The organism is Caballeronia pedi, from assembly GCF_001544915.2.
GTDB classification, from domain to species: domain Bacteria; phylum Pseudomonadota; class Gammaproteobacteria; order Burkholderiales; family Burkholderiaceae; genus Caballeronia; species Caballeronia pedi.
In genome coordinates this window covers 115,344-172,141 of record NZ_FCOE02000011.1, presented here as the reverse complement: position 1 = coordinate 172,141, position 56,798 = coordinate 115,344, and the positions used below count along the sequence as shown (strand labels likewise).

53 protein-coding genes and 1 tRNA gene (2 of these 54 cut by a window edge) are annotated in these 56,798 nt (G+C 63.4%); 26 read left to right on the top strand and 28 right to left on the bottom strand.

The features are described 5' to 3' along the window. Both AWB80_RS18945 and AWB80_RS18940 read left to right on the top strand, forming a co-directional pair. Positions 1-906 carry the 3' portion of a CysB family HTH-type transcriptional regulator gene (locus AWB80_RS18945; protein WP_061176189.1) on the top strand. 21 nt of this gene lie to the left of the window's left edge, so 906 of the gene's 927 nt are visible here — the last part of the coding sequence; its start codon lies off the left edge, out of view; its stop codon occupies positions 904-906. Between the two features lie 42 nt (positions 907-948). After that, complete coding sequence (locus AWB80_RS18940; RefSeq protein WP_087131403.1) at positions 949-1,944, top strand: asparaginase; 996 nt, start codon at positions 949-951, stop codon at positions 1,942-1,944. A gap of 50 nt (positions 1,945-1,994) precedes the next feature. Here the strand turns inward: AWB80_RS18940 and lysM are convergent, their stop codons facing one another. The 4 genes from lysM to gcl all read right to left on the bottom strand — a co-directional run bounded on the left by lysM (position 1,995) and on the right by gcl (position 6,374). Continuing rightward, positions 1,995-2,483, bottom strand: a complete 489-nt coding sequence (gene lysM / locus AWB80_RS18935) for a peptidoglycan-binding protein LysM (protein ID WP_061176187.1) — start codon at positions 2,481-2,483, stop codon at positions 1,995-1,997. Positions 2,484-2,791: 308 nt separating this feature from the next. Further along, positions 2,792-3,700 (bottom strand): 2-hydroxy-3-oxopropionate reductase, encoded by a 909-nt coding sequence (locus AWB80_RS18930; protein ID WP_061176186.1) that lies wholly within the window; start codon positions 3,698-3,700, stop codon positions 2,792-2,794. A 27-nt stretch (positions 3,701-3,727) separates the two neighbouring features. Beyond that, entirely contained in the window at positions 3,728-4,528 is an 801-nt protein-coding gene (hyi, locus tag AWB80_RS18925) for a hydroxypyruvate isomerase (protein WP_061176185.1), read from the bottom strand. 70 nt (positions 4,529-4,598) lie between these two features. Beyond that, positions 4,599-6,374 (bottom strand): glyoxylate carboligase, encoded by a 1,776-nt coding sequence (gene gcl, locus AWB80_RS18920; RefSeq protein WP_061176184.1) that lies wholly within the window; start codon positions 6,372-6,374, stop codon positions 4,599-4,601. A gap of 171 nt (positions 6,375-6,545) precedes the next feature. On the opposite strand from gcl, the gene AWB80_RS18915 reads away from it, so the two are divergent. The 8 genes from AWB80_RS18915 (at position 6,546) to AWB80_RS18880 (ending at position 12,524) form a co-directional block, all read left to right on the top strand. After that, positions 6,546-7,499 (top strand): LysR family transcriptional regulator, encoded by a 954-nt coding sequence (locus tag AWB80_RS18915; RefSeq protein WP_061176183.1) that lies wholly within the window; start codon positions 6,546-6,548, stop codon positions 7,497-7,499. A 131-nt stretch (positions 7,500-7,630) separates the two neighbouring features. Next, the gene (rpsF, locus tag AWB80_RS18910) at positions 7,631-8,002 is read left to right on the top strand and encodes a 30S ribosomal protein S6 (protein WP_061176182.1); all 372 of its coding nucleotides are present in this window, start codon (positions 7,631-7,633) and stop codon (positions 8,000-8,002) included. Positions 8,003-8,045: 43 nt separating this feature from the next. Next, the gene (priB, locus tag AWB80_RS18905) at positions 8,046-8,345 is read left to right on the top strand and encodes a primosomal replication protein N (RefSeq protein ID WP_007000151.1); all 300 of its coding nucleotides are present in this window, start codon (positions 8,046-8,048) and stop codon (positions 8,343-8,345) included. 2 nt (positions 8,346-8,347) lie between these two features. Further along, complete coding sequence (rpsR, locus tag AWB80_RS18900; RefSeq protein ID WP_007000150.1) at positions 8,348-8,623, top strand: 30S ribosomal protein S18; 276 nt, start codon at positions 8,348-8,350, stop codon at positions 8,621-8,623. Between the two features lie 28 nt (positions 8,624-8,651). Further along, the gene (gene rplI, locus AWB80_RS18895; RefSeq protein ID WP_061176181.1) at positions 8,652-9,107 is read left to right on the top strand and encodes a 50S ribosomal protein L9; all 456 of its coding nucleotides are present in this window, start codon (positions 8,652-8,654) and stop codon (positions 9,105-9,107) included. 134 nt (positions 9,108-9,241) lie between these two features. Further along, positions 9,242-10,630 carry a replicative DNA helicase gene (locus tag AWB80_RS18890; RefSeq protein WP_061176180.1) on the top strand — a complete coding sequence of 463 codons (1,389 nt, stop codon included), beginning with the start codon at positions 9,242-9,244 and terminating at the stop codon, positions 10,628-10,630. A gap of 143 nt (positions 10,631-10,773) precedes the next feature. After that, a complete protein-coding gene (locus AWB80_RS18885) occupies positions 10,774-11,400 on the top strand; it encodes a DUF47 domain-containing protein (RefSeq protein ID WP_061176179.1) in 627 nt (208 codons plus the stop codon). A gap of 113 nt (positions 11,401-11,513) precedes the next feature. Next, positions 11,514-12,524: an inorganic phosphate transporter gene (locus AWB80_RS18880; protein WP_061176178.1), complete on the top strand. Its 1,011-nt coding sequence runs from the start codon at positions 11,514-11,516 to the stop codon at positions 12,522-12,524. A 48-nt stretch (positions 12,525-12,572) separates the two neighbouring features. Here AWB80_RS18880 and AWB80_RS18875 read toward each other — a convergent pair whose 3' ends face one another. From AWB80_RS18875 to AWB80_RS18815, 12 genes are all read right to left on the bottom strand, one after another. After that, positions 12,573-13,379 (bottom strand): SDR family oxidoreductase, encoded by an 807-nt coding sequence (locus AWB80_RS18875; protein WP_061176177.1) that lies wholly within the window; start codon positions 13,377-13,379, stop codon positions 12,573-12,575. A 58-nt stretch (positions 13,380-13,437) separates the two neighbouring features. After that, the gene (locus tag AWB80_RS18870; protein ID WP_061176176.1) at positions 13,438-14,367 is read right to left on the bottom strand and encodes a C40 family peptidase; all 930 of its coding nucleotides are present in this window, start codon (positions 14,365-14,367) and stop codon (positions 13,438-13,440) included. 199 nt (positions 14,368-14,566) lie between these two features. Continuing rightward, positions 14,567-16,423 (bottom strand): PhoH family protein, encoded by a 1,857-nt coding sequence (locus tag AWB80_RS18865; RefSeq protein WP_061176175.1) that lies wholly within the window; start codon positions 16,421-16,423, stop codon positions 14,567-14,569. Positions 16,424-16,818: 395 nt separating this feature from the next. Then, on the bottom strand, positions 16,819-17,280 hold the full coding sequence (locus AWB80_RS18855) for a peroxiredoxin (protein ID WP_061176174.1): 462 nt from the start codon (positions 17,278-17,280) through the stop codon (positions 16,819-16,821). A 73-nt stretch (positions 17,281-17,353) separates the two neighbouring features. Further along, the gene (locus AWB80_RS18850) at positions 17,354-18,250 is read right to left on the bottom strand and encodes a polysaccharide deacetylase family protein (RefSeq protein ID WP_061176173.1); all 897 of its coding nucleotides are present in this window, start codon (positions 18,248-18,250) and stop codon (positions 17,354-17,356) included. Between the two features lie 15 nt (positions 18,251-18,265). Beyond that, on the bottom strand, positions 18,266-19,312 hold the full coding sequence (locus AWB80_RS18845; protein ID WP_061176172.1) for a bifunctional UDP-4-keto-pentose/UDP-xylose synthase: 1,047 nt from the start codon (positions 19,310-19,312) through the stop codon (positions 18,266-18,268). Then, positions 19,309-20,295 (bottom strand): formyltransferase, encoded by a 987-nt coding sequence (locus tag AWB80_RS18840; RefSeq protein ID WP_061176171.1) that lies wholly within the window; start codon positions 20,293-20,295, stop codon positions 19,309-19,311. Before AWB80_RS18840 ends, AWB80_RS18845 begins: the two co-directional genes overlap by 4 nt. Further along, on the bottom strand, positions 20,292-21,329 hold the full coding sequence (locus tag AWB80_RS18835; RefSeq protein ID WP_061176170.1) for a glycosyltransferase: 1,038 nt from the start codon (positions 21,327-21,329) through the stop codon (positions 20,292-20,294). Before AWB80_RS18835 ends, AWB80_RS18840 begins: the two co-directional genes overlap by 4 nt. Before the next feature lie 21 nt (positions 21,330-21,350). Continuing rightward, positions 21,351-22,520, bottom strand: a complete 1,170-nt coding sequence (locus AWB80_RS18830; protein WP_061176169.1) for a DegT/DnrJ/EryC1/StrS family aminotransferase — start codon at positions 22,518-22,520, stop codon at positions 21,351-21,353. A 66-nt stretch (positions 22,521-22,586) separates the two neighbouring features. Then, the gene (locus AWB80_RS18825; protein WP_061176168.1) at positions 22,587-22,958 is read right to left on the bottom strand and encodes an SMR family transporter; all 372 of its coding nucleotides are present in this window, start codon (positions 22,956-22,958) and stop codon (positions 22,587-22,589) included. 97 nt (positions 22,959-23,055) lie between these two features. Then, positions 23,056-24,729 carry a glycosyltransferase family 39 protein gene (locus AWB80_RS18820; RefSeq protein WP_061176241.1) on the bottom strand — a complete coding sequence of 558 codons (1,674 nt, stop codon included), beginning with the start codon at positions 24,727-24,729 and terminating at the stop codon, positions 23,056-23,058. Between the two features lie 337 nt (positions 24,730-25,066). Then, positions 25,067-25,441: an Mth938-like domain-containing protein gene (locus AWB80_RS18815; protein WP_061176167.1), complete on the bottom strand. Its 375-nt coding sequence runs from the start codon at positions 25,439-25,441 to the stop codon at positions 25,067-25,069. Between the two features lie 455 nt (positions 25,442-25,896). On the opposite strand from AWB80_RS18815, the gene AWB80_RS18810 reads away from it, so the two are divergent. The 4 genes from AWB80_RS18810 (at position 25,897) to AWB80_RS18795 (ending at position 31,696) form a co-directional block, all read left to right on the top strand. Beyond that, on the top strand, positions 25,897-27,135 hold the full coding sequence (locus AWB80_RS18810; RefSeq protein WP_061176166.1) for a pyridoxal phosphate-dependent aminotransferase: 1,239 nt from the start codon (positions 25,897-25,899) through the stop codon (positions 27,133-27,135). A gap of 25 nt (positions 27,136-27,160) precedes the next feature. Next, entirely contained in the window at positions 27,161-28,483 is a 1,323-nt protein-coding gene (locus tag AWB80_RS18805) for a homoserine dehydrogenase (RefSeq protein WP_061176165.1), read from the top strand. Between the two features lie 15 nt (positions 28,484-28,498). Then, positions 28,499-29,944 (top strand): threonine synthase, encoded by a 1,446-nt coding sequence (thrC, locus tag AWB80_RS18800; protein WP_061176164.1) that lies wholly within the window; start codon positions 28,499-28,501, stop codon positions 29,942-29,944. A gap of 159 nt (positions 29,945-30,103) precedes the next feature. Then, on the top strand, positions 30,104-31,696 hold the full coding sequence (locus AWB80_RS18795; RefSeq protein WP_061176163.1) for an ABC-F family ATPase: 1,593 nt from the start codon (positions 30,104-30,106) through the stop codon (positions 31,694-31,696). Between the two features lie 66 nt (positions 31,697-31,762). Here AWB80_RS18795 and AWB80_RS18790 read toward each other — a convergent pair whose 3' ends face one another. The 3 genes from AWB80_RS18790 to AWB80_RS18780 form a co-directional block, all read right to left on the bottom strand. Beyond that, positions 31,763-31,966, bottom strand: coding sequence for a DUF1289 domain-containing protein (locus AWB80_RS18790; RefSeq protein WP_061176162.1), 204 nt, complete (start codon positions 31,964-31,966; stop codon positions 31,763-31,765). Between the two features lie 23 nt (positions 31,967-31,989). Beyond that, positions 31,990-33,252 (bottom strand): phospholipase A, encoded by a 1,263-nt coding sequence (locus tag AWB80_RS18785; RefSeq protein WP_061176161.1) that lies wholly within the window; start codon positions 33,250-33,252, stop codon positions 31,990-31,992. 109 nt (positions 33,253-33,361) lie between these two features. Then, positions 33,362-34,699 (bottom strand): Nramp family divalent metal transporter, encoded by a 1,338-nt coding sequence (locus AWB80_RS18780; protein WP_096031984.1) that lies wholly within the window; start codon positions 34,697-34,699, stop codon positions 33,362-33,364. A 560-nt stretch (positions 34,700-35,259) separates the two neighbouring features. Here AWB80_RS18780 and AWB80_RS18775 point away from each other — a divergent pair. The 4 genes from AWB80_RS18775 to AWB80_RS18760 all read left to right on the top strand — a co-directional run bounded on the left by AWB80_RS18775 (position 35,260) and on the right by AWB80_RS18760 (position 39,373). Continuing rightward, complete coding sequence (locus AWB80_RS18775) at positions 35,260-36,351, top strand: polyamine ABC transporter substrate-binding protein (protein ID WP_425266868.1); 1,092 nt, start codon at positions 35,260-35,262, stop codon at positions 36,349-36,351. A gap of 129 nt (positions 36,352-36,480) precedes the next feature. Continuing rightward, entirely contained in the window at positions 36,481-37,653 is a 1,173-nt protein-coding gene (locus tag AWB80_RS18770; RefSeq protein ID WP_061176159.1) for an ABC transporter ATP-binding protein, read from the top strand. Continuing rightward, on the top strand, positions 37,650-38,558 hold the full coding sequence (locus AWB80_RS18765; protein ID WP_061176158.1) for an ABC transporter permease subunit: 909 nt from the start codon (positions 37,650-37,652) through the stop codon (positions 38,556-38,558). Before AWB80_RS18770 ends, AWB80_RS18765 begins: the two co-directional genes overlap by 4 nt. Then, on the top strand, positions 38,558-39,373 hold the full coding sequence (locus tag AWB80_RS18760) for an ABC transporter permease subunit (RefSeq protein WP_061176239.1): 816 nt from the start codon (positions 38,558-38,560) through the stop codon (positions 39,371-39,373). Before AWB80_RS18765 ends, AWB80_RS18760 begins: the two co-directional genes overlap by 1 nt. Before the next feature lie 59 nt (positions 39,374-39,432). On the opposite strand, the gene AWB80_RS18755 is transcribed toward AWB80_RS18760, so the two are convergent. The 3 genes from AWB80_RS18755 to mfd all read right to left on the bottom strand — a co-directional run bounded on the left by AWB80_RS18755 (position 39,433) and on the right by mfd (position 45,252). Further along, positions 39,433-40,437, bottom strand: coding sequence for a threonine/serine dehydratase family protein (locus AWB80_RS18755; RefSeq protein WP_061176157.1), 1,005 nt, complete (start codon positions 40,435-40,437; stop codon positions 39,433-39,435). Positions 40,438-40,459: 22 nt separating this feature from the next. Beyond that, on the bottom strand, positions 40,460-41,683 hold the full coding sequence (gene argE / locus AWB80_RS18750) for an acetylornithine deacetylase (protein WP_061176156.1): 1,224 nt from the start codon (positions 41,681-41,683) through the stop codon (positions 40,460-40,462). Positions 41,684-41,775: 92 nt separating this feature from the next. Beyond that, on the bottom strand, positions 41,776-45,252 hold the full coding sequence (mfd, locus tag AWB80_RS18745) for a transcription-repair coupling factor (protein ID WP_061176155.1): 3,477 nt from the start codon (positions 45,250-45,252) through the stop codon (positions 41,776-41,778). A 127-nt stretch (positions 45,253-45,379) separates the two neighbouring features. Between mfd and ispD the strand changes: the two genes are divergently transcribed. Beyond that, on the top strand, positions 45,380-46,114 hold the full coding sequence (gene ispD / locus AWB80_RS18740; RefSeq protein ID WP_061176238.1) for a 2-C-methyl-D-erythritol 4-phosphate cytidylyltransferase: 735 nt from the start codon (positions 45,380-45,382) through the stop codon (positions 46,112-46,114). Positions 46,115-46,139: 25 nt separating this feature from the next. Further along, complete coding sequence (ispF, locus tag AWB80_RS18735; RefSeq protein WP_061176154.1) at positions 46,140-46,631, top strand: 2-C-methyl-D-erythritol 2,4-cyclodiphosphate synthase; 492 nt, start codon at positions 46,140-46,142, stop codon at positions 46,629-46,631. 10 nt (positions 46,632-46,641) lie between these two features. Here ispF and AWB80_RS18730 read toward each other — a convergent pair whose 3' ends face one another. From AWB80_RS18730 to ompR, 4 genes are all read right to left on the bottom strand, one after another. Further along, a complete protein-coding gene (locus AWB80_RS18730; protein ID WP_061176153.1) occupies positions 46,642-47,163 on the bottom strand; it encodes a carboxymuconolactone decarboxylase family protein in 522 nt (173 codons plus the stop codon). 97 nt (positions 47,164-47,260) lie between these two features. Beyond that, positions 47,261-47,809: a peroxiredoxin gene (locus tag AWB80_RS18725; RefSeq protein ID WP_061176152.1), complete on the bottom strand. Its 549-nt coding sequence runs from the start codon at positions 47,807-47,809 to the stop codon at positions 47,261-47,263. Positions 47,810-47,987: 178 nt separating this feature from the next. Beyond that, positions 47,988-49,352, bottom strand: a complete 1,365-nt coding sequence (locus AWB80_RS18720) for an ATP-binding protein (RefSeq protein WP_061176151.1) — start codon at positions 49,350-49,352, stop codon at positions 47,988-47,990. Between the two features lie 62 nt (positions 49,353-49,414). After that, positions 49,415-50,140, bottom strand: a complete 726-nt coding sequence (ompR, locus tag AWB80_RS18715) for an osmolarity response regulator transcription factor OmpR (protein WP_008349770.1) — start codon at positions 50,138-50,140, stop codon at positions 49,415-49,417. A gap of 243 nt (positions 50,141-50,383) precedes the next feature. Between ompR and AWB80_RS18710 the strand changes: the two genes are divergently transcribed. Together AWB80_RS18710 and AWB80_RS18705 are read left to right on the top strand one after the other, a co-directional pair. Then, positions 50,384-50,749 (top strand): hypothetical protein, encoded by a 366-nt coding sequence (locus AWB80_RS18710; protein WP_061176237.1) that lies wholly within the window; start codon positions 50,384-50,386, stop codon positions 50,747-50,749. A gap of 15 nt (positions 50,750-50,764) precedes the next feature. Beyond that, a complete protein-coding gene (locus AWB80_RS18705) occupies positions 50,765-51,625 on the top strand; it encodes a DUF1501 domain-containing protein (protein WP_061176150.1) in 861 nt (286 codons plus the stop codon). Here the strand turns inward: AWB80_RS18705 and AWB80_RS18700 are convergent. Continuing rightward, the gene (locus tag AWB80_RS18700) at positions 51,622-52,464 is read right to left on the bottom strand and encodes a squalene/phytoene synthase family protein (RefSeq protein ID WP_061176149.1); all 843 of its coding nucleotides are present in this window, start codon (positions 52,462-52,464) and stop codon (positions 51,622-51,624) included. The genes AWB80_RS18705 and AWB80_RS18700 overlap by 4 nt on opposite strands. A 188-nt stretch (positions 52,465-52,652) precedes the next feature. On the opposite strand from AWB80_RS18700, the gene AWB80_RS18695 reads away from it, so the two are divergent. Next, complete coding sequence (locus tag AWB80_RS18695; protein WP_061176148.1) at positions 52,653-53,039, top strand: hypothetical protein; 387 nt, start codon at positions 52,653-52,655, stop codon at positions 53,037-53,039. Between the two features lie 56 nt (positions 53,040-53,095). On the opposite strand, the gene AWB80_RS18690 is transcribed toward AWB80_RS18695, so the two are convergent. Next, positions 53,096-53,182 (bottom strand) — tRNA-Leu (locus tag AWB80_RS18690). 252 nt (positions 53,183-53,434) lie between these two features. On the opposite strand from AWB80_RS18690, the gene AWB80_RS18685 reads away from it, so the two are divergent. The 3 genes from AWB80_RS18685 to AWB80_RS18675 all read left to right on the top strand — a co-directional run. Further along, on the top strand, positions 53,435-53,845 hold the full coding sequence (locus AWB80_RS18685) for a DUF2946 domain-containing protein (protein ID WP_061176147.1): 411 nt from the start codon (positions 53,435-53,437) through the stop codon (positions 53,843-53,845). A 101-nt stretch (positions 53,846-53,946) separates the two neighbouring features. Continuing rightward, on the top strand, positions 53,947-56,331 hold the full coding sequence (locus AWB80_RS18680) for a TonB-dependent receptor (RefSeq protein WP_061176236.1): 2,385 nt from the start codon (positions 53,947-53,949) through the stop codon (positions 56,329-56,331). Between the two features lie 41 nt (positions 56,332-56,372). After that, a protein-coding gene (locus tag AWB80_RS18675) for a PepSY-associated TM helix domain-containing protein (protein ID WP_061176146.1) crosses the window boundary here: on the top strand, positions 56,373-56,798 show its 5' portion. The gene runs 1,014 nt beyond the window's last position; 426 of the gene's 1,440 nt are visible here — the first part of the coding sequence; the start codon lies at positions 56,373-56,375; the stop codon falls past the right edge of the window.

Sequence of the window (56,798 nt, the reverse complement as noted above, 5' to 3'; positions counted from 1 at the left end):
TTCGTGCGCGAGGCCGTGCGTCAGAACATGAATCTGACGGAGGTCGCCAACGTGCTCTATACGTCGCAGTCGGGCGTATCGAAGCAGATCAAGGATCTCGAGGACGAACTCGGCGTCGATATCTTCATTCGCCGCGGCAAGCGTCTGACCGGCCTTACCGAGCCGGGCAAGGAGGTGCATCAACTGATCGAGCGCATGCTGCTCGACGCCGAAAACCTGCGGCGCGTCGCGCGCCAGTTCGCGGATCAGGACAACGGCCATCTCGTCGTCGCGACCACGCACACGCAGGCGCGTTACGCGCTGCCGAAGGTGATTCGCCAGTTCACCGAGGTGTTCCCGAAGGTCCATCTCGCGCTGCGCCAAGGCAGCCCGCAGCAGATCGCGCAGATGATCATCAACGGCGAGGCGGATATCGGCATCTCGACCGAGGCGCTCGACCGCTATCCGGACATCGTCACGTTCCCGTGCTATTCGTGGCATCACACGGTCGTGGTGCCGAAGGGTCATCCGCTGGTCGGACGCGAGAACATCACGCTCGAGCAGATCGCAGAGTATCCGATCGTCACGTACGACCAGGACTTCACCGGCCGCTCGCACGTCGACCAGGCGTTCGCGAGCGCGGGCGCGCTGCCCGATATCGTGCTCACCGCGATCGACGCCGACGTCATCAAGACGTATGTGGAACTGGGCATGGGCATCGGCATCGTCGCGGCGATGGCGTATGACGCGAAGCGCGACACCGAACTCGTCGCGCTCGACACGCAGCATCTGTTCGAGGCGAGCACGACGCGCGTCGGTCTGCGCAAGGGCGCGTTCCTGCGCGCTTACGCGTATCGACTGATCGAAATGTTCGCGCCGCAACTCGATGAGGCGCAGATCGCGGCCCAGCTTCGCGAAGCGGCGTGATCCCGGCGTAAAACCCATGCCGGCTGATTTACAATCGCCGGCATGAATACTTCCTCTCTCCCTCGCATCGCCGTGCTGGCAACGGGCGGCACCATCGCCGGACAGGCTGGCGATGCCTCGAAGACGGCGGGCTACAAGGCAGGCGTCGTCGGCGTCGACAAATTGCTCGATGCCGTGCCTGCGCTCGGTTCCGTCGCCCGCATCCACGCCGAGCAGATCGCGAGCATCGACAGCAAGGACATGAGCGCCGCGTTGTGGACGACGCTGAGCCGCCGTGTCGCCGCGTTGCTCGCGCAGGACGATATCGATGGTGTCGTCGTCACGCACGGCACCGATACGCTCGAAGAAACCGCCTATCTGCTGCATCTGACCGTGAAGAGCGCGAAGCCCGTCGTGCTGACGGCCGCGATGCGCCCATCGACCGCGCTTTCCGCCGATGGCCCGTTGAACCTGCTCAATGCGGTGACGGTGGCGGCTTCGAAGGATGCGGCGGGGCAGGGCGTGCTGGTCGCGTTCAATAACCAGATTCACAGCGCGCGCGATGTCACCAAGACGAGCACTTACGCCGTCGATGCGTTTCGTTCGCCCGAAACTGGCGCGCTCGGGTTCGTGCAGGATGGGCGCGTCGAGTTTCAACGCACGGTCGTGCGGCCGCATACCGTTGCAAGTGAATTCGATGTCCCCGCCGGGCAGTGGCCGATGGTCGAGATCGTCGCGAGTTATGCGGATGTGTCGCGAGTGGTCGTCGATGCGCTTGTTGCTGCGGGCGTGAAGGGCATCGTTGTCGCGGGCACCGGCAACGGCTCGATGCATGCGACGCTTACGCAAGCGCTCGTTGATGCGATGAAGCACGGCGTTGTGGTGGTGCGTGCGTCACGCGTGGGGGCCGGGCATGTGATGCGCAACGGCGCGGCGAATGATGATGCGCTCGGGAGCGTCAGTGCGGGGACGCTCAACCCTTATAAGGCGCGGGTGTTGTTGATGCTTGCTTTGACTTCGGGGGTTAAAGACCTGCAGCGTGTTTTTGATATGTACTAAAAAAAACGCGGACCGAAGTCCGCGTTGGAATAGTCGCAAAACAATAAAATTCAGTTCGCCGCGGGAATCCGCAACACCTGCCCCGGATAAATCTTGTCCGGACTCTTCAGCATCGGCTTGTTGGCCTCGAAGATCGCATCGTTCTTCGAGCCATTGCCATAATATTTCTCGGCAATCTTCCAGAGATTGTCACCCGACACGACAGTGTGATACCGCGACTCGGGTTCGCTATTCGGCACGGTCAGTTGATCGTCCACCTTGTCGACGTGCTGGACGTTACCCGCAGCCACAAGGATCTTCTCCTTTGTAGCCTGATCCGGCGCCTGACCCGAAACGGTCACCGTATGCGACGCGCCGTCATATTTCACATCGAGATTGTCTGCGTTGAGGCCTTGCGAACGGATGTACGTCGCGATGGCTTCGCCCGCCTTCTGATTCAGCGCCGCGACATCGACCGGCGCTGGAGCCGCCTGCGCGCTCGGCGTGGCTGCGCCGAACAGTTTTTCGCCTGCTTCCTTGATAAAGCTGAGGATTCCCATTGTTCAACTCCTTGATTAACGGTAGTGATACGGCCCGCGAAGTCTAGGCAGATTAGTCGCGATCACCACCAGATAGTTCTGAGTTTCAACAAAAGGATTTGTAGCACCGCTCATGCGTGAGCGTTAGGACGCAAATTGCAACAATCCGACGCGGACACCCGACGACAAACCGTCTGACCGACCAAGGCTTACCCGGCGCACCGCCGGGTGCCGCTCTCGGACCCCACTATTGCCGCCCTCAGCCCAGAGCGACAGTTGTCCCGCGTGCCCATACGCGGGACGCCCCACGGTTCAGATGACGATGCGAATCACGCAGCAGCCTTGGCTTGCTGCGGCTCATCGGCCACCTGGAAGTTCGACATGATTTCGAGCGCACGCACGAGCGCCGAGTGATCCCACGCCTTGCCGCCGTTCGCGGCGCACACGCTGAACAACTGCTGCGCGCTCGCCGTGTGGGGCAGGGCGAGGCCCATCTTGCGCGCGCCGTCGAGCGCGAGGTTCAGGTCTTTCTGATGCAGTTCGATACGGAAGCCCGGATTGAACGTGCGTTTCGTCATGCGCTCGCCATGCACTTCGAGAATGCGCGACGAAGCGAAGCCGCCCATCAGCGCCTTGCGCACGCGCTCCGGGTCCGCGCCCGAGCGTGCCGCGAAGAGCAGCGCTTCGGCGACCGCCTCGATGTTCAGCGCAACGATGATCTGGTTCGCGACCTTGCAGGTCTGGCCCGCGCCGTTGTCGCCGATGAGCGAAATGTTCTTGCCCATCAGGTCGAAAAGCGGCTTCGCGATGTCGAACGACTTCTCCGGACCGCCGACCATGATCGTGAGCGTCGCTTCACGCGCGCCGACTTCACCGCCGGAAACCGGCGCGTCGAGATAGTCGCAGCCGAGCGCGTTGATCTTCTTCGCGAACTCCTGCGTCTCGAGCGGGGCGATCGAGCTCATGTCGATGACGAGCTTGCCCTTCGAGAGACCATTCGCGACGCCGTCGTCGGCAAACAGCACATTGGCGACATCGGGCGTGTCGGGCACCATCGTGATGACGATCTCGCTCGCCTGCGCGACCGCGCTCGAATCCGCGACGACTTGCGTCTGCGCGCGGATATCGTCCGGCACGGGGAACTTGCCGTTCACGACGAGCGAGTGGCCGCCCTTGATGAGGTTGCGCGCCATGTGCGCGCCCATGATGCCGAGGCCAATGAAACCGATCGTTGCCATACTTCGAGCTCCTCCTGTGTGTCAGATTTACGCGGCAGCCGTGGCTTTCACGCCGCCGATGCTTTGCAGCCAGCCGAGGCCCGCTTCCGTGCCGTTGAGCGGCTTGTACTCGCAGCCGATCCAGCCTTGATAGCCGATCTCGTCGAGCAGCCCGAACAGGAACGCGTAGTTGATCTCGCCCGTGCCCGGTTCGTTGCGGCCGGGGTTGTCGGCGAGCTGGATGTGCGCGATCTGCGGCAGGTTCTTTTTGATCGTCGCGGCGAGTTCGCCTTCCATGCGCTGCATGTGATAGATGTCGTACTGCAGGAACAGGTTGTCCGAGCCGACCGCGCGGATCACGTCCAGTCCTTCCTTCGAGCGGTTCAGCGCGAAGCCCGGAATGTCGTAACCGTTGCACGGCTCGACCAGCAGCCTGATGCCTTCCTTCTTCAGCGCTTCAGCGGCAAAGCGCAGATTCTCGATGATCGTCGCACGCGCCTGCTCCGCCGATACACCCGCCGTCGGAATGCCGACGAGGCAGTTCAGTTGCGGCACGTTCAGCGCCTTCGCGTATTCGATCGCGCGCGGCACGCCTTCGCGGAATTCCGCGACGCGGTCCGGCAGGCAGGCGATGCCGCGCTCGCCCGCTTCCCAGTTGCCCGCGGGCAGGTTGTGCAGCACGATCTGCAGGTCGTTGTCCTTCAGACGCGTCTGGATATCGCTGATCGAGAACGCGTAGGGGAACAGGAACTCGACCGCCTTGAAACCCGCGTTCGCCGCCGCCGCGAAGCGGTCGAGGAACGGGACTTCGTTGAACAGCATGGTCAAATTCGCGGCAAATTTCGGCATTGTTCTTTCCTGATGGTCGGTCAGTGAATGTGCCCCGCGCGTTCCTGTCATGAACGCGCGGCGGCATTACTTAGTCGAGCGGCGTAACGGCAGTCGGTGCATCCGCCTTCGTTTCGGCGAGTTCCTCGAACTCGTTGATCGCGTCGATCTCGGTGCCCATCGCGATGTTGGTCACGCGCTCGAGAATCATCTCGACGACGACCGGCACCTGATGTTCGGCGGCCAGCGCCTGCGCCTGCTTCAGCGCCGGGGCGATGTCTTCCGGCTTGTGCACGCGCAGTGCCTTGCAGCCGAGGCCTTCGGCCACCGCGACGTGGTCCACGCCATAGCCTTCGAGTTCAGGCGCGTTGATGTTGTCGAACGCGAGCTGCACGCAGTAGTCCATGTCGAAGCCGCGCTGCGCCTGACGGATCAGACCGAGATACGAGTTGTTCACGACCACATGCACGTACGGCAGCTTGAATTGCGCGCCGACCGCGAGCTCTTCGATCATGAACTGGAAGTCGTAGTCGCCCGAAAGCGCGACGATCTTGCGTTGCGGATCGGCCGCACGCACGCCGAGCGCGGCGGGGATCGTCCAGCCGAGCGGGCCGGCCTGGCCGCAGTTGATCCAGTTGCGCGCCTTGAACACGTGCAGGAACTGCGCGCCCGCGATCTGCGAAAGACCGATCGTCGTGACGAAGCAGGTGTCGCGGTCGAACGCGAGGTTCATCTCTTCGTACACGCGCTGCGGCTTCATCGGCACGTTGTCGAAGTGCGTCTTGCGCAGCATGGTGCGCTTGCGCTGCTGGCAGTCCGCGACCCATGCGCCACGATCCTTCAGCTTGCCGGCGGCCTTCCATTCCTTCGCCACTTCGACGAACAGTTCGAGCGCGGCCTTCGCATCCGACACGATGCCGAGGTCCGGTCCGAACACGCGGCCGATCTGCGTCGGCTCGATATCCACGTGCACGAACTTACGGCCCTTGGTATAAACCTCGACGCTGCCGGTATGGCGGTTCGCCCAGCGGTTGCCGATGCCGAGCACGAAGTCGGAGGCGAGCATCGTCGCGTTGCCGTAGCGGTGCGACGTCTGCAAGCCGACCATGCCGGCCATCAGCGGGTGATCGTCGGGGATCGCGCCCCACGACATCAGCGTCGGAATCACGGGCACGCCGAGCGTTTCGGCGAACTGCACGAGCAGATCTTCCGCCGCTGCGTTCAACACGCCGCCGCCGGAAACGATCAACGGCTTTTCGGCGTCGTTCAACATCGTCAGCGCCTTTTCGATCTGCGCGCGCGATGCTTTCGGCTTGTAGACCGGCAGCGGTTCGTACGTGTCGATGTCGAATTCGATTTCGGCGAGCTGCACGTCGATCGGCAAGTCGACCAGCACCGGACCCGGACGGCCCGAGCGCATCAGATGGAATGCCTGCTGGAACACGCGCGGCACGAGCGCCGGTTCGCGCACGGTGACGGCCCACTTCGTGACCGGCTTGGCGATCGATTCGATATCGACGGCCTGGAAGTCTTCCTTGTACAGACGCGCGCGCGGCGCCTGGCCGGTGATCGCGAGAATCGGAATCGAATCCGCCTGGGCCGAATAGAGGCCGGTGATCATGTCCGTGCCCGCCGGGCCCGACGTGCCGATGCAAACGCCGATGTTGCCGGGCGCGGCGCGGGTATAACCTTCGGCCATGTGCGATGCGCCTTCGACGTGGCGCGCCAGCACGTGGCTGATGCCGCCCGACTTCTTCATCGCCGAGTAGAACGGGTTGATGGCCGCGCCCGGCACGCCGAACGCGGTATCGATTCCTTCTTTTTCCAGCACGAGGACGGCTGCGTCGACGGCTCTCATCTTGGGCATGGTTGTCTCCTTCCTGGGGTCTTGATCCGAAATGGCTGTCTGCATTCAAGCAGGGTTCCGTTGCACTTTAAGTCTGTGAAAAAGGTTTGATAAGATCAGCCGAAGTCGCTTTTTCCCAAACAAAAAGTATGGAATGCCCGTTCCGCGCGGTCTGGCGGCTGGAGACGAGAGATGGACCGCTTCAAGCAGATAGAGACTTTCGTGCGCGTGGCCGAGGCGGGGAGCCTCGCCGCGGCGGCGCTGGAGGAGGGCGTGTCGCCGGTGATACTCGGGCGGCGCATCGACGCGCTCGAAAAACGCCTCGGGGTGAAGCTGATGTATCGCTCGACGCGGCGACTCGTCGTGAGCGAAGAGGGCGCGGCGTTTCTCGACCGCTGCAGGAATCTGCTGTCGGAATGGGATCAGGCGGAAAACGAACTCGCAGCGGGGCGGCGCGCGGTGGGCGGGCATCTGATCGTGTCGGCGCCGGCGGCGTTCGGCCGCATGCACGTCGCGCCGCACGCGCCCGCGTTCCTCGCGGACAAGCCGGAATTGCAGATGTCGTTCAATCTGACTGATCGCGTCGTCGATCTGGTGCGCGAGGGTTACGATCTGTCGATTCGCATTGGTGGAGCGGTCGATCCGAACTTCGTCGCGGTGAAGCTGGCCAGCAACCGGCGCGTTGTGTGCGGCACGCCTGCCTATTTCAAGAAGCACGGCAGGCCGAAAGCGCTCGAAGACTTGCCGAATCACAATTGCCTCGCGTTCAATCTGCAGGGCGGCCAGAATCGCGGCTGGTATTTCCGGCGCAACGGCAAGGTCGTGACCGTGCGCGTCACCGGCAGTCTCGATTGCAACGACGGCGAGTTGCTGCACCGCTGGGCGTCGGAGGGGCTAGGGCTCGGCTGGCGCTCGACGTGGGAAATCCAGCGGCAACTGGAATCGGGCGAACTTGAAACCGTGCTCGACGAGTTCGAATTGCCCGATTACGACATTCTCGCGGTCTATCCGCAGCAACGTTACGTGCCGGCGCGCGTGCGCTACTTCATTGATTATCTTAAGGAAATCTATGCGCAGCCCGGTTACTGGAGCCGTCGCCTGACACTTCCCGGAGAACCGCAGCCGGAGCATGCGCACGGACGCTAACTGCTTGAAAATGCGATCGAAATTGCATTTGCGTGAGCGCATACAAAAAGCTATAATCTTTGGCTTCTCACTTGCCGCACCGGTCCGACGCCCGGGTGGCTTTTATCCATAAGTCAGCACAAGGAGTGAATATGCGTCATTACGAAATCGTCTTTATCGTGCACCCCGATCAGAGCGAGCAAGTGCCCGCCATGATCGAGCGCTACAAGGGCACGATCACGTCGCACGGTGGCCAGATCCACCGCATCGAAGACTGGGGCCGTCGCCAACTGGCCTACATGATCGAGAAACTCGCGAAGGCTCACTACGTCTGCATGAACATCGAATGCGACCAGACCACGCTCGAAGAACTCGAACACGCGTTCAAGTTCAACGACGCCGTTCTGCGTCACCTCATCGTCAAGATGAAGAAGGCCGAAGCCGGCCCGTCGCCGATGATGAAGGAAGTGCAGCGCGAAGAAGCCAAGAAGGCGGCCAGCCAGCCGTCCGAAGCGCAGGCTTAAGGACAGTTTCGAACTGTCAAGCCACCAGGAACGAACACTTTAAGTGAACCGGCTGCAACTGACAGCAAGCGTCGTGGAACGCGAACCGGTGCGGTACACGCCCGCCGGCATCCCGATCGCAAGCTGCACGTTGCAACACGCGGCAGAAGTCGTCGAAGCGGGCATCGCCCGAAAGATCGAACTGACACTGCAGGCGGTCGCGGCCGGAGAAGCGAGCGGCAGGCTGGAAAGCTGTCCGATGGGCGTCGAAACACGCTTCACCGGCTTTCTGGCGAAGAAGAGCCGTAACGCGCGAACCCTGGTGTTTCACATCACAGAATTGCAGGACATTGGAAAGGACTAATCATGCCCCGCCCGACTGGTAAGAAATTCGACAAGCGTCGTCAGCAACAAAACCCGCTCTTCAAGCGCAAGAAGTTCTGCCGTTTCACGGCAGCCGGTGTCGAGTACATCGACTACAAGGACACGGAAACGCTGAAGGACTTCATCGGCGAAAACGGCAAGATCACGCCGGCTCGTCTGACTGGCACGAAGGCGCACTATCAGCGCCAGCTCGACACGGCGATCAAGCGCGCGCGTTTCCTCGCGCTCCTGCCGTACACCGACCTGCACAAGGCCTAATCAGACGACGCACTAAGGAAAGCCAAAAATGCAAATCATTCTTTTGGAAAAGGTCGTCAACCTGGGCAACCTCGGCGATATCGTCAAGGTCAAGGACGGCTACGCACGTAACTTCCTGATCCCCGGCAAGAAGGCTCGCCGCGCCACGAAGGACGCAATCGCTGAATTCGAAGTTCGCCGCGCCGAACTCGAAAAGGTCGCCGCTGAAAAGCTGGCAGCCGCGCAAGCTCAAGGCGAAAAGCTGAGCGGTTTTACCGTTCAGATCTCGCAGAAGGCTGGCGTCGACGGCCGTCTGTTCGGTTCGGTCACGAACGCGGACATCGCTGAAGCGCTGAAGTCGCAAGGTTTCGCGGAAGTGGAAAAGGCGCAAGTGCGTCTGCCGCAAGGCCCGCTGAAGATCGTCGGCGACCACGCAGTTCAAGTCGCGCTGCACACGGACGTCCTCGTCGACGTCACGGTGTCGGTGCTGGGCGAGCACGCGTAAGTTTCAAGCGAGGCTTCACGCCTCGCGCGCAGGAAAGAAGGGCAGGAACCAAGGGTAAAAACCCGCCGGTTCCTGCCTTTTTTGTTTGTCTGAACATAACAACGACCGCGTCATTTCGTTGATAATTCCACCCCATGAACGCTCCGTCCAAAGACCCGCAACTCGACGCGCTGAAGGTCCCGCCGCATTCGATCGAAGCCGAGCAATCCGTAATCGGCGGCCTGCTGCTGGACAACGCCGCATGGGACCGTATCGCCGACGTCATGCATCAGAGCGATTTCTATCGCTATGACCATCGCATCATCTATGAGCACATCGGCAAGCTGATCGCGACGACGCGCCCGGCGGACGTGATCACCGTCCACGAAGCGCTCACGATGGCCGGCAAGGCCGAGGAAGTCGGCGGGCTCGCCTATCTGAACGCGCTCGCGCAGAACACGCCCAGCGCGGCGAATATCCGCCGCTATGCGGAGATCGTGCGCGATCGCGCCGTGCTGCGCCGTCTCGTCTCGGTCGCGGATGAAATCTCAGCCGACGCATTCAATCCGCAAGGCAAGGAAGTCCGGCAGATTCTCGACGAAGCCGAAGCGCGCGTGTTTTCTATCGCCGAAGACGGCGCACGCGGCACGCAGGGCTTTCTGGAAATCGGGCCGCTGCTCACGCAGGTCGTCGAGCGCATCGACACGCTGTATCACACAGCCAATCCGAGCGATGTGACCGGCACGCCCACGGGCTTCGTCGATCTCGACCGCATGACCTCGGGCATGCACGGCGGCGAACTGATCATCGTCGCGGGCCGCCCGTCGATGGGTAAAACCGCGTTCTCGATGAACGTCGGCGAATATGTCGCGGTGGAGTACGGCTTGCCCGTCGCGGTGTTCTCGATGGAAATGCCGGGCACCCAGCTTACGATGCGTATGCTCGGCTCGGTCGGCCGGCTCGATCAGCACCGCATGCGTACGGGCCGTCTCACGGACGAAGATTGGCCGAAGCTCACGCACGCCGTGCAGAAAATGAGCGAGGCGCAGCTTTTCATCGACGAAACCGGCGGCCTGAACCCGATGGAACTGCGCTCGCGCGCGCGGCGTCTGTCGCGGCAATGCGGCAAGCTCGGCCTGATCATCGTCGATTACCTGCAGCTCATGTCGGGCTCGGGCGGCGGCGAAAACCGCGCAACCGAAATCTCCGAAATCTCGCGCTCGCTCAAAGGCCTCGCGAAGGAACTCGACGTGCCGGTGATCGCGCTGTCGCAGTTGAATCGCGGTCTCGAACAGCGGCCGAACAAACGTCCGATCATGTCGGACTTGCGCGAATCGGGCGCTATCGAGCAGGACGCGGACGTGATCCTCTTCATCTACCGCGACGAAGTCTACAATCCCGACAGCCCCGACAAGGGCACCGCGGAAATCATCATCGGCAAGCAGCGTAACGGTCCGATCGGGCCGGTGCGCCTGACTTTCCACGGTCAGTACACGAAGTTCGACAACTTCGCCGGCGCGCAGAACTTTTACGGCGGCGAGTAAAAGCCGTCTACCGCATCCGCTGTCAAGTCCTCGCATTGTCACAAGCCGCGCGTCAGGCACGCGCGGTGCGGCGGCTGATGTGCGCAGGTACAATATGTCAGTTTGATGTATGTCTCAAAATTGACCCACTTAGCGGGAATTTCATGTTCGGTCGTTTCATGCCCACCGAGGGCAAATTCTTCGAGATCTTCAACGCGCACGCGAAATGCATGGTCGATGCAAGCCACGAGCTCGAACTGCTGATCGACAACCTCGACGACGCCGAGGTTCACAAGCAGAACGTGCAGGCGAACGAGAAGCGCGCCGACAAGCTCACGCACGAAACCATCGATTTGCTGCACAAGACGTTCATCACGCCGCTCGACCGCGACGAAATCCATAAGCTCATCACGACGATGGACGACATCCTCGATCTGATGGAGGACGTCGCGACGGCCATTTCGCTGTATGACGTGCGCGCGGTGACGTCCGAGGCGAGCCAGCTCGCGCATATCTGCACGGGCACCGTCACGCGCGTGCAGAAGGCGGTCGAATTGCTGGCGGACATGAAGCGTGCGAGCGAGATTCTGAAGATCTGCGAAGAAATCGACCGCCTGGAGTCGGATGCGGACCGCGTGCTGCGTTCCGCAATGTCGAAGCTCTTCCGCGAGGAAGACGACGTGAAGACGCTCATCAAGCTGAAGGCGATCTACGAGCTTCTCGAGACGATTACCGACAAATGTGAAGACGTCGCGAACATCATCGAAGGCATCGTGCTGGAAAACGCCTGATCAAGCCGTCCGAGCCCCCGGCGCGCGGCAGGCCCGCGCGCGGCGGGGCACCAAAAAACCGGGACGACAAACCGGCCAGCGCAGTACAAGACCGGTCAAAACAACACCAACCGATGCATTCGATTCAACTCGCCATCTGGGCAGTCGCCTTGCTCGTCATAGTCGCACTCGCGTTCGACTTCATGAACGGCTTTCACGACGCCGCCAATTCCATCGCGACGGTCGTCTCGACCGGCGTGCTCAAGCCACAGCAGGCGGTCGCGTTCGCTGCGGCGTTCAACGTCATCGCGTATTTCATCTTTCACCTGAAAGTGGCCGCGACCGTCGGCAAGGGCACGATCGATCCGGAGATCGTCGATCACTACGTCATCTTCGGCGCGCTCGTGGGCGCGATCGGCTGGAATATCGTCACCTGGCATTACGGTATTCCGTCGAGTTCGTCGCACGCCCTGATCGGCGGTCTGGTCGGTGCGGCGCTCGCCAAGTCGGGCTGGGCGTCGCTCAACTGGGACGGGCTGCTCAAGACGGTCGCGTTCATCTTCATCTCGCCGCTGCTCGGCTTCGTGCTCGGCTCGTTCTTCATGCTGCTGGTGTCGTGGCTGTATTTCCGCACGCCGCCCTCGAAGGTTGACCGGCGTTTTCGCCGCATGCAGCTCGTCTCGGCCGGTCTCTATTCGCTCGGCCACGGCGGCAACGACGCGCAGAAGACCATCGGCATCATCTGGATGCTGCTGATCGCGACGGGCTACGCTTCCGCGACCGCCGACGCGCCGCCGGTCTGGGTCATCGGCCTGTGCTATTTGTCGATGGGCCTCGGTACGCTGTTCGGCGGCTGGCGCATCGTGCGCACGATGGGGCAGAAGATCACCAAGCTGAAGCCGGTCGGCGGTTTCTGCGCGGAGACGGGCGGGGCGATCACACTGTTCGTCGCATCCTTCCTCGGCATTCCCGTTTCGACGACGCACACGATCACCGGCGCAATCGTCGGCGTCGGCGCGACGCAAAAGTTCAGCGCGGTGCGCTGGGGCGTCGCGGGCAATATCGTGTGGGCGTGGATTCTGACGATTCCGGCTTCCGCCGCGCTCGCGGCGGCCGGCTGGTGGGTCGGCCACCAGTTCCTGTAAGCATCGAACCTTGCCTTCGGCCCCGCATCGCGTCGGGGCTGCAGCGCATCAGATGATCGGCGACGACACTCCGTCCATCGGAATGATCGCGCCCGATACATAACTCGCGCGGCGGCTCGCCAGAAAGAGCGCCACGTCGGCGATTTCCTCCGGCTTCGCGTAACGGCCGAGCGGCACTTTGGCCTGGCTCTCGGCGAGCACCTGATCGCGCGTGACGCCTTGCCGTTTCGCTTCCAGTTCGAGCGCTTCCTCGACGCGCTCGGTAAGCGTCGCGCCCGGATTGATCGCGTTGATGCGAATGCCGAGCTTCGCGTAGTGATGCGCGAGGCCGACGGTATTGAGCATCAGCGCCGCATTGGCCGCGCCACCCGCGATATGGATGTCCGTCGCGATCTTCCCGCCCATTCCCACGATATTCACGATGGCGCCCGGCTCGGCCTTCGGATCGTTGCGCAGGCGCTCGGCCATGCGCTTCAGCACGACCTGCTGCGGATAGACATAGGAGAAGTATTTCGCGTCCATGGCCGCCTTGTAGGCGGCGGCGTCGAGCGTGTCGGGATCGTAGCGCCGGGCGGCGCCGGCGCTGTTGATGAGAATGTCGATCGGTCCCAGCGCGGCGCTCGCTTCCTCGACGACATCTTCGGCGCTGTGCGCTTCATGCAAGTCGGCGCGCGCGAGATGAATGTGATGTCCGACGCTGGCCAGTTGCTCGCGGGCGCGGGCGAGATTCGCGGCATCGCGCGACACGATCGCGACTTTCGCGCCTTCGCTCGCGAACGCTTTCGCACATGCAAATCCGATTCCCTTGCTGCCGCCCGTGATCAGGACGACCTTGCCCGCGAGTCCCAGGTCCATGGTGTTGCGCTCCGTCGAAGAATGATCGGAACACGATAGCAGAGACGCGCGGCGCGCGTCAGTTCGTGCCGGTGGCGAAGCGGGCGATGGGATCGTCGGTCTGAGCCGGACGCGGCGCGGCGAGCGATCCGGTGGAGGCGCGCATCACGCGCACGGGCGGTTCAATTGGATCGGCTGTGGCTTGCGCGGTGCGCGCCTGCTGGCGTGCTGCGTTCGAGGTCGGAGGAGGCGGCTCGAAGGCGTCGGCGGCGGCCTGGATCGGATCGGGCGCGGCGCTGGTGGCGACGGCCGCTTGAGGCGCAGTCGCGCCCGCAGCTTGCGACTGGCGCTGCGCGGCGGTGAGCGTGGAGGGCGGTGGTTCGAAAGCGTCAGCGTTCGTCGTCGGCGGCGTCGGCGTTTGCGCGGGAGCAGGCGATGCCAGATAAACCGGTGCGTCGAACGGCGCAGGCGCGGACTTCGGCGGCGCGACGCGGCGAATGCCGTCGAACCGTTTCGCCCAATAGGGATTGGTCAGATAGTCGAGCCGCACGGTGCCGCCCGTCGACGGCGCATTCACGAAGCGCAGCTTGCCCACATAAATGCCGACATGCGAATGCGGCCGTCCGGTCGTGTTGAAAAAGATCAGATCGCCCGGCGCGACGCCGTCCGGCTCGATCGATTCGCCACGCGAACTCATCTCCGCCGTCGTGCGCGGCAGATTGACCGACGCCGCGCGATCGACGACATAACGCACGAGCCCGCTGCAATCGAAACCGGCATCGGGCGTATTGCCGCCCCAGCGGTAAGGCACGCCGACGAGCGACATCGCCTGGATGGAGATTTCCTCGCGCCCGACGCTGTGATCGACGAAGGTCGGGAAACCGGCCGGCGGCTTGTAAGTGCGATTCGCATTCGCGCTGGCGGCAGGCTGACGTGCCGCCTGCTGCGGCGCGCTGCCACACGCGGCGAGCAAAACGGTAACGAGAAGCGGCAGCCAGATTCGACGCATTGCAGAAAGGCGACCAAAAAGTCGCCAGGAAGGGCAGTGTGCCGATACTAATCCCCCGAACGGGCGTGCGGCAAGACGTCCTCAGGTTTTACATGAAGTTTGTGCCGTAAGTGTTGCAAGCGGGAAACGTCCGACGAAAAGAAAATGGCCCGGTGGATTGCTCCACCGGGCCGTCTGACCCGCAATGAATGCCGGGCGCTTACAGAATGTCGGACGCGTAATCGGCCAGACGCGAGCGCTCGCCGCGCGCGAGCGTCACGTGACCGCTGTGCGTCCAGCCCTTGAATCGATCGACCACATAGGTGAGCCCCGAACTGCCTTCGGTCAGATAAGGCGTGTCGATCTGCGCGATATTGCCGAGGCACACGATTTTCGTGCCCGGACCCGCGCGCGTGACGAGCGTCTTCATCTGCTTCGGCGTCAGATTCTGCGCTTCGTCGATGATCACGTACTTGTCGACGAATGTGCGCCCGCGCATGAAGTTCATGCTCTTCACCTTCAGGCGCGAACGGATCAGCTCCTGCGTCGCGGCGCGGCCCCATTCGCCGGCGGCGTCGTCGGTTTTTTGCAGCACTTCGAGGTTATCGTCGAAGGCGCCCATCCACGGCTGCATCTTCTCTTCCTCGGTGCCCGGCAGAAAACCGATATCCTCGCCGACCGGCACCGTCGCGCGCGTCACGATGATTTCGTTGTAGCGCTTGTCGTCGAGCACTTGCGCGAGGCCGGCGGCGAGCGCCATCAGCGTCTTGCCGGTACCCGCCTGGCCGAGCAGCGTGACGAAATCGACTTCCGGATTCATCAACAGGTTCAGCGCGAAGTTCTGTTCACGGTTGCGCGCCGTGATGCCCCACACGTTGTTCTTGTGATGGCCGTAGTCACGCAGCGTCTGCAACAGCGCGGTCTTGCCGTTCAGTTCGCGCACGACCGCGTGGAACGACGGCTCGCCGTTCTGCGGTTCCAGATACACGAACTCGTTGACGAGCATCGACGGACACAGCGGCCCGGTCACGCGGTAATACGTGGTGCCGGTCTTGGTGTCCTGCCAGCTCTCCATGCCCTTCGCGTGCCGGGTCCAGAAGTCCTGCGGCAGCGCGCGCACGCCCGAATAGAGCAGATCCTTGTCTTCGAGAACCTGATCGTTGAAATAGTCTTCGGCGGGCAGGCCGAGCGCATGCGCCTTGATGCGCATGTTGATGTCTTTCGACACCAGCACGACCTGACGATCCGGACGCTCCTTCTGCAACGCGCGCACGACGCCGAGAATCTGGTTGTCCGCCTTGCCGACGGGCAAGCCTTCCACCGGTTCGATGTCCGTGAGCGTCGTCTGGAAGTAGAGGCGGCCGAGCGCGTCCCGGTTGCCTTGCGCGGCCAGCGGAATGCCTTCCGTCATCTTGCCCGCGTTGGCGACGAGCGCATCGAGCGTGCGGCTCACCTGACGCGCATTGCGCGCCACTTCCGACATGCCCTTCTTGTGATTGTCGAGTTCTTCCAACGTCATCATCGGCAGATAGACGTCGTGCTCCTCGAAACGGAACAGCGAACTCGGATCGTGCATCAGCACGTTGGTGTCGAGCACGAAAAGCTTGCGCAATTCGGCTTCGGCCGTGGTGCCCTTGCGGCGTTTGCTCTGCGCGCGCGTGTCTTTCGCGGCGGACGGAGCCGCTGCCTCGGGCGCGACCGGCGTTTCGGCGCGCTCCGTGCGTGCTTCGACCGGCTCCGGCGCGGTGCGCGCGGCCGGCACCGGCTGCAGCAGCGCGGCGGTCTGTTTCGATTTTCGGCCGCGCGCCGGCGCGACGCCAGCCGCGGGCGACGGCGCGGCCGCTTCCACATGCGGTTCGGCCGGAATTTGCGTGAGCACGTCGCTCGCGATCGAGCGCAGCGTGTGCGCGGCGTTCGTGGCGGGACGCTCCGCGGCGACGGTCTCGACCGCGCCGTACGCGTCGTCATCGCTCGCCGCGGCTTGTTTCTTCGACTGTTTCGAAGGCCGGGCTTTGGCCTTGTATTCTTCAGCCGGAAGGAGATGGCCGAGCTTGGCCGGGGCGGTAGGCAAAGGCATGGTGTTCCCTCGAAGGAATCGGGTCGTATATCGTGCGCCGCCTGTCGCATCCTGCCCGTACGCCCTCGAAGCGGTACGGTTCCCGCAGTTTGCGCCCGGCGGCGCGCTTCATTGTCGAAATCGCCGGTTCGCCTAAGTTTCGATCTGCTCCTTGGGGTTGCGTCCACTGGACATCGCGCGAGCCTTCAAGGCGTGGTTTTTGTGCGACGCCAATAAAAAAGCCGCCGTTCCGACTACCGGAACCAGCGGCTGACTTCTGCTGCGGAGCGCCTGCGCCGTGCCGTCTTCACGTAGCCCGGGTCCATGCCGACCGTGCCGGCAGGCACACGGCGGCTCGCGCTACAAAGAATGGGTTGGACTAGACGTGCGCTCATTGCGAACCAATATAGCGTGCCTCAAATTGCTTGTACAGCCTCGACAATAGCCTCTACGTGGCCCGGCACCTTGACACCGCGGAACTCGCGGCGAAGCACGCCTTTCGCGTCGATAAGGAAGGTCGAGCGCTCGACGCCGCGCACTTCCTTGCCATACATTTTCTTCATTTTGATGACATCGAAAAGCGAGCAAATGACTTCGTCGCCGTCCGAAACCAGCGTGTAAGGCAGTTCCAGCTTCGCCTTGAAGTTGTCGTGCGACTTCACGCTGTCGCGCGAGATGCCGACGATTTCCGCGCCCACCGCCTTGAACTGGTCGTAGTGGTCGCGAAATTGCAGGCTTTCGGTCGTGCAGCCCGGCGTGTTGTCCTTCGGGTAAAAGAAGAGCACGACCTTCCTGCCGCGCAGGCTCGAAAGCGTGAACTCGCCACCCGTCGCGGGTGCGGTGAAGTCGGGAACGGGCTGGTCGACTGCGACTGACACGAAAGTTTCTCCGGTTGTTCTGGTTCGTTGGTGAGAAAAAGACGATGAGATTCGAAGTGTGCTGCGCGCCGCTTCAGCCGGGCTGCACGATCAGTTCGCCCGCGCGGCCCGGAATTTCGCCCCACGTCACAGGGTACGTGGGCAGCGTCGCGCGGTCCAGCGTCGCATGGTAGTCGCCCATGGTGGCGAAGGTGTGTCCCTGCGCGCGCCAGCCAGCGAGCAACTGTTCGAACACCGGCGCGAGCTTCTGGCCTTCGAGCTCGGCGTGCAGCGTGAACACCTGATCGTGCGGATTGTTCGCCGTGTGACGCAAGAGACGCGCCGCGACATTGCTTTCGTCGACGCCATCCACGCCCAGGATTTCGTCGAGCGTCGGCAGCGTGGTGGGCATCTGGATGTGATCGAGCGTGCGGCCATCGAGCACGGGAATGTACGGCGTATGCCCGCGCCCGTCGGATGCATAGCGCATGCCCCACGCATCGATCTGCTCGAACGCGTAGCCGTTCATCTGCCAGCCGGCCGCGCCGTGCGTGACGGGCGGCGCGCCGAATATCTCGATGAAGCGGGCATGGCTCTGCTGCATCTGCGCGACTGTCCACGCGCGGTCGCGCGCGCGCACGTTGTCCTGCCAGTAGACGTGATCCCACGTATGGATGCCGCATTCGAAGCCGGCTTCGTGGATCGCGCGCATCTCGGACACGGCTTCGCGGCCGATATCCGGTCCCGGCAGCAGCACGCCGTACATGAGCGTCTTCACGCCGTAGTGCTCGACTACGGAGGTGCGCGACACTTTCTTCAGAAAGCCCGGCCGGAAGACGCGCCGTAGCGCCCAGCCGGTGTGATCGGGACCGAGGCTGAAGAGGAACGTCGCGCGCGCGCTGTACTTGTCGAGCAGACGCCCGAGGTTGGGTACGCCTTCGCGCGTGCCGCGCAGCGTATCGACGTCGATCTTGAGAACGATGCGGGCCACGCCTGGTTCCCTTGCTTACGACTGCTCGACGAGCTTGCGGGCTTCGCCCACATGGCCGCGATACGCTTCGAAGATCTTGCGCAGCGCGTCGTCCATGGACGCTTGCGGCGCCCAGCCGAGTTCCTGCATCGTGTTGTCGATCTTCGGCACGCGGTTCTGCACGTCCTGATAGCCGTTGCCGTAGTACGCGCCCGACGAGGTCTCGACGAGCTGCACTTTCTTCGCGTTATCCGAGTACTCGGCGTACTCGTTGGCGAGCGCGAGCATCTTGTTCGCGAGTTCGCGCACCGAGAAGTTATTGGTCGGATTGCCGATGTTGTAGATCTTGCCCGACGCCACGCCGTTCTTGTTCTCGATGATCTTCATCAGCGCGCCGATGCCGTCGTCGATGTCGGTGAACGCGCGCTTCTGCGCGCCGCCGTCGACGAGGCTAATGTTCTCGCCCCGCACGATATGGCCGAGGAACTGCGTGACCACGCGCGACGAACCTTCCTTCGGCGTGTAGATGGAGTCGAGACCCGGGCCGATCCAGTTGAACGGGCGGAACAGGGTGAAGTTCAGCCCTTCCATGCCGTAGCCCCAGATCACGCGGTCCATGAGCTGCTTCGAGCACGCGTAGATCCAGCGCGGCTTGTTGATCGGGCCGTAGGACAGGACGGAGTTTTCCGGATCGAACTGCTCGTCCGTGCACATGCCGTACACCTCGGACGTGGACGGAAACACCAGATGCTTGCCGTACTTCACCGCCGAACGCACGATCGGCAGATTCGCTTCGAAGTCGAGTTCGAACACGCGCAGCGGCTGCTTCACGTAGGTCGCGGGCGTGGCGATCGCGACGAGCGGCAGGATCACGTCGCACTTCTTCACGTGATACTCGACCCACTCCTTGTTGATCGTGATGTCGCCTTCGAAGAAATGCATCCGCTCGTGATTCGCGAGGTCGCCCAGGCGATCGGTTTGCATGTCCATCCCGAACACTTCCCAGTCGGTGGTTTCGAGGATGCGCTTGGACAGGTGATGGCCGATGAAGCCATTGACACCCAGGATGAGAACTTTTTTCATGAATGACGAGAGGATTGAATGATGCGGCCGAATTCGGCGGGATCGACGGTGCGTGCTTCGCCTGACGGTTCGCCGTCGGCACCGGGCGGCCGGTGGCGCAGTTCGTGAATGGCGATGACGCGGCCGTCGCCGCACACGCCAAACAGCGCATTATCCGCCACCCGTAGGCCGGGGGGCAAACTCCGCAGCTCACCGAGTCTTTCGGGAGACACGCCCGGCGCGCCCGTTTCGGGCACGAGCCGCGCCCGCGCGACGATGAAGCGGTCCGCGCCGATATCCGTGAACGCGCCCGGATAAGGCGGCGCGACCGCGCGAATCAGGTTGTAGACGCGCTGCGCCGGCTGCGACCAGTCGATGCGTCCGTCTTCGGGCTTGCGCCCGCCGTAATAGCTGCCCGAAGCGAGATCGTTCGGCAGATGCGGCGCTTCGCCCGCGAGCAGCGCGGGCAGCACGCGCCAGAGCGTCTGCTCGGCGGCGACGACGGTCTTGTCGAAGACGAGCGCCGCGGTATCGTCGGGAAGAATGGGCACGGGTGTCTGCGCGAGGATCGCGCCGGCGTCGGGCTTCTCCGCCATTTCGTGCAGCGTCGCGCCGCTTTCGGTTTCGCCGTTGAGCACGGCCCAGTTGGTCGGCACGCGGCCACGATACTTCGGCAGCAGCGAGCCATGCATGTTGTACGCGCCGCGCCTCGCGAGCCCGAGCAGCGATATCGGCAGCATGTGCCGGTAATAGAACGAGAAGATGAAGTCCGGCGCGAGTGTTTCGATCGCGTCATACAGCTCGGGCGACTTCGGATCGGCGGGCGTGATCGTCTCGATGCCATGTTCCGCCGCGACCTGCGCGACGCTGCCGAACCAGATGTTCTCGCTCGCGCTGTCCTCGTGCGTGACCACGAGGGCGACCTCGACGCCGCGCGCGAGCAGCACCTGCAGACAACGCACGCCGACGTTGTGATAGGCGAATACGACTGCGCGCGGCTTCATCGGCCGTCTTCCTCGCGGGTGACGACAGCCACGTGCTGCACCGATTCCTGCAACGGCTTGGTCGCGGAAGGCAGACCGTCGCGCTGTTCGAGAATGGTCTGAACCAGATAGCGCGGCCGCGCACGCACCTGCTGATAGATGCGGCCGATATATTCGCCGAGCAGCCCGAGCGCGAAGATGATCACGCCGAGCATGAAGAACGTAATGGCGAAGAGGGTGAACACACCCTGGACTTCCGCGCCGAACATGAAGCGGCGAATCACCAGCAGCAGGAACAGACCCGCCGAGCCGACCGACAGGATCACACCGATGAACGACAGCCATTGCAGCGGCACGACCGAAAAGCCGGTGACGAGATCGAAGTTCAGGCGAATCAGGCTATAGAGCGAGTACTTCGATTCACCCGCGAAGCGCTCCTCGTGCGCGACGTCGACTTCGATCGGGTTCTGCGCGAAGGTGTACGCGAGTGCGGGAATGAACGTGTTGATCTCGCCGCAACGGTTGATCGTATCGATGATATGCCGGCTGTACGCGCGCAGCATGCAGCCCTGATCGGTCATCTTGATCTTGGTGATGCGCTCGCGCAGGCGGTTCATTGCGCGCGACGCCTTCTTGCGCCACAGACTGTCCTGACGCTGCTGACGGATCGTGCCGACGTAGTCGTAGCCCTCGCGCATCTTCTCGACGAGCTTGGCGATCTCCTCGGGCGGATTCTGCAGGTCGGCGTCGAGCGTGACGACGATATCGCCGCGCGACTGTTCGAAGCCCGCGAGAATCGCCATGTGCTGGCCGTAATTGCCGTTGAGCAGAATGACGCGCGTGGTGTCGGGCCGCACGTGAAACTGCTGCGCGAGCAAAGCGGCCGATTTGTCGCGGCTGCCGTCGTTGATGAAGATCACCTCGTACGACGTATTCAGCGCGTCCAGCGCCGGATACAGACGCTGGAAGAGGGCGGCGAGGCCGTCTTCCTCGTTGTACACCGGGATGATCACCGAAAGCTCGGGGGAAGTTGCCGGAAAATCAATATGACTCATGTTGCGCCGATTGTCCCTGGGTTACCCGTTGCGCTTCGAATCGCCTGCGAACTGTTCGCAGATCTCGTCGATCGTTTTCACGACGTGCGTGACATCGTCCGTGCTCATCAGCGTGAAGAGCGGCAATGTCACCGTCGACGCGCCATAGCGCTCCGCATGCGGGAACATGCCTTCCGTGAAGCCACGCGCGCGATACAGCGTGAACAGATGCAGCGCCGGATAGTGAATGCCCGTGCCGACGCCGCGCTCCTTCATCTCGCCCATGAATTCCGCGCGCGTGAGCGTCAGCTTCTCGAGCGGCAGCGCGATCTGGAACATGTGCCAGTTGCTGTCGGTGAAACTGCGCGGCGGCAGGCCGACGCCGAGCTTCACGGCGGCGCCGCCTTCGAACGCGTCGAAGTAGGCGCGCGCGAGTTCGCGGCGCTTTTCGGTGAACCGTTCGACGCTGCGCAACTGGCCGAGCCCGACGCGCGCCGCCACATCGGTAAGGTTGTACTTGCCGCCGAGCACGTCGCAGTCCATGCCGTCGAAGCCCGTGCGCGTGATGCCCTGCAAGCGGTATTTGCGCGCGAGTTCCGCTTCGTCTTCGTTGTTGAGCACGAGCGCGCCGCCTTCGATCGACGTCACGTTCTTGTTCGCGTGGAAGCTGAACGACACGATGTCGCCGAGCGCGCCGATGCGCTTGCCCTTCCAGGTCGAGCCGAACGCCTGCGCGGCGTCCTCGATCACGCGCAGTTTGTGGGCGCGCGCGATCTCGTAGAGCCGGTCCATGTCGACGGGCAAACCCGCCAGATAGACCGGCATGATGGCCTTCGTGCGCGGCGTGATCGCGCGTTCGAGCAGGTTCAGGTCGATGTTGCGCGTGACCGGATCGATGTCGACGAACACCGGCGTCGCGCCCACTTCGAGGATCACGTTCGCCGTCGACACCCAGGTCATCGGCGTGGTGATGACTTCGTCGCCCGGACCGACACCCGCGATGCGCAGGCCGATTTCCATCGTGCAGGTGCCCGAGTTGAACGCGCGCACCGGGCGGCCGCCTACGTAGGCCGACAACTCGGCTTCGAACTGCTGATTCTGCGGGCCGGTCGTGATCCAGCCCGAGCGCAGCACGTCGACGACACCCTGAATGGTTTCTTCATCGATCTCGGGTTTGACGAATGGCAGGAACGGCCGCGTTGTTTGAGTCATGGACTATGCGCTTAAGAAATGAATTGATCCGGTTGACGCTTCGGGTTGACGTTTCGGTTCGGTGAATCAGCCGCGGGCGAGCACCACCACGCCGAACAGAATGATGCCGATGCCGATGAGCCGCTGCATCGACAGCACCTCGCCGAACAGATACCACGCCGCGAACGCGTTGACGACGTAACCGAGCGAGAGCATCGGATAGGCGATCGACACGTCCACCCGCGACAACCCGACGATCCACACGACGACGCTCAGCACGTAGCACGCGAGCCCGCCGATGATGGGCAACTGCGTTGCGATCCTGAAGCCGACCGGGATGATATTGGCGGGTGTCAGGTCGAAATGGCCCACAGCGTTCACGCCGGCTTTGAGCAGGAGCTGGGCGCACGCGTTCAACAATACGCCGATGATGATGCAAATGAAGGAAATCGGGTTCATCGCGCCTTTTTCAAATGCGAAACAAGGATACTCGGTTCGTCGCGAAATGCCGAACGATCGTGCGGCGCAACATCGTGACTGAGAAGGAACTGAAAGCTCACGGCTGCGGCTTCTCCACGATCACGCGGCGCTCGTCGCGCGCGATCACCTGCATCGGCACGTGACGCGCCACGAGTTCGTCGTAGCGGGACGGCGGCATCAACGCGAGCGCGTAGCGCTTCGAATCCCACAAGCCGATCCATTCGTCGATGCTCGGCACCCATTTCTGCGGTTCGGTCTGTACGCCAAACGTAAGCTCGTCGGCTTCCTGGACCATGATCATCGTGTGATCGAGGTAAAAGGGCATCGTGTGATCGAGCTTCGCGATCGAATAGAACGGCGTGTCGGGCGGCAGTTTCGCCATCGCGGCCTTCACGGCCGGCACGAGCTTCACGCCGGAGCTTTGTGTGCCGAACACGTCGTGCCCGGAGCCAGCGATCGTGCCGAGCAGCAGCCACGCCGCGCCCAGTCCGGCGGCGCCCGCGAGCACGCTGCGCCGGTTCAGCCAGATCGCGAACACGGTCACGACGAACGCGACCGCGAGGCCCGCGTACACCCAGATCTGGAACTCGCGATAGAGCGCGTTCGGCGTGTTCGCGCTGCCCGCCCGACCGAGGAAGATCGCGCCGAACGCCGCGGCGATCAGAAACACCGCATAGCCGATCAGATGCATGCGGTAGCGCGTCTTCGTCAGCGACGGCAGATAGAGGCCGATCACGAGCGCGATCGCCGGCGCGATCGGCAGCACGTAGGACAGCAGCTTGGAGTGCGACGCGCTGAAGAACAGGAAGATGAACGCCGACCAGACGAGCAGCATCGTCACGGGCGCGAAACCGTTGGGCTGGCGCGGCGTCTTCAGGCCGTGACGCACGCTCTGAAAGGTGATCGACAGCCACGGCAGAAATCCGACGATCAGCACCGGCACGAAGTAATAGAACGCGCCGGGGCGGTTCTGCTCGGGCGTCAGATAGCGCTTGAACTGCTGAACGATGAAAAAGAAATTGAAGAACTCGGGGTTCTTCATCTGCACGAGCGCGAACCACGGGCCGGTCACGATCAGGAACACGATCAGCCCGCTGCCGATGTAGAGCCGCTTCCAGAGCGCCCAGTCGCGCGCGACGAGCGAGTAGAGAATGAGCGTCGCGCCGGGCAGGATCAGACCGATCAGGCCTTTCGACAGCACCGCCGCGCCCATGCCGGCCCAGCAGAGCCACATCCACAGACGGACTTCGCGCGTCGGCAGGCCGGGGCGCTGGGCGAGCAGCAGCGCGCAGAGCGTCAGCTCCATCCAGAACGACAGGCCCATGTCGAGCGTGTTGAAGTGGCCCATCAGGTTCCAGTACGGGCAGGTCGCGAGAATGACCGCGGCCGCGAAGCCCGTCACCGCGTTGAAGACCCGCGCGCCCGTGAAACCGACGAGCAGCACGCCCGCGAAACCCGCCAGCGCGGTATAGAAGCGCGCCTGCCATTCGCCGATGCCGAACCAGGCGAACGTGAGCGCGTTCGCCCAGGTCTGCAGCGGCGGCTTCTCGAAATACTTGTAGCCGTTATAGCGCGGCGTGATCCAGTCGCCGGTGACGAACATCTCGCGCGCCATCTCGGCGTAGCGGCCTTCGTCGCTCGGCACGAGATGACGATAGCCCAGCGGCGCGAACCAGATGATCGCGAGCGCTAGAACGAGAAGAATGAGTGAAAGACGTGTGAGCGGTAGCCGCGAAGGCGTATCGTTCATGAAGTCAACCTGTCCGATGCCGCGATGCGCGGCGCTAGTGAAACGAAATGGGCGATGGGCGCGCGCATACTCAGGCACGCATTTTCGATGCGAGTTCGCATTGATCGGCCACGCCGCGCGATTTGCACCGACGCCCCGAATCCATCCCGGCGAATGCCCGCCGAAGCGAATCGCGCCGTGCCCGGCGCATCCCGGAAAGGCGGACGCCGGGCGGGAGTGTAGCGCACGCCCGGCCTGCATTCGTCAAATTCGACGCGGACAGACCCTGGCGCGCGCCGGGATCGGACGGGCGGCGCAAGTCTGCCAGCGCTTCCTTAACGAATACTTAGCTGCCTGCTCAGGTTTCGATCAGCAGCGCGGCGGCCACGCGGCGGCCTTCGGACATCAGAATGTTGTAGGTGCGGCAGGCCGCGCCGAAATCCATCGTCTCGACGCCGATGCGGTGCTTCGCCAGTTGCGCCGTCAGGCGCGGATGCGGAAAGCGCAGCCGCGACCCGCTGCCGAAAATGACGACCTCCGGCGCGGCCTCGACGAGCGCGTCGAAATGCTCGGGCGCAAGCGCCTCGAACGACGACACCGGCCACGCCGCGACGGGCATCTCGGGCATGACGATCACGCTGCCTTCGTGCCGAGCGAGATTGATCGCCACGAAACCGTCTCCGTAGCTCGTGATGGTGTTGAGCGCGTTGTTGGAATCCTGGTGCAGTTTCAAAACAGTGATCCGGCAAGGGAAAGGGTGACGACCCAGCGTTCGCCGCGACGGCGGGAGCAGCCTGCACACCTTCTGGCGCGTCGACTTCGGGCCGCGCAGACGCGTTCCTTTGGTGCATTGCGGAACTGAGTCATAATCAGTAAATTATAACTTTTCGGCCGCCGGGCTTGCTCGTGCGCCGTCCGTTGCACCCGCGCGCCGCCACAAGCCGCCGCCGGCGCGCAATCCGGTCCGCATCGCCCATGCCTTACCTGGCGCGGCGTCTAAAATGCATCGTTCGGCGCTCGGGAACGAGCGAGTCGTCCGGGCGAGCCGCCTTCAGGCTTCAAACTCGGTTTTCATCGAACGCCCGTTCGCCGTCCGCGCACGAGGCTGGCTGTCCGGAACGCCGAGCCGCACCTGATCGACATCAGAAAAACCAGTCCGCATCAACACCCAGACCCAGAGCGCCAGCCGTGAAACCGATTCTCAAATCCAACAAGCTGCAAAACGTCTGCTACGACATTCGCGGGCCCGTGCTCGAACACGCGAAGCGCCTCGAAGAGGAAGGGCATCGCATCATCAAGCTCAATATCGGCAATCTGGCGCCGTTCGGCTTCGAAGCGCCCGACGAGATCATCCAGGACATGATCCGCAACCTGCCGGGGTCGTCGGGCTATTCGGATTCGAAGGGCGTGTTCGCCGCGCGCAAGGCGATCATGCATTACACGCAGCAAAAGGGCGTGGCGGGCGTCGAGCTGGACGATATCTACATCGGCAATGGCGCGTCCGAACTCATTGTGATGGCGATGCAGGCGCTCCTGAACGACGGCGACGAAGTGCTGCTTCCGGCGCCGGACTATCCGCTCTGGACGGCTGCGGTGAGCCTGTCGTCGGGCACGCCGCGCCATTACATGTGCGACGAGAGCAACGGCTGGATGCCCGATCTCGACGACATCCGCGCGAAAATCACGCCCAACACCAAGGCGCTCGTCGTCATCAATCCGAACAACCCGACCGGCGCGCTGTATTCGGACGAACTGCTGCGCGACCTGATCGCGATCGCGCGCGAGCACGGCCTGATCATTTTCGCGGACGAGGTCTACGACAAGATCGTCTACGACGGCAAGACGCACACGTCGATGGCCGCGCTGTCCGAAGACGTGATCACGGTCACGTTCAACAGTTTGTCGAAGAGCTACCGTTCGTGCGGTTATCGCGCGGGCTGGATGGCGATTTCCGGGCTGATCGAAGAGAACCGCCGCCGCGCGAAGGATTATCTCGAAGGTCTCGGCATTCTCGCGTCGATGCGCCTGTGCCCGAATGTGCCGGGCCAGTACGCGATCCAGACCGCGCTCGGCGGCTATCAGAGCATCAACGACCTGATCGTGCCGGGCGGACGTCTCTACAAGCAGCGCGAGCTCGCATACGACATGCTCACGGCCATTCCCGGCGTGACCTGCGTGAAGCCGCAAGCCGCGCTCTACATGTTTCCGAAGCTCGATCCGAAGATGTACCCGATCCAGGACGATCAGCAGTTCATCACGGACCTGCTGCTCGAGGAGCGTGTGCTGCTGGTGCAGGGCACGGGCTTCAACTGGCCGACACCGGATCACTTCCGCGTGGTCTTTCTGCCGAACGTCGACGATCTCGCGGATTCGATCAACCGCATCGCGCGCTTCCTCGACGGCTATCGCAAACGACATTCCGCTTAATCTCTCTTTTAAAGACTCGCGCTGCATGGAACCGATCAAAGTAGGACTCTTGGGCTTCGGCACGGTCGGCAGCGGCACCTTCACGGTGCTGCGCCGTAACCAGGAAGAAATCAAACGACGCGCCGGGCGCGGCATCGAAATCGCGCGCGTCGCGGTGCGAACGCCGGCGAAGGCCGAAGCCGCGAAGCAGGAAGGCATCGCGGTGACGGACGACTTTGGCGCGGTCGTCGACGATCCTTCCATCGATATCGTGTGCGAAATGATCGGCGGCACGGGCTTCGCGCGCGAGCTGGTGCTGCGCGCGATCGCCAACGGCAAGCATGTCGTGACGGCCAACAAGGCGCTGCTCGCGGTGCACGGCACGGAGATTTTCGAAGCCGCGCGCGCGAAGGGCGTGATGGTCGCGTTCGAAGCGGCGGTGGCGGGCGGCATTCCGATCATCAAGGCGCTGCGCGAAGGGCTGACGGCGAACCGGATCGAGTACATCGCGGGCATCATCAACGGCACGACGAACTACATTCTTTCGGAAATGCGCGACCGCGGGCTCGACTTCGCGACCGCACTGAAGGCCGCGCAAGAGTTGGGCTATGCCGAAGCCGATCCGACCTTCGACATCGAAGGCGTCGACGCCGCGCACAAGGTCACGATCATGAGCGCGATCGCGTTCGGCGTGCCCGTGCAGTTCGATCGCGCGTATGTGGAAGGCATCAGCAAGCTCGCGGCCATCGACATTCGCTATGCCGAAGACCTCGGCTACCGCATCAAGCTGCTGGGCATCGCACGGCGAACGGAGAAGGGCATCGAGTTGCGCACGCATCCGACGTTGATTCCGGCCAAGCGCCTGCTCGCGAACGTCGAAGGCGCGATGAACGCGGTCGTCGTGCACGGCGACGCGGTCGGCACGACGCTCTACTACGGCAAGGGCGCGGGCGCCGAGCCTACCGCTTCGGCCGTGGTCGCCGATCTCGTCGACGTGACGCGCCTGCACACCGCCGATCCGGAGCATCGCGTGCCGCATCTGGCGTTTCAGCCGGACAGTCTCTCGAACACGCCGATCCTGCCGATCGACGAAGTGACGAGCGGCTATTACCTGCGCCTGCGCGTCGCGGACGTGACGGGCGTGCTCGCGAACATCACGCGCATTCTCGCGGACAAGGGCATCTCCATCGACGCGTTGCTGCAGAAGGAATCGGAAGAAGTCGACGGCGCGAACAAGGGCGAAACCGACATCATCCTCATCACGCACGAGACGCTGGAAAAGAACGTGAACGCGGCGATCGCCCAGATCGAGGCGCTGTCCACGGTGGTCTCGAAGGTGACGAAGCTGCGCATGGAAGCGCTCAATTAAGGGCAAGGACGCACGATGAACTACATTTCGACGCGCGGCGCCGGCAGCAACGAGCGCCACACGTTTTCCGACATCCTTCTCGGCGGGCTCGCGAAAGACGGCGGTCTGTATCTGCCGGCGGACTATCCGCGCGTTTCGGCCGATGAACTCGCGCGCTGGCGCACGCTCTCGTATGCGGATCTCGCATTCGAAGTGCTGTCGAAGTTCAGCGACGACATTCCCGCCGACGACCTGCGCTCGCTCACGCGCAAGACCTACACGGCGCAGGTGTACAGCAACGTGCGCCACGAAGAGAGCGCGGCGCAGATCACGCCGTTGAAGACGCTCGGCGTGGAAAACGGCACGACGCTCTCGCTGCTGGAACTCTCGAACGGCCCGACGCTCGCCTTCAAGGACATGGCGATGCAGCTGCTCGGCAATCTGTTCGAGTACGCGCTGGAGAAGCACGGTGAGACGCTGAACATTCTCGGCGCGACCTCGGGCGACACCGGCAGCGCCGCCGAATACGCGATGCGCGGCAAGGCCGGCGTGCGCGTCTTCATGCTGTCGCCGCACAAGAAGATGAGCGCGTTTCAGACCGCGCAGATGTTCTCGCTGCAGGACCCGAACATCTTCAATCTGGCCGTCGAGGGCAACTTCGACAACTGTCAGGACATCGTGAAGGCCGTATCGAATGATCACGGCTACAAGGCGAAGCACAAGATCGGCACGGTCAACTCGATCAACTGGGCGCGCGTCGTCGCGCAGGTCGTGTACTACTTCAAGGGCTATTTCGCCGCCACGACGGGCAACGACGAGCGTGTGTCGTTCACGGTGCCGTCGGGCAATTTCGGCAATGTGTGCGCGGGGCATATCGCGCGCATGATGGGTTTGCCGATCGATCAGCTCGTCGTCGCGACCAACGAAAACGACGTGCTCGACGAATTCTTCAAGACGGGCGTGTATCGCGTGCGCGGCGCGGCGGAGACGTATCACACCACGTCGCCGAGCATGGATATCTCGAAGGCGTCGAACTTCGAGCGCTTCGTGTACGACCTGCTGGGCCGCGATCCGGCGCGCGTGCTGCAATTGTTCCGCGACGTCGAGGAGAAGGGCGGCTTCGATCTCGCGGCGAGCGGCGATTACGCGCGCGTGCAGGAATTCGGCTTCGTGTCGGGCAAGAGCGACCACGACGACCGCGTGAAGACCATCCGCGACGTGTTCGAGCGCTATCAGACGATGATCGACACCCACACCGCCGACGGCGTGAAGGTCGCGCGCGAGAACCTGAAGCCCGGCGTGCCGATGATCGTTCTTGAAACCGCGCAGCCGATCAAATTCGGCGAGACGATCCGCGAGGCGCTCAATCGCGAGCCGGAACGGCCCGCCGCGTTCGCCGGACTTGAAAAACTGCCACAAAGGTTCGATATCGTTTCTGCGGACGCGGGCGTGGTGAAGGCGTTCATCGCCGAGCGCACGTAGAGCGCGGGCGGGTATCCTCGGCGCTGAAGCGGGGCGCGGCTCGAATGGCCGCGCCCCGTTGCTTTTGGCCGCCCCGGAACGCCGCCACCCGGCTCAAAAGCCCGCAAATTCTGCTAAAATCTCAGGTTTTTCGTCGTACCCCATTCAAAAGGACGCGCCGTGCTGTCTACCGCCAATATCACCATGCAATTCGGGCCCAAGCCCCTCTTCGAGAACATCTCGGTCAAGTTCGGCGAAGGAAACCGCTATGGCTTGATCGGCGCCAACGGCTGCGGCAAGTCGACCTTCATGAAGATTCTGGGCAGCGATCTGGAACCGAGTTCCGGCAACGTCATGCTGGAGCCGAACGTCCGCCTTGGTAAGCTGCGCCAGGATCAGTTCGCGTACGAAGACATGCGCGTGCTCGACGTCGTCATGATGGGCCACACGGAAATGTGGGCCGCGATGACCGAACGCGACGCGATCTACGCCAACCCCGACGCGACCGACGACGACTACATGCGCGCCGCCGACCTCGAAGCCAAATTCGCCGAGTACGACGGCTACACGGCGGAGGCGCGCGCGGGCGAGCTGCTGCTCGGCATCGGCATCGCCATCAACGATCACAATGGCCCGATGAGCAATGTCGCGCCGGGCTGGAAGCTGCGCGTGCTGCTCGCGCAGGCGCTGTTCTCGAAGCCCGACGTGCTGCTGCTCGACGAGCCGACCAACAACCTCGACATCAACTCGATCCGCTGGCTGGAAGACGTGCTCAACCAGTACAACTCGACGATGATCATCATCTCGCACGATCGACACTTCCTGAACCAGGTCTGTACGCACATGGCGGACATGGATTTCGGCACGCTGAAAATCTGGCCGGGCAACTACGACGACTACATGCTCGCTTCCACGCAAGCGCGCGAGCGTCAGCAGAACGCCAACCAGAAGGCGAAGGAGCGCGTGGCCGATCTGCAGGACTTCGTGCGCCGCTTCTCGGCCAACAAGTCGAAGGCGCGTCAGGCGACCAGCCGTCTGAAGATGATCGACAAGATCAAGATCGAGGAATTCAAACCATCGTCGCGTCAGAATCCGTTCATCCGCTTCGAATTCGAGAAGAAGCTGCATAACATCGCGGTCGTGGCCGAGGATCTGACCAAGAAGTACGACCGCACGATCTTCCAGAACTTCTCCATCAGCGTGCAGCCGGGCGAGCGCATCGCGATCATCGGCGAGAACGGCGCGGGCAAGACGACGCTGCTCAAGTCGCTCAAGGGCGCGCTCGACCTCGATCACGGCACCGTGAAGTGGGCGGAGAACGCGAACGTCGGCTACATGCCGCAGGACACCTACGAAGAGTTTCCGAAGGAAGAGACGCTGACCGACTGGATCGATCAGTACCGCAAGGAAGGCGACGACGAGCAGATGGTGCGCGGCACGCTCGGCCGCCTGCTCTTCAACGCGGACGACATCAAGAAGAACGTGAAGGTGCTGTCGGGCGGCGAAAAGGGCCGCATGATCTGGGGCAAGCTGATGCTGGGCCGCCACAACGTGCTGCTGATGGACGAGCCGACCAACCACATGGACATGGAGTCCATCGAGTCGCTGCAGATCGCGCTGGACAAGTTCGAAGGCACGCTGATCTTCGTGTCGCACGATCGCGAGTTCGTGAGCGGGCTGGCGGACCGGATCATCGAAGTGAAAACCGATGGCACGCTGCGCGACTTCGGCGGGAATTACGAGGATTTTCTGTCGAGTCAGGGGATTCAGTAAGACCCGGCTTCCCGCACTGTCTGAAAAACGGCCCGTCTCGAAAGAGCGGGCCGTTTTTTCATGGGCTTACAGGTGGTCGTTGCGAAACCGCATCGCCGTGCCCTCGCGCGTGATGCGCGCCCAGATCGCGCGTTTTTCGTCGTCGGTGAGGAACACCCAGTTCGACACCTCGCCGGCCGTGCGGCCGCAGCCTTTGCAGACTTCGTCGAAGAGCGTGGAACACACGCCGATGCAGGGGCTATCAGGAAGGTCGTGAAGATTCGAAGACATTGGCGGTCAAATCGTAAAAAAGCTCAGCGCGCGATACTGTAGCCTATTCGCGCGATCCAGTGATGTCGCTGGTTGTAATCGAGGATATCCTCGCCGTAGCCGTTGAAATAGCTCACGAACAGATAGCCGCCCCACGCGCTGCCGACCAGTTTGGCGAGCGGGTAGGTGAGCTGCGAGTCGACGCTGCCGTACCAGTGCTTCGTGCCCTTGCGCAGCGTGGTCGCGAGTTGCCAGCCGTCCGGACTGCCGTACTTCACGAGAAAATCGACATAGCCGCGATAGTCCGCAATATCCTCGTTGCCCGACTTCGACAGGTAGTAATAGAACTTCGGCGAGAGCGTCAGGTGATTGCCGTTCAGATCGCCGAAATCCCAGGTCGGGCGCACGAACGCGATGTTGATCGAGCGCGACTCATCCCCGCTCTTGCCGTTCGATTCGTGCCCGAAGCCCGCCGACACGCCCATGCGCGTGAAAAGCGGACTCTTCCATCCCGTGTCCTCCACGTAATAGAACAACTGCGGCTGAAAGCTGATGTCGCGAAACGGCACCGACTCGGCGGAGAGATTCCAGATTGCCGTCTGCGTATAGCCGAAGTAAAGATTGTCCAGCAAGCCGCGTGAGCGCGGATCGTCGGGCAGATGCAGCCGGTATTTGAAGCTGAACTGGAATTTCGCGAGGTTGTCGCCGTTCTTGCCGTCGGCGAAATAGATCGGCTCGAAGGTCGAGAAGCGGCCGGAGAGCATCGTGTCCTGCGAGGCCGTCGGCACGACGGCGGTGTTCGCGGCTGCGCTGGCGGTCGCAAGCTGCGCGGGCGTCGTCGCCTGCGTTTCGCGTCGCTCGGCCGCGGCGACCTGCGTCTGCGTGTCGCTGCGATTGATCGTGACGAGCATCGGCGAGGCGTCGAAGCCGACCGGGTCGATCTTCACCGTGCCGCGCGCCGAATCGGGCCACGGCGCCGAAAAGCGCACGCGACGATACTGGCCCGGCGCAAGACGCAGGCGGTCGGGCACGGCGGGGTCGCGCACGAGCGCGAGCGGCGCGGGCGGCAGATCGCCGTTGGTCAGGTTGACGATGAGTTGCTTCGGCACGTCGACGCTCAGGGGTTTGGCGTCGTCATCGGTGTAGAGGAGCGTCAGTTCCAGCGGCTGCGCGGCGGCGGCTTCGCGCGCGGGTTGCAGCACGGCGACGGTCGCGTGGGCCGCGCCGCCTGAAGCGATCAGAACGATGAAGAGCGCGATCGCGCGCACGCGGCCGATGAAACGACCGGCGGATATCAGTGAAGCCATCTAAATTCGTGTCCTGTTTCGGGCGGGAAGGAGCGCGGTGATCGCGCGCCAGAGGACATTGGTAGCACAACCCGCGCCACACCCACAAACCGACCCGAAAATCGCAGCCTCAGCCCGAAAGTACCGCCTGCCACAGCATCGCGCCGTTCAACGCGACGATCACGCCCGCACACGCCCACGCCAGCGCGAGCGGCACGCGCGCGACGCGCCAGCGGCCCATCAGACCGGCATCGGAGGCGAAGCGCACGAGCGGAATGACCGCGAGCGGCAATTGCAGGCTCAGCACGACCTGGGTCGCGACCAGCAGCGCGTTCGAGCCGTGCTGGCCGAAGCTCGCGACCGCGACGAGCGCCGGACCGATCGCGAGGCCGCGGGTCAGCAGCGCCCGGGCCCAGCGCGCCATCTTCAGACGCAGAAAGCCTTCCATCACCGCCTGACCCGCGAGCGTGCCGGTGACCGTCGCGTTCAGGCCGCAGGCGAGCAGGGCGGCAGCGAACACGACGCCCGCCCAATGGCTGCCGACGAGCGGTGCGATGAGCCGGTGAGCGTCGGCGAGATCGTCGACGTCCGTGTGGCCGCTCGCGTGGAACACGGCCGCCGCGACCAGCAACAGCGACGCATTGACGATGAACGCGAGCGCCAGCGAGCCGAACGTGTCGATGTTCACGCCGTATAGCGCGCGACCGATGGCGGCGTCGTCGCGACCGCTCGCGTGCTCCTTGACGAGCGCCGAATGCAGATAGAGGTTGTGCGGCATGACCGTCGCGCCGAGAATGCCCGCCGCGAGCCAGAGCATGCCGGCGTCGCGCACGAGCTGGCTCGACGGCGCAAGGCCGCGCAGCGCGTCGCCCCAGACCGGATGCGCGAGCGCGAGTTCGACCACGAAGCAGAAGCTGACGAAGAAGATCAGCGCGGTCACGGCGCGCTGCAACGGCCGCTTGCCGCGGCTTTGCAGCGCGAGCATCGCGAAGGTGCCAACCGCCGAAATCAGCACGCCGGCGGTGAGCGAGAGGCCGAACAGCATCTGCAGCGCCACCGCGCTGCCGACGACCTCCGCGACATCGCAGGCGATGATCGCGATTTCACACGCGATCCAGAGTATGAGCGTGGTGCGGCGGCTGTAGCGCTCGCGGCACAGTTGCGCGAGATCGCGCCCGGTGACGACGCCCACGCGCGACGCGACCCATTGCAGCAGCATGCCCATCAGGCTCGCGAGCAGCACGACGAAAAGCAGCGAGTAGCCGTAGCGCGCGCCGCCCGCGAGCGCCGTCGCCCAGTTGCCGGGGTCCATGTAGCCGACCGCGACGAGCGCGCCCGCCCCGGCGAACGAATACCAGCGTCCGTGCGGGCGCGGCGCCCGCTGACGCTCCTCGCGGCTCGCCGCGGGCGACTGCACGTCGGATTGCGCGGCGGATAGCTGGGCGAGCGCGGACGGATTGGTATTCATGCGTTAAGCGGCCTCGAATAGCGGGACAACGGCGGCGTCGTGTCAGTCGTATACGCGTGCGTTGCGGTTCAGGATGCGCCGCGCGTTCGCGGCGCACGTCGAATTGGCTCGCAACAACTGTTCCGCTGGCTATTCGTCAGGCTCGGCGTCCGGGTCCGGACGTGCGTCGTCGCGGGACCCGGGAGGCCGATCACGAATAATGACATTGCATCGGGCTTACGCGCGCGCGTGCCACTTTGGCGAGTGTGGTTTTATCAGGTGCCGCCGGGGCCGTTTAGGGGCTAAAATGCGCGCTCTTTCCGGCTGCCCGCGCGCGGTGGGAAGCCGTGGAAAGGCCCGCGTGGCAAGACTGTGGCCGCGCGACGCAAGGGTGTGTACATTTTGCGCGACACGCGGCGCATTATTTTTTGTCGCCCCTGCGTTTAATGGTAGTTTTCGGGGTTTTGAGGGAGTCGTGGACCAGATCGGGCGACGGGACAACGCGCCGGGTCCGCGCGGCACGACGCCGTGACAAGTCGGAACAAGGGAGAATCGAGATGAACGAGAAACTGGCGAGCCGCATGGCGAAGCTGGCGGGCGCCCTGACATGCGCCGCGATGCTGACCCCGCTCGCAGCGATGGCGAAGGACACGCAGTTGAACGTGTACAACTGGTCGGACTATATCGCCAAGGACACGATCCCCAACTTCACCAAGCAGACCGGCATCAAGGTGAAGTACGACAACTACGACAGCGACGACACCCTCCAGGCCAAGCTGCTCACCGGGCGCTCGGGCTATGACATCGTCGTGCCGACGAGCAATTACGCGGGCAAGCAGATCGCCGCCAATATCTTCGCACCGCTCGACAAGTCGAAGCTGCCGAACCTCAAGTATCTCGACCCCGACCTGATGAAGCTCGTCGAGGGCGCCGATCCCGGCAACAAGTACACGGTACCCTGGGCATACGGCACGACCGGCCTCGGCTACAACGTCGACAAGGCAAAGCAGATTCTCGGCCCCAACGCCGAACTCAATAGCTGGGACATCCTCTTCAAGCCCGAGAACATCTCGAAGCTGAAGGCGTGCGGCGTCTCGGTGCTCGACGCGCCGGACCAGATGTTCGCCGCCGCGCTGCATTACATCGGCAAGGATCCGATGAGCACGAATCCGGCCGACTATCGCGAAGCGCTCGCGATGATGAAGAAGATCCGCCCGTACATCACGCAGTTCAATTCGTCGGGCTACATCAACGACATGGTCGGCGGCGACATCTGCTTCACCTACGGCTGGTCGGGCGATGTCGTGATCGCGAAGCATCGCGCGGTCGACGCGAAGAAATCGTTCAAGATCGAGTACTACATTCCGAAGGGCGGCGCGCCCGTGTGGTTCGACGTGATGGCGATCCCGAAAGACGCGAAGAACAAGGACGCGGCGCACGAGTGGATCAACTACATCGAGACGCCGCAGGTTCACGCCGCGATCACGAACGCGGTGTACTACCCGAGCGCGAATCTCGAGGCGCGCAAGTACGTGGACAAGGACGTTGCGAACGATCCGGCCGTGTATCCGCCGCAGGAGGTCATCAAGACGCTGTTCCTGCTGAAGCCGCTGCCGCCGGAAATCCAGCGCCTGCAGACGCGGCTCTGGACGGAATTCAAGTCCGGCCGATGAACCGCAAAAGCCGGTTATTCTTTTGAATCGACGAAGCCCCTGGACCTCCGGGGGCTTTGTTCGTGGTCGCATCGCACGTCGGGGCGGGCCGCGAAAGTCACCTGGAAGCAAGGAGTCGAACAGGCAATCATGAGTGAGCAGTCGAGCGCGTTGAAGGCAGCGCCTAATTCCGGCCGGCGCGAGCCGGGCAGTTCTCCATCGGCCCCGGGCACGGACGACAACTTCGTGCAGATCGTCGACGTCGTGAAGAAATTCGACGAGACGACGGCCGTGCGGGGCGTCAACCTGTCGGTTAAGAAGGGCGAACTCTTCGCGCTGCTCGGCAGTTCGGGCTGCGGTAAATCGACCCTGTTGCGCATGCTCGCAGGTCTCGAGTCCGTGACCGAAGGGCAGATTCTGATCGACGGCGAAGATCTCGCGAAGATGCCGCCGTATCAGCGCCCCGTGAACATGATGTTCCAGTCCTACGCGCTCTTTCCGCACATGAGCGTGGAATCGAACGTCGCGTTCGGGTTGAAGCAGGAAGGCGTGAAAGGCGGCGAGCTGAAGGACCGCGTGCACAACGTGCTCACGCTCGTGCAGATGGCGCAGTACGCGAAGCGCAAGCCGCATCAGTTGTCGGGCGGCCAGCAGCAGCGCGTCGCGCTCGCGCGAAGCCTCGTCAAGCGCCCGAAGCTGCTCCTGCTCGACGAACCGATGTCCGCGCTCGACAAGCAGATCCGCCAGCGCACGCAGATCGAACTCGTCAATATTCTCGATCAGGTCGGCGTGACGTGCATCATGGTGACGCACGATCAGGAAGAGGCCATGACCATGGCCAATCGCATCGCCGTGATGAGCGAAGGTCAGATCGTGCAGCTCGGCACGCCGCACGAGGTCTACGAATACCCGAATACCCGTTTCTCGGCGCAGTTCATCGGCTCGACGAATCTGTTCGACGGCAATGTCGTGGAAGACGAGCCGGATCACGTGTTCGTCGAATCGCCGGATTTGCCCGTGCGCCTCTATGTGAGCCACGGCATCACCGGGCCGCTCGGCATGCCGGTCACGATCTCCGTGCGCCCGGAGCGCATCGCGCTCATGCGCAAGCCGCCCGAAGGCACCTACAACTGGGGCCGCGGCAAGGTGACGAACATCGCCTACATGGGCGGCTACACGCTGTATCACGTGACGCTCGATTCGGGCAAGGTCGTGGTCGCGAACCTGTCGAGCCTCGCGATCGGCGAGATCGATTCGCCGACCTTCGGCGACGAAGTCTATGTGCGCTGGAGCGCGTCGGCCGGCGTGGTGCTGACGTCATGATGATGAATCTGCTCAGGCGCATGGGCATTTCGGGGCGCTCGCTCGTCATCGGCGGGCCGTACCTGTGGCTCCTGCTGCTGTTCTTCGTGCCGTTCCTGCTGGTCGTGAAGATCAGCTTCGCCGACAGCCAGCTCGGCATTCCGCCGTACACGGATCTGGTGTCGATGGAACAGGGCGTGATGCACATCGCGCTCGACTTCGCGCACTACGCGTTCCTCGTCCAGGACAGCCTGTACTTCGCGACCTACATGAACTCGCTGCTGGTCGCGGCGGTGTCGACAGTACTGTGCCTGCTGATCGGCTATCCGATGGCGTATTACATCGCGCGCTCGAATCCGGCCACGCGCAACATCCTGATGATGGCCGTGATGCTGCCGTTCTGGACGTCGTTCCTGATTCGCGTGTATGCGTGGATCGGCATTCTCAAGAACAACGGCCTGCTCAACAATTTCCTGATGTCGGTCGGCCTGCTGCATTCGCCGATCGAGCTGTATCACACGAATATCGCGGTGTATATCGGCATGGTGTATTCGTATCTGCCGTTTCTCGTGATGCCGCTCTACGCGCATCTCGTGAAAATGGACCTGACCTTGCTCGAAGCGGCTTACGATCTCGGCGCCAAGCCGTGGAAGGCGTTCGTGCAGATCACGCTGCCGCTGTCGAAGAACGGCATCATCGCGGGGTGTCTGCTCGTGTTCATTCCGGCGGTGGGCGAGTACGTGATTCCTGAACTGCTCGGCGGCGCGGATACCCTGATGATCGGCCGTGTCATGTGGAACGAGTTCTTCAACAACGCCGACTGGCCGATGGCCTCCGCCGTCACCTGCGCGATGGTCCTGTTGCTGCTCGTACCGATGGCGCTCTTCCAGCACTTCCAGGCGAAGCAACTGGAGGAAAAGCGATGATCAAGCCTAGCCGTCCGTTGCAAATCACCGCGCTGGGCCTCGGGTTCGCTTTTCTGTATATCCCGATCCTGAGTCTCATCGTCTATTCGTTCAACGATTCGCCGCTCGTCACTGTCTGGACCGAGCCGTCGCTCAAGTGGTATCGCGCGCTCGTCACCGACGACGAGTTGATCAACGCCGCGTGGCTGTCGTTGCGCATCGCGTTTTTGACGGCGTGCGCGTCGGTCGTGATCGGCACGTGGGCGGGCTTCGTGCTCGCGCGCATGGGCCGCTTCAGGGGCTTCACGCTCTACACGGGCATGATCAACGCGCCGCTCGTGATTCCCGAAGTGATTCAGGGCATCTCGCTGCTCTTGCTGTTCGTCGAAATGGCGAAGCTGATCGGATGGCCGGAGCGCGGCATCTTCACGATCTGGATCGGGCACGTGATGCTGTGCATTTCGTATGTCGCGATTATCGTGGAATCGCGCGTGCGGGAACTGAATCCGTCGCTGGAGGAAGCCGCGCTCGATCTCGGCGCGACGCCTTTGCGCGTGTTCTCCACGATCACGCTGCCGCTGATCTCTCAGGCGCTCGTCGCGGGATGGCTGCTGTCGTTCACGCTGTCGATCGATGACCTCGTCTTGTCGGCGTTCCTGTCGGGCCCGGGCTCGACGACGCTGCCGCTCGTCGTGTTCTCGCGCGTGCGTCTGGGCCTGAATCCGGAGATGAACGCACTGGCGACGTTATTCATCGCGCTGGTGACGATCGGCGTGGTCGCGGCGAATTACTTCATGCAGCGCAGCGAGCGCCGCAAGCTGGCCGCGGTGCTGTGAGGTAACGCGTCACGGAAACGGTAGATGAAAACGCGGCCCCAAATGGGGCCGCTTGCACGTCATGCGTTCGCCAGATGCTTCGCGAACGTCGCCGGATCGGTATTGGTTCCGCACAGCAGCACGCCCACGCGCTTGCCTTGCAGACGCTCGCGCAGCGGGCCGAGCAGGGCGGCGGTGGCGGCGGCGCAAGCCGGCTCGACCGCGAGCTTGAGTTCGCTGAAAAGTTGCAGCATGCCGTGACGCAGCGCGTTGTCCGACACGGTCACGATCTCGTCGATATGCCGCCGGCACAGCTCGTAGCTGTACTGCTCGGTATGCGGCGCCATCAGCGAATCGGCGATACCGTGCATCGCGCCCATCTTGATCGTGTGATTCGCTTCGAAGCTGCGCTTCATCGCGTCCGATCCTTCGGGTTCTACGCCATAGACATGCAACGAAGGATTGGCGAGACGCATGGCCGTCGACACACCCGCTGCGAGCCCGCCGCCGCCGATCGGCAGGATCACCGCGTCGAGATCGGGCGCCTGCGAGGTCCATTCGTAGCCGAGCGTCGCCGTGCCGAGCACCGTGCGATAACCGTTGAACGGATGGATGAAGACGCGTCCTTCTTCCGCTTCGACGCGCCGCACGACATCGAACGCTTCGGCGACGTTCTCCGCGAACACGACTTCCGCGCCGAAGCGCCGGCACAGCGCGACGCGCGCCGGACTCGCGCTCTTGATGATGACGACCTTCGCGCCCACGTCCATGCGCTGCGCGGCATAGGCGACCGCAACCGCGTGATTGCCCGCCGACACGCAGGTGACGCCCGCCGAGCGTTCGCTGTCGGAGAGCGCGAGGATGTTCGAGAACGCGCCGCGCGCCTTGAACGTGCCGCTCGCCTGCAGCAGTTCGAACTTGAACGTGACGGGCGTGCCTTCGAGCGTGGGGAAATCGTGGCGCTCGAAAGTGGGCGTGCGTGCGACCCAGGGCGTGAGCGCCATGTGCTGCTCGGCGATTTCGTCGAGCGTCGGAATCGGCGTGCCGTCGATCGTATTGTCGGAATGCTGGGTGGCGGTGGACATGGCGCTTGTTGCTCTGAAAGGGTCAGCGGGCCTGTGCTTCGACGGACATGCTGTGAATGAACTTGCCGAGGAACGCCTCGCACTGCGCGAGCTGTTCGAGCGACACGTACTCGTTCGCCTTGTGCGCCTGCTCGATGTTGCCCGGCCCGCACACGATGCTCGGCACGCCCGCGTTGGCGAACAGACCCGCTTCGGTACCGTAGGCGACCTTGCGCTTGTCCTGGTTTTCGGTGAGCGCGCGCACGAGCTGCGTGATCGCGGCCTGCTCGGTGGCGTCGAGACCGGGCGCGGAAGCGAGCCTGGTGAATTCGATGGCGCCGTTGCCGTGTTCCTTCAGCATCTTCGGCAGTAGCGTCTCATGCGCGTACGATTCGATGCGCTGGAAAATCTGCTCCGGGTCCATCGTCGGCAGATTGCGGAATTCGAATTCGAAGTTGCATTCGGCGGGCACGGTGTTGATCGCGTTGCCGCCCTTGATCGTGCTCGTTTGGCTGGTGGTGAAGGGCACGTCGTAGAGTTCGTCGAACGGGCCTTTGGCGCGGAATTCATCGGCGATATCGCGGATGTGGCAGATGAGCCGCGCCGCGTATTCGATGGCGTTCAGGCCTTTCGGCGTCAGCGACGAGTGCGCCGCGAAGCCGCGTACGCAGCAGTGATACGTATTGATGCCCTTGTGCGCGATGACCGGGCGCATCGACGTCGGTTCACCGACGATGCAGCCGTCCGGTTTCACACCGCGTTTGAGCAGGTCCGCGATCATCAGCGGGGCGCCTGCGCAGCCGACTTCTTCGTCGTACGAAAGCGCGAAGTGGATGGGTTTGGCGAGCTTCGTCGCCTGCATTTTCGGCAGCATGGCGAGCGCCGCGCCGATGAAACCTTTCATGTCGCACGAGCCGCGGCCATAGAGCAGGCCGTCGCGCACTTCGGGCTTGAACGGGTCGCTTTGCCAGTCCTGTCCGTCGACCGGCACGACGTCGGTGTGACCCGAAAGCACGATGCCGCCGTTGGTCTCGCCATCGTGCGCCGGGACCGTGGCGAAGAGATTGGCCCACTGGCCGCGGGGATCGCTGGTGATGGTCGCTTCGATGCCGGCGTGGCGCAGTTCATCGCGGACGGTTTCGATCAGGCCGAGGTTCGAGTTGCGGCTGACAGTGTCGAAAGAAACGAGTCGCTCGATCCACGGCAGGGAGAGCGGAGATGTTGTCGAGGCTGCTTCTGGATGCGCCGGGTCGGCGATCTGTGACATGTTTTTACTCCTGCGGGTAGGGTTTGATCATAGCCGAAAGGGGTGGGGGTGGGGTGGTTCGACTGGGCTTCCATCCATAGAAGCCCAAACGATCACCGAACAGCAGAAGCCGACTGCCTCACCGGCCCGCCCAACGCCCGCAACGTCTCCTTGACCGTGGAAATCCGCACCGCAAGATCCGGACTCCGCGACTCGATGCGCAACTTGTCCTGCCCCGCCAGCTTGATGTGCTTATGCTTCTGCACCATCTCGATGATCTTCATAGCATCCACCGGCGGATTCGGCACGAACTGCAGCGAGATGGACTGCTCGGCCGCGTCGATCTTGGAGATGCCGAGCGGCTTCGCAGCGAGCCTCAACCGATGCGTCTCCACCAGCGCATGCGCCTGCGGCGGCAGCTTGCCAAAGCGGTCGACGAGCTCTTCGAGAATCCCATCGATCGCATCGCTCGATTCGCAGTTCGCGAGCCGCTTGTACAGCGACAAACGCTCCTGCACGTCGCCGCAATACTCGGCCGGAAGAATGGCCGGTGCATGCAGATTGATCTCGGTCGTGGCAGCCAGCGGCGCATTCAGATCCGGCTCGCGGCCTTCCTTCAGCGCGCGCACCGCGTCGTTCAGCATGTCGGTGTAAAGCTGAAAGCCGATTTCCTGAATCTCGCCCGATTGCTTGTCGCCGAGCACTTCACCGGTACCGCGAATTTCCAGATCGTGCATCGCGAGATAGAAGCCCGAACCGAGTTCCTCCATCTGCTGGATCGCCTCCAGCCGTCGCTGCGCCTGCTTCGTCAGCGACTGCGGATCGTGCACGAGCAGATACGCATACGCCTGGTGATGCGAACGCCCCACGCGCCCGCGCAACTGATGCAACTGCGCAAGCCCGAACTTGTCCGAGCGATGCATGAGGATTGTGTTCGCGCTCGGCACGTCGATGCCGGTCTCGATGATAGTCGTGCACAACAGCACGTTCGCGCGCTGGCCGACGAAATCGCGCATCACGCGTTCGAGTTCGCGCTCATGCATCTGACCATGCGCCACCGCGATACGCGCTTCCGGCACCAGCGCTTCGAGCATCGTGCGGCGATTCTCGATCGTCTCGACTTCGTTGTGCAGGAAGTACACCTGTCCGCCGCGCTTGAGTTCGCGCAGCATCGCTTCGCGAATCACGCCGTCTTCCTCGCGCCGCACGAAGGTCTTGATCGCGAGGCGCTTCTGCGGCGCGGTCGCGATCACGGAGAAATCGCGCAGCCCTTCGAGCGCCATGCCGAGCGTGCGCGGAATCGGCGTCGCGGTGAGCGTGAGCACATCGACCTCGGCGCGCAGCGCCTTCAACGCTTCCTTCTGGCGCACGCCGAAGCGATGTTCCTCGTCGATGATCACGAGCCCGAGCCGCTTGAACTTCACATCGCCCGACAGAAGCTTGTGCGTGCCGATGACGATATCGACACTGCCATCGTTGATCTGCTGCACCGCCGTCGATACTTCCTTGCCGGTCTTGAAGCGCGACAATTCCGCGATACGCACGGGCCAGTCCGCGAAACGGTCGGTGAAGGTCTGCGTGTGCTGCTCGGCGAGCAGGGTGGTCGGCGAGAGAATCGCCACCTGCTTGCCGCCCATCACCGCGATGAACGCGGCGCGCAGCGCCACTTCCGTCTTGCCGAAGCCGACGTCGCCGCACACGAGGCGGTCCATCGGCTTGCCGCTCGTCATGTCGCCGATCACCGCGGCGATCGCCGCCGCCTGATCGGGCGTTTCCTCGAAGCCGAAGCTCTCCGCGAACTTGACGTAGTCGCGCGGTTCCAGCGCGAACGCATAGCCCTCGCGAGCCGCGCGGCGCGCATACAGGTTGAGGAGTTCGGCGGCGGTGTCGCGGATCTGCTGCGCGGCCTTGCGCTTCGCCTTTTCCCACTGGCCCGAGCCAAGCTGATGCAAAGGCGCGCTGTCCGGGTCCGCGCCGCTGTAGCGCGAGATCACGTGCAACTGCGCGACCGGCACATACAGCTTCGATTCGTTCTGGTACTCGAGATGCAGGAATTCGGTTTCGCCTTCGCCGAGATCCATCGACACGAGGCCCATATATCGGCCGATGCCGTGTTGCGCATGCACGACCGGATCGCCGACTTTCAGCTCGGCGAGATCGCGCACCATTGAATCGACGTTGCTCGCCTGTTCCTGCCGGCGTCGGCCGGCGCGGCGCGCGAGCGGTCCGTACAGCTCCGTCTCGGTGACGATCGAAAGCTTCTCCGACGGCAACACGAAGCCGTTAGCCAGCGGCGCGATGCCGAGCGTGAACTTGCCGTCGCTTACGAGCCATTCCTGGAACGTGTCGCGCAACTCGCCGCGCAGGCCGTTGTCCGCGAGCAGTTGCTGGATGGTTTCGCGCCGTCCCGCCGATTCCGCGACCAGCATCACGCGGTTGTCCGTCTGTTCGAGATAATGGCGCAGCGCGAGCAAGGGCTCGTCGGCGTGGCGGTCGATCGCGAGTCCCGGCAACGGCACGGCCCAGCCCCCTTCGGGCGTCGACGGGAACTTCAGTTGCGCGAACGGCTTGGCGAAGGTGAAGAAATCGTCGTCGCTCAGAAACAGGCGGCGCGGTTCGAGCAACGGCCGCTCGCGGTCATGCGAAAGAAAGTCGAAGCGCTGCTTGGTGTCGTTCGTGAAGCGCTTGATCGCCGCGTCCATGTCGCCGACGAACGCGAGCTGCGCGCCTGCGGGCAGATAGTGGAAGAGCGTGGCGGTTTCGTCGAAGAAGAGCGGCAGATAGTATTCGATACCCGCCGACGGCACGCCGATGCCGATGTCCTTGTAGATCTGCGAACGGCTCGGATCGCCTTCGAACACCTCGCGCCAGCGGCTGCGGAAGGCGGTGCGCGAGGCTTCGTCGAACGGAAATTCGCGGCCCGGCAGCAGGCGCACGTCGCGCACAGGATAGAGGCTGCGCTGCGTGTCGGGATCGAACGCGCGGATGGAATCCACCTGATCGTCGAACAGGTCGAGGCGATAGGGCAGCGCCGAACCCATCGGATACAGGTCGATCAGCGAGCCGCGCACGCAGTATTCGCCCGGGCGCACGACCTGGCTCACGTGCTCGTAGCCCGCGAGCGTCAACTGCGCTTTCAGCTTCGCCTCGTCGAGACGCTCGCCCTGCGTGAACGAGAACGTGTAGGCCGCGAGAAACGACGCGGGCGGCATGCGGTACAGCGCCGTCGTCGCGGGCACGATGAGAATGTCGCAGCGTCCTTCGCCGAGATCGTGCAGCGTCGCGAGCCGCTCGGAGACGAGATCCTGGTGCGGCGAGAACGTGTCGTACGGCAGCGTCTCCCAGTCGGGCAGGAGACGCACGCGCGCATCCGGTGCGAAATAGGGGATTTCGGCGGCGAGGCGCTGCGCATCGACGGCGCTTGCGGTCACGACCGTCAGCAGCGGCACGCTCTCGCGATACGCGCCGTAATAGCGCGCGATGGCAAGCGCATCGGACGAGCCGGACGCGCCGTCGAAGGCGAAACGCTGGCCTGGCTTTACGAGCGCGATGGGAGAACTGGACTGCGCTTTGACGGCTTTGGAAGACATAAGGTGTGCATGGAACGGCCCGGCAAACGCGGGTTCGAGGAGTCGAACCCGCGTGCGCGGGACGTGATCGCGAAAGACCTATTATAAAATCCGGGCTTCAACTTTGACTTGCCCACAACAATTGCCCGTGACTTCGCGCCTGTTTTCCCTGATTCCCTGCGCCGGAACCGGCAGCCGCGCCGGTGCGCCGATGCCGAAGCAATACCAGACGGTCGCGGGCCGCCCGATGCTCGCGTACACGCTCGCAGCGTTCGACGCGTGCTCCGAATTCTCGCAGACGCTCGTCGTGCTCGCACCGGACGACCATCATTTCGACGCGCGCCGCTTCGCCGGGCTGCGCTTCGCGGTGGAGCGCTGCGGCGGCGCATCGCGGCAGGCGTCGGTGTACAACGGCCTGATCGCGCTCGCGAGATTCGGCGCGCGCGACGACGACTGGGTGCTCGTGCACGACGCCGCGCGCCCCGGCATCACGCCGGAACTGATTCGCAAGCTTGTCGCGGAACTGCGCGATGATGCCATCGGCGGGATTCTCGCGCTGCCGGTCGCGGACACGCTGAAGCGCGTCGCACCGAACATGCCCGATGCGCCTTTGTCCGCGGGGCCCGCGCAGACGCGCATCGCCCGCACGGAATCGCGCGACGGCCTGTGGCAGGCGCAGACGCCGCAGATGTTCCGCCTCGGCATGCTGCGCGAAGCGATCGAGCGTGCGCGTCACGACGGCCACGACCTGACCGACGAAGCGAGCGCCATCGAATGGCTCGGGCACTCGCCGAAGCTGGTTCAGGGCAGCTTGCGCAACTTCAAGGTGACCTATCCGGAAGATTTCGCGCTCGCGGGCGCGATTCTTTCCGCGCACGCCTGACTCACACTCAAAAAGGTTTGGATCGATGGATCTCAGAATCGGACAAGGATACGACGTCCACCAGCTCGTCGAGGGCCGCCCGCTCATCATCGGAGGCGTGACGATTCCCTACGAACGCGGCCTGCTCGGGCACTCCGATGCCGATGTGCTGCTGCACGCGATCACCGACGCGCTGTTCGGCGCGGCGTCGCTCGGCGATATCGGCCGGCATTTTCCCGACACGGCGACCGAATTCGCCGGCGCCGACAGCCGCGTGCTGCTGCGCGAGGCGTTCAGGCGCGTGTCGGAGGCGGGTTTCGCGATCGGCAATGTCGACAGCACGATCATCGCGCAGGCGCCGAAGCTCAGCCCCCATATCGACGCGATGCGCGCGAACATCGCCGCCGATCTCGATCTTTCGATCGACCGCGTGAACGTGAAGGCCAAGACCAACGAGAAGCTCGGTTATCTCGGCCGTAAAGAGGGCATCGAGGCGCAGGCCGCGGTGCTGCTGCGCCGGACGTCGATCGACGGCTGAACCGGCGACGCTACCCTTGCGCTTCGATCGTCAGCGCGACGGCGTTGATCACCGCCGCGATGCGGCCGACGTCGCGTAGTTGCGTCGTCGACATGCCTTCGGCCACGAGATTCTCGTAGTGCGACTTCACGCAGAAGTGACACTTGCCGATGATCGACGCCGCAAGCGCATACATCTCGAAGCGCCGCTTGTCCACGCCGCCGTGAGAGGCATACGCGTTCATGCGCAGGTTGGGGGGCTGCGTCTTGAGGTCGGCGTTGTCCGCCATCTCCAGATACGGATACCACACGTTGTTCATGCCCATCAGCGCGGCAGCGGTGAGCGCGGCGTTGGTTTCTTCCGGCGACAGCACGCCCGCGTTGCGAATGATGCCGACCAGTTTCGTCGCTTTCGCGGCGAACGCGGCGGCCAGCGCGACACCGACCGCATCGTTTCCTTCGAGCGATGAGCGGGCGATCGTGCCGTCGACATTCAGGCGGATGTCCTTCGCGTAGTCGGGCACGAGTTCCTTGATCGCGGACAGGAATTCCATTGTTTTCTCCTTGTTCGTGGCATTGGCGTGGCGTTAAAAAACCCGCCAGCGCCGAACGCATTCGGCCGGTGGCGGGTTTCGCGGCATCCGGAAACGCTTACAGCGTTGCGCCGCCGACAGAACGGTTGCACGGGCACAGTTCGTCCGTTTGCAAACCGTCGAGAATACGCAGGACTTCTTCCGGGCTGCGGCCCACGTTCAGGTTGTTGACCGACACGTGCTGGATGACGTTGTCCGGATCGACGATGAAAGTCGCGCGCAGCGCCACGCCGGCTTCTTTATCGCGCACGCCGAGCTGATCGATCAGTTCGCCCTTCACGTCGCCGAACGCGTAGTGGTTCAGCTTGTTCAGGTCTTTATGCTCGCGGCGCCATGCCAGCTTGACGAACTCGTTGTCGACGCTGCCGCCGAGCAGAACCGCGTCGCGGTCCTCGAAATCCTTCGCGAGCTTCGCGAACTCGACGATTTCCGTGGGGCAGACGAACGTGAAGTCCTTCGGATAGAAGTAGATGATCTTCCACTTGCCCGGGAAAGACTGTTCGGTGATTTCCTCGAACGCGGACTGCCCGTGCTCTTCGTGATGGTTGAAACCCGGCTTCGCAGCGGTGACGGTGAATGCTTCGACTTTATCGCCAACGGTCTTCATGCGGAAAACTCCTGTGAAATCGTTGAAAGGACACACTCCAAGCAAACTACGGGATCGCCGTAACGCGCGCGTGACACTTTCAATGCCAGCCATGCTGCGCGTTAACCCGATTCACCTTAACCCTATACAAATAATCGCTCCAATAGTTTTTAACTAACCATGGGGACGGCCAGCGCGTTCAGCCTTCGAAACGCGCGCCGCCTTTGATCGGCGGAAAGTCGATGGTCACTTCGAAGCCCGGCAGAGGCGTGCGGTTGCGCAGCCGCAGCGTGCCGCGCTGACGTGTGACGAGCCGCTGCACGATCGCCATGCCGAGGCCGGTGCCGTTCGCCTGCGTGCGCGCCGTATCGACGCGATAGAACGGGCGCGTGATGAGCGCGACCTGATCGTCGGGAATGCCGCGGCCTTCGTCCATCACGGAGAGTTCGACCTTGCCGTGCGCGACGCGCGTCTGCAACGTGATGCGGGCGATGTCGTCATGTTCGCTGCGCCCGTACTTGCGCGCGTTCTCCAGCAGGTTGCCGACCACGCGGCGCGCGTCCGTCGGGTCGCCTTCGATCACCGCGCCCTGCGCGAGATCGGTGTGCATCACGACGCCTTCGTCGGCCTGGAAGCGCGCGGCGAGTTCGCCCGCGATCATCGACAGATCGACCGCCTCGGGCATGCGCTGCATCGGCCGCGCGTAGTCGAGGAAGCGGCCGATGATCATGTCCATCTGCTCGATGTCGTCGATCATCGCGAGCTTGGTCGCTTCGTCCGACGGACTCATTTCGGTTTCGAGACGCAAACGCGCGAGCGGCGTGCGCAGATCGTGCGAGATGCCCGCGAGCATCAGCGCGCGATCCGCTTCGAGCTGCTCGAGGTTCTGCACCATCTGGTTGAAGCTTCGATTGGTTTCCGCCGCAACGCCCATGCCACGCTCGGGCAAGGGTTCGGGCGATTGTCCCGAGCCGACCCTGCGCGCTGCGAGCGCGAGGCGCGCGAACGGCCGGTTCACGAGACTCGTGATGAACGCCGCGCCGAACAGCGACAGCGCGAGCGCGAACACGCCCCAGCCGGCCCATTGCAGGCCGGTGACAGTGTCGAGCTGATCGCGGTCGAGTGCGACCCAGTAGTCGTCGTCGTCGATCTTGAAGCTGATCCAGACGCCCGGAATGTCGTTCACGGATTGCGCGATGATCGTCTCGTTGCCGAGCCGGCCGCGCACGTCGCGCTCGATCAACCGGTTGAGCGATTCATCGGGCTGCAGCTTGTACTTGTCGGTGGTTTCGCGCGGATACACGCGCACGCCTTCGTTGCTCTCCAGATCCTGAAGCAGCGCGCGGCGCAGATCGGGATCGGAATAGAGCAGGGCGGTGCGCGTGAGCTTGACCACAGCGACGAGCTGCAGCGCCACGCGCTGCGCGCGCGGCTCTCGTTCGATCACGCGAAAGCTCTGGAACCACGCCGTCAGACTGACGGCGATGAGCAACGCGATCAGCGCGAAGGTTCGCCAGAACAGGCCGCCGAACGCGAGCGCCAGTAGCCGCCTGTCGATGCGCATGGGTCTGTCGGGTTCAGCTCGATGAAGAGGGGAAAGCGTGACGAAACTCGCTCAAGGATCGATCAGGCTGCGCCGTCGGGGATGAAGACGTAGCCGAGGCCCCACACGGTCTGAATGAAGCGCGGACTGCTGGGATCGGGCTCGATCAGCTTGCGCAGACGCGAGATCTGCACGTCGAGGCTGCGGTCGAACACTTCGTATTCACGGCCGCGTGCGAGCTCCATCAGCTTTTCACGCGATAGCGGCTGACGCGGATGACGCGCGAACACCTTGAGCACCGAAAACTCGCCCGTGGTCAGCGGAATTTCCTGACCGTTCTTCGTGAGCGTGCGCGTGGCGAGGTTCAGCGCGAACTCGCCGAACTCGAACACTTCGGTGGTTTCGGACGGCGCGCCCGGCAATTCGGACGGCGTCTGACGACGCAGCACCGCATGAATGCGCGCGACGAGTTCGCGCGGATTGAACGGCTTCGGCAGATAGTCGTCGGCGCCCATTTCGAGGCCGACGATGCGATCGACATCTTCACCCTTCGCGGTGAGCATGATGATCGGCGTGCGATCGTTGCTGCCCCGCAGACGCCGGCAGATGGAAAGACCGTCTTCACCGGGAAGCATCAGATCGAGCACGAGCAGATCGAAACGCTCGCGCACCCAGAGCTTGTTCATCGACGGCGCATTCTCCGCAACGTAGACGTTGAAGCCCTGTTCACCGAGGTAGCGTCGCAGCAGATCGCGCAGGCGCGGATCGTCGTCGACGACGAGAATTTTTGAAGGGTTCTTGGTTTCCATGGAGGCATCTTAGCGCGTTTGGTCAAACGCCGAGTTTGTAACAAAAGCGAGTGTAACAGTTGGTTACAAAATTTACGGAGGTGGTGGCACGACCTAAGGGTTTGGTGCGTACACTGCTTTACCTAAGCCCGCCATTCGGTAGATACTCCATTAGACCAGCGCGTCATGCGGCCCGACCAGCCACTGCGAGACGCGCGCGAAAAGAATGAGGCTGTCCGGTTGTCGAGCAACGAAGGGAAAAACATGAAGGGAGCGCGGCAGCGCGGACCTGTGCGCGCTGAGCGCATCTTCAGACAGACACTTCTTGCCAGTGCGCTTTACGCAGTACTGAGCACGCCTCACGCCTATGCGCAATCGACCGGCTTCGATCGCGGCTTCACCAGTTCCCCGAATCGCTTCGATGGCCGCATGATTCGCGCGCAGCAGCGCGCGAACACGACTCCTTCGAGCCGCGATCGAGCCTCCGGCACGCCCTCCATGCAACCCGTACAACAGGCCGATCAGACGCCGCCTGCGCGCCCGCCGCGCCATACGGTGATGACCGCCGACGAGCGGCGTCTCTTGCGGCAGCACATCGAAGAAGCGGTGCGCGATCTCTACAAGCGGTGAGCCGCGCGGACCGCGATGAACCGACGTCAATTCCTCTCGATTGCCGGCGCGTTCGCAGGATGTGCGGGCAGCGTGGGTGACGCGTTCGCCTTCAGTCGATCCGATCCTCCATCTTCCATTCGCACGCTGGTGCTCGTCGATCTCGACGGCGGCAACGATGCGCTCAACACTGTGATTCCCATCGCCGATCCGCGCTATCGCGCGCTCAGGCCGAATCTCGCGATATCGAAGGATCGGGCGTTGATGCTCGATGAACGCACGGCCCTTCATCCGTCGCTCTTGCCGTTGATGAACGCGTGGCGCGCGAACGATATGGCGATCGTGCAGGGCGTCGGCTACGACGCGCCCAACCGCTCGCACTTCCGCTCGCGTCAGATCTGGGACACGGCGTCGCATGCGGATGAATATCGCGCCGATGACTTGTTCGATCGCGTGAAAGACACGCACGGCGCGAACGTGATCCGCGTCACGTTGCATGGCTTCGACACGCACGAGAATCAGGCGCATCGTCACGCGGCGCTGCTGGCCCGATTGGCTGAAGGACTCGCATCGTTGCGTGCATCGCTGATCGCGTCGGGCGACTGGAACCGCACGCTCGTGATGACGCGTTCGGAGTTCGGACGCGCCGCGCGTGAAAATGCCGCAGGCGGCACGGAGCACGGCGCGGGTGCGGCGCATTTCATGATGGGTGGCAACGTGCGCGGTGGCCTCTTCGGCATGCCGCCACGGCTCGATCGGCTCGACGCGGACGGCGGCTTGCCGGTCGGCGTCGATCTGAGAAGGCTGTATGCGACGGCCATTCCTGCTTGCTGGAGATTCGATGCCGCCGCGATCCTCGGACAGCGCGTCGAGCCGCTACCGCTGCTGCGCGTCTAGCGCGTGCGCCACGTGATCCACAGCTTGCGGATCGGCGTCAGCGCGATGCGCTGATGCAGCACCTTGAAATTCTCCCGCTCGATCTCGTCGAACAGCGCGAGCGACAGCGCCGCCTGCGCGCGCAGCACACGCTGCGTCGCGCGCTCGGAAGCGGGGATGGCCGCGAGCGCTTCGGTTAGCGCCTGCCGCGCGCGTCCGGTCTGAAAGCGCATGAGATCCGTGAATGCATCGCTGTACTTGCGATTGATGATGTCCGCGGCGGTCACGTTGAAGCGCTGCATCTCGTCGATCGGAATGTAGATGCGGCCGTGGCGCGCATCGTCGCCGATGGCCTGAACGCGTTCGGCGAGCAACAGCGCCGAGCCGAGCGGCGCGGCCCACGCGGCGGCTTGCTCCGGAGCGCGTGCACTCGCGCGTGCGATGGCCGTCGCGAACGCACCGCCCGTCTGCTCCAGATAGCGCCTGAGGCCGGGCCAGTCGAGATAGCGTGCCTGATCCAGATCCATGCCGAAGCCATCGACGACCGCGGCAAGCGACGCGCGCCCGGCATCGTCGAGAACGGGATGCGCGGCGTCGCCCGCGTGCGCCCGCAACGCCTTCGTGACGGGATGCGTCGGTTCGCCGCCGTCGAGGCGGCCCAGTTCGCTCTGCCACCACGCGTGCTTGGTGCGGCCGATGGCCGGATCGCTGGTTTCCTTGACGGTCTCTTCGAGCTCGCGGTAGAGCGCGTAGAGCGCGGTCAGAAGCGGCTGGCTCGACACCGGCGCGCGGCGCAGCGCGTAGTACGTGCCGGAACCATCGGGGGCGGCCTTTTGCTGGCAATAATCGTCGAAATTCACGGACGGGGCTGGTGGGGGAGGTTTTGTTTTGTGGCTTCGCCAGGCGCTGGCCGACGCACGGGCGCTCATTTTATCCGGCGAAGCGCGGCTTCGCTGCCAACGCGCTCGCGCCGCGCGATTGTGTGCCGAAGCACCGACGCGCATCGCCGCGCGCGCGAGACTGCCGCCATCGACTCAGGAGGGCGCTCATGGCCTTGAGCAAATCCGAGAACAAACAATTCAGCGAAACTTGCCTGCCTTATCTCGTCAGGAGCGTGGCGACGGATTTCGGCTTCGACTTTCGCGTGTGTCCGCGCCAGATGCACGTCTCGCCGACGGTGGGCCTGCATATCACCGCCCATCGCCGCGCCGACGCCCAGCTCACGTACCCGCTCAACGTCTTCGTGTTCTGGCAGCCGGCATGCGTGCGGCGGTTTCTTTCGCATGTCGACCGGCCGATCGCCGCTGCGCGCGCAAGCGAGCAGATACCGGAGGAGATCAGGCGCGTGATGGACCGTGCGGGCATCGACTTCGACGGACGGTCGCAGGATAAAGGCGAGGTGATGATGGTCGAAGTGGGCGAACTCAGCATTTAGACGGAATAACCGCCGCAAAAACGAAAAACCCCTTTGCCGATGAAAGGGGTTTCGTGTGGTGCGAGGAGGGGGACTCGAACCCCCACACCCTTGCGGGCGTCAGGACCTAAACCTGGTGCGTCTACCAATTTCGCCATCCTCGCAGCACGGCAGGCGCGCTGGGCGCCCGGCGTTTGCCGCCGTGTCCGGCACCGGTCCACTGTGCCAAGCCCGAAATTCTAACCGATTCGTCTGGCGATGTCTGCGAAAATGCGTCAACGCTTCGGGCGCCGCACATGGCGGCGTGACGCGCGGATGACGAGCGATTCCGGTCATACGCACTGCAAGATTGCGGCTTGCCGAACGCCTGCCTACAATCTCGTTCAATCTTCCGCACGGCCACGCAAACTTCCCTCATGAACCGCAACGCGCGCAATCGCTTCGTCGCATGGCTCGGCATCGCCGCCATGTGGCTCGCCATTGTCGCGCCGGTCATCAGTCAGACGCTCGCGGCGCGCAATGCGGCGAGCGATACGGAAGCCATTCTGTGCGCCGTCGACGCACCGGAAGCGCAGGCGCACGAAGGGCATCACGCGGTCGCGCAGGAGGACGCCGGGCACGGTGGTCACCACGACGCCGCGAGCCATTTCGACGCCTGTTCGTATTGCGGACTGCTCGCGCACAATCTGCCGATCGCCACGGGCGCCGCGAATAACGCCGTGCGCGTCGAGCGCGTCACGCGCGTTTCGAGCTTCGTGGTCATCGACACTGTCTCGTCGAAATCCTTCAACGCCGCGAGTCCGCGCGCGCCACCCGTCCTGTCCTGAAACCGTCCTTCGTCCGATCGCCTCGACGTACATCGCGCACATGAGCGCGATGTACGCGACGTATGCGCGCGATCGCTCGTCAGCCTTTTCAGGAATTCTCGATGTTCACGCTCACCACGCGAGCGCGACGGCGTTCGCGCCGCCGTGCCGCGGCGCACGCACGCGCCTGGCTGCCGCTATCGCTGATGGCGCACGCGGCCTTGTCCGCGGCCGCTTCTCCCGCACCGGATACACCGGTCCCGACCGCGCAGGCCGATAGCGCCGCGCCCTCCAGTTCGAACGACGCCACGCTGGCGCCGGTCGTCGTCACGGCCCAAGCCGGATCGCGGGCATCGCCGCTCGATCCCAATCTGCCCGCGAGCGTCAACACCGTCACCGCCGACCAGTTTCAGTACTGGAACGTGACGACGCCCGAAGACGTGCTCAAGTACGCGCCGAACATGGCCGTGCGCAAACGCTTCATCGGCGATCCCAATGCGACCATCGCCGTGCGCGGCACGAGCAACTCGCAGACGGCGCGCGGCCTCGTCTATGCCGATGGCCTCCTGCTCAGCAACTTCCTCGGCAACACCTGGACGTTCGCGCCGCGCTGGTCGATGGTCTTCGCCGACGACATCGAGCGCACCGATGTCATCTACGGCCCGTACTCGGCGCTGTATCCCGGCAATTCGATCGGCGCTACCATCGCGATCACGACGCGAATGCCGACCCAGTTCGAAGCCGACGCGAAAGTGCAGGGCTTCACGCAGCACTTCGATCTCTTCGGCGTGAACCGCAACTTCAACGGCACCAACACGACGGCGACGGTCGGCGACCGCATCGGCAAGCTGTCGTTCCTGATCGGCGTCGATCATCTGGAGAACACGGGGCAGCCGCTGCAGTTCGCGACGCTCGCGCAATCGAAAACGCCCGCCACGGCCGCCGACACGCCGGTCACGGGCGCGACCTTCTACAACGACCAGTTCAACGCGCGCACCGCGGTGCTCGGCACGTCGAGCGAAGGCATCACGCGCACGTTTCAGGATCAGGTGCGCGTGAAGCTCGCCTACGATCTCACGAACACGCTGCAGGCGGGCTTCACGCTCGGCTACTGGCATCAGAAGTACAACAGCGACACGCAGACCTTTCTGCGCGATGCCGCCGGCAACCCGGTGTACAGCGGCCGCGTGAACATCGGCGGTTTCGAGTACGTCATTCCGGCCGCGACGTTCGCGCCGAGCATGGGGTCGAGCGAGAACTTCCTCTATGGGGTGTCCTTGCGCACGCACAACGACACGGGCTGGAACGCCGAGGCGATCGCATCGTACTTCGACATCACGCAGAGCATCGCGCGCACGGCGAGTTCCGGCGTGCCCGGCGACGGCCCCGGCACGCTAACCGACGGCAGCGGTTCGGGCTGGAAGTCGCTCGATCTGCGCACGAGCTGGACGCCGACCGCGCGCTCGGGCCTCGCCGCGCACGCGTTGTCGTTCGGCTATCACTACGACAACTATTTTCTCGACAACGTCACCTCGAACACGAGTGCGTGGCGCGATGGCGCGGGCGTGTCGTTCGCCAATTCGTTCGGCGGACGCACGCGCACGCAGGCGCTCTACGCGCAGGACGCGTGGCGCTTTCTGCCGCGCTGGGCGTTCACCTACGGCGTGCGTTATGAGAACTGGAACGCGTATGACGGCACGCGCGCGGTCGGCTCGACCGCGCTCGGGTATCAGGACGCGAGCCAGAGCCATTGGTCGCCGAAAGCGTCGCTGTCGTTCGATGTGACGCAGGACCTGACATTGCGCGCTTCGGTCGGGCGCGCGTACCGGTTTCCGACCGTCGGCGAGCTGTTTCAAGGGCAGATCAACGGCATCTCGATCGTCAACAACAATCCGAACCTGAAGCCCGAAGACGACTTGTCCAAGGAACTGACGGCCGAATGGGTGCGCGGCAACGGGCTGTATCGCTTCACGCTCTTTCAGGACGACGTCAAGAACACGATCTTCAGCCAGATCAACACGACCGTCATTCCGAACGTCACGAACTTCCAGAATATCGACAAGGTGCGTTCGCGCGGCGTCGAGTTCGCTTACGAAGGACAGGACGTGCTGCTGCGCGGGCTCGATCTCATCGCAAACGCCGCGTACACGCAGTCGAAGATTCTCGCGAACAGCGGCAATCCGGCATCGGTGGGCAAGTACTTCTATCGCATTCCGCTGTGGCGCGCGAACGTGGCGGCGACGTATCACACGCCCGGGAATACGGCGACGACGCTCGCGGTACGTTACTCGGGGCGGCAATACAACACGCTCACGAACACCGACGTCAATCCGAACACCTACGGCGGCACGAGCACGTACGCAGTCGTCGACGCGAAGTTCACCTGGAAGCCGACGAAGCGCACGGAACTGGGCGTCGGCGTCGACAACCTGTTCGACAAGCGCTACTACGTATTCCATCCGTATGCGGGGCGCACGTTCTATCTCGAAGGACGCATCGGCATCTGATGTCCTTCAACCGAAAACGCACCTATTCAACGAGAATCGTCATGCTTGCACCCAACTTGAACGCGGCAGAGGCAACGTCGAACGCGCAGGTCATCGCGCATCGCCGCACGCTCTGGCGCTGGCATTTCTACGCGGGCCTCTTCGTGATGCCGCTGCTCATCGTGCTCGCGATCACCGGCACGATCTACTGCTTCCAGCCGCAGATCGAACCGCTGCTGTATCGCGACAGGATGGTCGTCACCGATACCCATGGCCCGCAGCTTTCACGCGAGGTGCTGCTCGCGAAGGCCGCGGCGAACGAGCCGCGCGGCGCCGTGCCGACGCTCGCGCAGATCGAAGCCGATCGCACGCGCAGCGCCGAGTTCGTTTTTCGTCTGCCGTCGGGCGAGAGCGAAAGCGTATATGTGAATCCCTACGATGGCGCCGTGCTCGGCACGCTTTCGGTCGAACATCGGCTGATGAAGCAG

What these genes read in the sequence shown, in the direction of transcription:
- AWB80_RS18940 (WP_087131403.1), top strand. Translation starts at nt 949, where the DNA reads ATGAATACTTCCTCTCTCCCTCGCATCGCCGTGCTGGCAACGGGCGGC.
- lysM (WP_061176187.1), bottom strand. Translation starts at nt 2,483, where the DNA reads ATGGGAATCCTCAGCTTTATCAAGGAAGCAGGCGAAAAACTGTTCGGC.
- AWB80_RS18930 (WP_061176186.1), bottom strand. Translation starts at nt 3,700, where the DNA reads ATGGCAACGATCGGTTTCATTGGCCTCGGCATCATGGGCGCGCACATG.
- hyi (WP_061176185.1), bottom strand. Translation starts at nt 4,528, where the DNA reads ATGCCGAAATTTGCCGCGAATTTGACCATGCTGTTCAACGAAGTCCCG.
- gcl (WP_061176184.1), bottom strand. Translation starts at nt 6,374, where the DNA reads ATGCCCAAGATGAGAGCCGTCGACGCAGCCGTCCTCGTGCTGGAAAAA.
- AWB80_RS18915 (WP_061176183.1), top strand. Translation starts at nt 6,546, where the DNA reads ATGGACCGCTTCAAGCAGATAGAGACTTTCGTGCGCGTGGCCGAGGCG.
- rpsF (WP_061176182.1), top strand. Translation starts at nt 7,631, where the DNA reads ATGCGTCATTACGAAATCGTCTTTATCGTGCACCCCGATCAGAGCGAG.
- rpsR (WP_007000150.1), top strand. Translation starts at nt 8,348, where the DNA reads ATGCCCCGCCCGACTGGTAAGAAATTCGACAAGCGTCGTCAGCAACAA.
- rplI (WP_061176181.1), top strand. Translation starts at nt 8,652, where the DNA reads ATGCAAATCATTCTTTTGGAAAAGGTCGTCAACCTGGGCAACCTCGGC.
- AWB80_RS18890 (WP_061176180.1), top strand. Translation starts at nt 9,242, where the DNA reads ATGAACGCTCCGTCCAAAGACCCGCAACTCGACGCGCTGAAGGTCCCG.
- AWB80_RS18885 (WP_061176179.1), top strand. Translation starts at nt 10,774, where the DNA reads ATGTTCGGTCGTTTCATGCCCACCGAGGGCAAATTCTTCGAGATCTTC.
- AWB80_RS18880 (WP_061176178.1), top strand. Translation starts at nt 11,514, where the DNA reads ATGCATTCGATTCAACTCGCCATCTGGGCAGTCGCCTTGCTCGTCATA.
- AWB80_RS18875 (WP_061176177.1), bottom strand. Translation starts at nt 13,379, where the DNA reads ATGGACCTGGGACTCGCGGGCAAGGTCGTCCTGATCACGGGCGGCAGC.
- AWB80_RS18870 (WP_061176176.1), bottom strand. Translation starts at nt 14,367, where the DNA reads ATGCGTCGAATCTGGCTGCCGCTTCTCGTTACCGTTTTGCTCGCCGCG.
- AWB80_RS18865 (WP_061176175.1), bottom strand. Translation starts at nt 16,423, where the DNA reads ATGCCTTTGCCTACCGCCCCGGCCAAGCTCGGCCATCTCCTTCCGGCT.
- AWB80_RS18845 (WP_061176172.1), bottom strand. Translation starts at nt 19,312, where the DNA reads ATGAAAAAAGTTCTCATCCTGGGTGTCAATGGCTTCATCGGCCATCAC.
- AWB80_RS18840 (WP_061176171.1), bottom strand. Translation starts at nt 20,295, where the DNA reads ATGAAGCCGCGCGCAGTCGTATTCGCCTATCACAACGTCGGCGTGCGT.
- AWB80_RS18835 (WP_061176170.1), bottom strand. Translation starts at nt 21,329, where the DNA reads ATGAGTCATATTGATTTTCCGGCAACTTCCCCCGAGCTTTCGGTGATC.
- AWB80_RS18830 (WP_061176169.1), bottom strand. Translation starts at nt 22,520, where the DNA reads ATGACTCAAACAACGCGGCCGTTCCTGCCATTCGTCAAACCCGAGATC.
- AWB80_RS18825 (WP_061176168.1), bottom strand. Translation starts at nt 22,958, where the DNA reads ATGAACCCGATTTCCTTCATTTGCATCATCATCGGCGTATTGTTGAAC.
- AWB80_RS18820 (WP_061176241.1), bottom strand. Translation starts at nt 24,729, where the DNA reads ATGAACGATACGCCTTCGCGGCTACCGCTCACACGTCTTTCACTCATT.
- AWB80_RS18805 (WP_061176165.1), top strand. Translation starts at nt 27,161, where the DNA reads ATGGAACCGATCAAAGTAGGACTCTTGGGCTTCGGCACGGTCGGCAGC.
- thrC (WP_061176164.1), top strand. Translation starts at nt 28,499, where the DNA reads ATGAACTACATTTCGACGCGCGGCGCCGGCAGCAACGAGCGCCACACG.
- AWB80_RS18790 (WP_061176162.1), bottom strand. Translation starts at nt 31,966, where the DNA reads ATGTCTTCGAATCTTCACGACCTTCCTGATAGCCCCTGCATCGGCGTG.
- AWB80_RS18785 (WP_061176161.1), bottom strand. Translation starts at nt 33,252, where the DNA reads ATGGCTTCACTGATATCCGCCGGTCGTTTCATCGGCCGCGTGCGCGCG.
- AWB80_RS18780 (WP_096031984.1), bottom strand. Translation starts at nt 34,699, where the DNA reads ATGAATACCAATCCGTCCGCGCTCGCCCAGCTATCCGCCGCGCAATCC.
- AWB80_RS18775 (WP_425266868.1), top strand. Translation starts at nt 35,260, where the DNA reads ATGGCGAAGCTGGCGGGCGCCCTGACATGCGCCGCGATGCTGACCCCG.
- AWB80_RS18770 (WP_061176159.1), top strand. Translation starts at nt 36,481, where the DNA reads ATGAGTGAGCAGTCGAGCGCGTTGAAGGCAGCGCCTAATTCCGGCCGG.
- AWB80_RS18765 (WP_061176158.1), top strand. Translation starts at nt 37,650, where the DNA reads ATGATGATGAATCTGCTCAGGCGCATGGGCATTTCGGGGCGCTCGCTC.
- AWB80_RS18755 (WP_061176157.1), bottom strand. Translation starts at nt 40,437, where the DNA reads ATGTCCACCGCCACCCAGCATTCCGACAATACGATCGACGGCACGCCG.
- argE (WP_061176156.1), bottom strand. Translation starts at nt 41,683, where the DNA reads ATGTCACAGATCGCCGACCCGGCGCATCCAGAAGCAGCCTCGACAACA.
- mfd (WP_061176155.1), bottom strand. Translation starts at nt 45,252, where the DNA reads ATGTCTTCCAAAGCCGTCAAAGCGCAGTCCAGTTCTCCCATCGCGCTC.
- ispF (WP_061176154.1), top strand. Translation starts at nt 46,140, where the DNA reads ATGGATCTCAGAATCGGACAAGGATACGACGTCCACCAGCTCGTCGAG.
- AWB80_RS18730 (WP_061176153.1), bottom strand. Translation starts at nt 47,163, where the DNA reads ATGGAATTCCTGTCCGCGATCAAGGAACTCGTGCCCGACTACGCGAAG.
- AWB80_RS18725 (WP_061176152.1), bottom strand. Translation starts at nt 47,809, where the DNA reads ATGAAGACCGTTGGCGATAAAGTCGAAGCATTCACCGTCACCGCTGCG.
- AWB80_RS18720 (WP_061176151.1), bottom strand. Translation starts at nt 49,352, where the DNA reads ATGCGCATCGACAGGCGGCTACTGGCGCTCGCGTTCGGCGGCCTGTTC.
- ompR (WP_008349770.1), bottom strand. Translation starts at nt 50,140, where the DNA reads ATGGAAACCAAGAACCCTTCAAAAATTCTCGTCGTCGACGACGATCCG.
- AWB80_RS18710 (WP_061176237.1), top strand. Translation starts at nt 50,384, where the DNA reads ATGAAGGGAGCGCGGCAGCGCGGACCTGTGCGCGCTGAGCGCATCTTC.
- AWB80_RS18705 (WP_061176150.1), top strand. Translation starts at nt 50,765, where the DNA reads ATGAACCGACGTCAATTCCTCTCGATTGCCGGCGCGTTCGCAGGATGT.
- AWB80_RS18695 (WP_061176148.1), top strand. Translation starts at nt 52,653, where the DNA reads ATGGCCTTGAGCAAATCCGAGAACAAACAATTCAGCGAAACTTGCCTG.
- AWB80_RS18685 (WP_061176147.1), top strand. Translation starts at nt 53,435, where the DNA reads ATGAACCGCAACGCGCGCAATCGCTTCGTCGCATGGCTCGGCATCGCC.
- AWB80_RS18680 (WP_061176236.1), top strand. Translation starts at nt 53,947, where the DNA reads ATGTTCACGCTCACCACGCGAGCGCGACGGCGTTCGCGCCGCCGTGCC.